A 53,595-nucleotide genomic window follows, 5' to 3' on the forward strand; every position below is an offset into this window, starting at 1 on the left:
AAGATGGATAAATTGTGTCTTGGACAGTCTGATTGGGCAAGCCTAGCCTATGCCTCAACCTCAACAACCTCCCCAAGGGGAACTCCATGAGCATCAACACTCTGTTGGCTGGCAAGACCCTCGGCTTCGGTACCGCGCCGCTGGGCAACATGTTCCGTGACATCCCGGAAGCCGAGGCCCAGGCCACGGTGGACGCGGCCTGGGAACAGGGCACCCGCTACTTCGATACCGCCCCGTTCTACGGCGCCGGCCTGGCCGAGATCCGGCTCGGCGACGCGCTGGCCAAGCGCAACCGCGACGACTTCGTGCTCAGCACCAAGGTCGGCCGCCTGATCCTGGATGAAGTGGAAGACACCAGCGCCCGCGACCTTGGCGAGAAGGGCGGCCTGTTCGTCGCCGGCCGCCCCAACAAGCTGGTCAACGACTATTCGGCCGATGCCACCCTGCGCTCGATCGATGACAGCCTCAAGCGCCTGAAGACCGATCGCCTGGATATCGTCTGGGTGCATGACATCGCCCAGGACTTCTACGGCGATGAGTGGCTGTCCTACTTCGAGACTGCACGCCGCGGCGCCTTCAAGGTGCTGACCCGGCTGCGCGAGGACGGCGTGATCAAGGCCTGGGGCCTGGGCGTCAACCGTGTCGAGCCGATCGAGCTGACCCTGGACCTGGACGAAGCCCGTCCGGATGGCTTCCTGCTGGCCGGCCGCTACTCGCTGCTCGACCACGAGCGTGCGCTGCAGCGGGTGATGCCCAAGGCGGCCGAACGCAACACCGGGATCGTGGTCGGCGGTCCGTACAGCTCCGGCGTGCTGGCCGGTGGCAACCACTTCGAGTACCAGAAGGCGTCGCCGGAGATCCTGGCCAAGGTCGAGCGCATCAAGGCCATTGCGGCCGAGTACGGCATCAGCATCAAGGCGGCCGCCCTGCAGTTCTCGCTGGCCAACCCGGCGGTGGCTGCGGTGATCCCGGGCGCCAGCCGTCCCGAACGCATCGCCGAAGACTATGCCGCACTGAAGGAAATCATCCCGGCCGGGTTCTGGCAGGAACTGCGTGCGCAGGGCCTCGTTGCGGCCAACGCCCCGCTGCCGATCGACAACATCTGAGTCCCCAAGGAGACCTTCCCATGGCAACTGCATCTGTATCCATCACCGTGCCGACCCCGGCCGACCAGGTCTGGAACCTCATCGGCGGCTTCGATTCGCTGCCCGACTGGCTTCCGTACATTCCCCAGAGCACGCTCAGCGAAGGCGGTCGCGTGCGCCATCTGGCCAATCCCGATGGCGATGCCATCGTCGAGCGCCTGGAAGCCTTCGACCAGGCTGATCGCAGCTACACCTACTCGATCCTGCAGGCGTCGTTCCCGGTCACCGGCTACCGTTCCACCCTGCGCGTTGTCGAGCAGGGCAGTGGTTCCAGGATCGACTGGTCCGGTGAGTTCACCCCGGTGGGTGTCAGCGGCGAAGAAGCGTCCGCGCTGTTCGAGGGCATCTATCGCGATGGCCTGAAGGCACTGGAAACCACGCTGGCCGGGTGAATGCCCGTGCGGTGTTGACCGCATGCAGACGTTCCGGCCGGTCCGGGGCGTTTGTATTTCAGTGGGTGGGTGATGGCCCACCACAGGCAACGCGGTGCATCGGGAAGTCCATTGCCTGTTTCGGATTGTCCTGCGCGATCTCGATGCGCGCATGCGCGCGCTGTTCGTCGAGGCGCCTGTAGCGGATGCGCTGCGGGAAGTCATTGGCCGGGTTCTCGAATACCGCCTCGTTGGCATCGACCCGGGTGGCATTGAACTCGGTCGCGTTCTGGCCGGAGGGTAGGGCGGTCAGCACCAGGCGGCCGTCGTCATGCTGGCGCAGCTGCATGAACTCGAAACCCACGGTGTGGCCGTCACGCAGGCTGCGGCTGCTGCCGAACAGTGTGTTGCCAGCCAGGGTGGACCACTGCTCGCCGGCACCGGCGGGCTGACCATCAAGCTGCCAGCAACCGGCCAGCCAGGCCAGGTGTTCGATCTTCGACGGTGGAGCGGCCTGTGCGTGCGCGGCCGCGAGCAGCAGCGGCAACAGGGCCAGGGCGATGCGGAGCGACATCGGTGCCTCCATGCGCGGGGATGTGTGGCCTGTATAGCGTTCGGGGGACGAGGCGGCCAGTGCCGTCCTTTCCATTGTTGATTCCGATACGATCTGTCGCATCAGGCTCACACTGCTTAACCTGGGGTCCCGCCATGGTCGACCGTCTCGCCATTCTGCTGGAACGCTTCGCGGTCACCGCCTCGGTGTTCCATGCCGGCGCGCTGTGCGGCATCAACACGCTGGAGGGTGAGGATGAGGCCGGGCAGCTGCACCTGGTGCGACGTGGCCCGCTGCAGGTCAGCCACGGCCATCAGACCCTCCAGGTCGACGTCCCCAGCCTGCTGCTGTACCCGCGGCCGATGCCGCACCGGTTCAGCACCGATCCGCAGCAGGGCGCCGACATGGCCTGCGCCAACCTGCATTTCGAGGGTGGCCGGCTCAACCCGATCAGCGCCGCGTTGCCCGATTTCATCTGCATGCCGCTGGCGGATCTCTACGGCGGCAGCGCAGCACTGGAGCTGCTGTTCGAAGAGGCCTTCGAACAGCGCTGCGGGCGTGCGGCGATGGTCAACCGGCTGTTCGAGGTGGTGATGATCCAGGTGCTGCGCCAATTGATGGAAGGCGGCGAGATGCGTGGCGGCCTGTTCGCAGGGCTCGGCCATCCGCGGCTGCGGCTGGCATTGGTGGCGATGCATGAAGCGCCCGCACAGTCCTGGACCCTGGAAGACCTGGCCGAGGTCGCCGGCATGTCACGCAGCGTGTTTGCCGCCAGTTTCCGTGAGGCGATGGGCACCACGCCCGGTCAGTACCTGCAGGGCTGGCGGGTGGGCCTGGCGCAGCAGGCGCTGCGTCAGGGGCGCCCATTGAAGCGGATCGCTGACGACGTCGGCTATGGCAGCGAAGCCGCGCTGTCGCGTGCGTTCAAGGCGCACACCGGGCAGTCGCCGCGCGAGTGGCGCGGACAGGCCCGCGCCAGCGTGGCCTGAGCCTCAGGCCAGTACCAGCCGGGCCAGTTTCATGCCACCGAACAGGCCGACCAGGCCCAGTGCCACCGAACCGCCGGCGTACAGCGCTGCCAGGCCATGCTGGCCGCGCTGCAGCAGCAGACCGATTTCCAGCGCATAGGTGGAGAACGTGGTGTAGCCGCCGAGGATGCCGGTGGCCAGCAGCAGTCGCAGCTGCGGCGAGGCACCATTGCGCAGGGCGAAGGCCTCGACCAGCACGCCCATCAGCAGCGCACCGGTGATGTTGATCAGGAAGGTCGACCATGGCCACGGGCTGCCGACCGCCACCCGCGCACCGATCAGGTTGCAGGCATGGCGAAGGCACGCGCCGAGCCCGCCACCGATGAAGACCAGCAAGTAGTTGTTCAATGCGTGCATCACGTGCCTCGGATACGGGTTCGCTGATTCGAGGGCGAACGCCGAGGGCAGGCACGGCCTGCCATCGACGAACACCGGTTCGTCCTGGCAGGAGCCATCAGCCCTTTCAGGCGGTTATCGGGGGAGCCCCATCCCCATCGAGGAACATGCTACCAGCGCCAGCGCGCTTACGTCATCGAGGTCGTCAGCACCCGGATGACCTTGCTGCGGCTGAAGCCGTCCATCAGCAGTTCGAAGGCCAGCAGGTCCAATGCCGCGTGGCGACGATGGTCGATCTCCAGCCCCTTCTCCTCCACCAGGTGGCTGACCAGTTCGTAGGCGTCCTGCCAGACATCCAGGTGGGCCTGGCTGGGGATATAGGTATTGCCCCGCTCACCGACGCCAAGCCCGTTCACGCCGTACAGCAGTTCGCGCGCGTCCAGCTTGGCCGCATCGGCGATGCGGAACAGCTGTTCGGCCTTCACATGGGCGGGGCTGACATGGTCGTTGAGCCAGTTGCTGATGGTTGCCGTCGTCGAATCGGCGGCGCGGGCCAGATCGGCCGGGCGAGGGTGCCCGGCTTTCTTCATGGCAATGGCGAGTCGTTGGCCGAGAGTATTCATCTATGCAAGCCAGCTTAACGCGTAGATCGCAAAGATCCCTTGTTCCAAGAATAAGTCTGGTTAACAGAAGGACCGACCGTGACCGATTTCTGGAGCAAGGGGCAGGTGCGCGCCCGGCTGGGCTTCCGGACCGATGCCGAACTGGCGCGGTTCTTTGGCATAAGCCGATCTGCAGTGTCGCAATGGCCCAAGGACTTCCCGATTCCTGCGCTGCGCCAATACATCCTGCATCAGCGCTACCCCAACCTGTTCCCGGCGACTGAGGCCGCGGAGGCCGAATAAGCCCGGATGGCGCCGCCTTTTGTCGCATATAGCACTCTAAGCGCTGTTTGCTAAGTATGCTTAGCAAAATAGGAAACTTCGATGGAACGGGGCTTGGCCATCGGTGGTGCCTACTGGAACAGGGGGAACGGGGATCAGGTACTGTGTCGGGTCCGACCCATCCGTGGACCCCGTCTCCCCGTATGTGGTTTCGTGAACGATTAATAATTTCGATCACGAAAGTCGCGGCATGTAATTGACCTGTCGTGAAATCTATGACTAATTGGCATCAACCGGGCGTGAAGCCTGGGAGTCTTTCAGTAGCTCGCAAGTGAGTCGGTAGACCGTCAACGATGCAGAACAAGTCCAACGGAGGTCGTATGGAATACGGCATGCATGGCTTGGCTGAACGGGTACGCCGCGAACTGGAAGCCAGTTATCACAAACACGGATGCGGTCCGGCGTTCTGGGATACCTACCAGCAGGTGCTGGACCGCCTGGTCCCGCAGGGGACCGAGCGTACCGAAGTCACCAATGAAATGGCGCTGATCATCGAACAGCTCGGCATCGTCCGACGTGCGCAGCTGGTACCGCCGCACGCCAACGGGCCGCGTTGATCCGTTGATTCAAAGCAGGCGCCAGGCGCCACAGGCCAACAGCGCCAGCAGCATCGACAGCAGTGCCAGGGTCCGCGGTCGCCACCATTGCCGCGGTTGCCCGGCCATGGCCTGCGGACTGCAGTAGCGCACCAGGCTCGGGCCGAAACCGGCCTGGTGCTGCTGCCGCGCGCAGGCGTCCAGACAGGCGCCGCAGGCCAGGCAATCGGCCTGCGGTCCCTGGCGGATATCCAGTTGCATCGGGCAGGCGCTGACACAGGCGGCGCAATCGGTGCAGTCGCCCAGGCGGTCGGCGCTGAAGGTGGGCATCGGTCCGGCCAGCAGCGGATGTGCGGCACGGAATACGTAGTCCTGCGCGGTAGTCGGGTCGAGCAGGCCGCGGTTGCGGCCGAGCACGCCACCGTGGCCCGGCGGGCGCATGCCGCGCGGTTCACCGCGGCGCGCGTCGTACAACATGCGTGGCGTATGCGGATCGGTCAGCAGTGGCTGCATGCGCGCGAACGGGCACAGCGAACGGCATACCTGCTCGCGCAGGAAACCGGCATTACCCCAGGTGGCGGCGGCATAGAACAGCACCCAGAACGTTTCCCAGCCGCTCCAGCCGGCATGCGGGGCGGCGGCCAGCAGTCCAGCGATCGGGCTGAACAGGCCGACGAAGGTGATGCCGGTCCACAGCGACAGCAGTCCCCACGCAACCTGGGTGGCAGGGCGCACGGCCGGCACGGGCAAGACCTTGGCCATGCCGCGCGCAATCCAGTCGAAGGCACGACGCCACAGCGTCTGCGGGCAGGCGTGGCCGCACCAGATGCGGCCGGCGAGGTGGGTGAGCAGCGCAAGGCCGACCGCCAGTACCGCCAGCAACCCGATCAGCACGCCGACATCGCCGGGCCACAACGTCCAGCCAAGCAGGTCGAAGCGCCGTGCATTGATGTCCAGCAGCAGGGCCTGGTGCCCGTTCCAGCGCAGCCATGGCAGTGCATAGAACAGGGCCAGCAGGAGTACGCTGAGCGCGCCGCGCCAACGCCAGGGGCGTGGGATTCCGGTACAGGGCGTACTCATCCCAGCGGCAGCTCGTCGTCGTCATCGCTCGGCATCGGCCGCTGCAGGTACCAGGTGACCGCGCTGGACAGTGCCGTCACCGACCAGAACATGAAAAACCCTGCCGTATAGCCCAGTTCGCGGCTGATCGTCGTGCCCGGGAAGCTGATCGCCTGCAACCGCAGCGGGTCGACGAAGGCGAAGAACACCACGCTGGCCAGGCCCGCAGCGATGAAGCTGGGCCAGAGGATGGCACCCCAGTGCTGGATCAGCTGCTGGCGGCGGCTGGGAGAGGGTCTGTTCATGCTGTCCCGGATCGGAATGAGGGCGGCGCGTATACTCCGCCGAGGCTGGCGCAGCATCCGCAGGGCATGCTTCCTGCAAGCGTGCCAGCCTAGGTGCAGCGAACTGCGCCGACATTGATCTGGATCAACGGTGGTGCTGGCCGGCTGCGGCACACTTGCCGGCAAGCTTTGGGTGCCCTGATGAACGCAACACCGCCGCCTGTCCTTCCTGTCGCTTCCCCCGGGTTGTGCACCGAGCAGGAAGTGACCCGCCTGGTCCACGACTTCTATGCGCGCGTGCGCGAAGAGGAGCGGCTGGGGCCAGTGTTCGAGGCGCACGTCCATGACTGGCCGGAACACCTGGCGCAGCTGGTCGATTTCTGGTCGGCGATGCTGCGCGGTACACGCCGCTTCAAGGGCTCGCCGATGTCCAAGCACATGGCCATCGAGCTGGACAAGGACCTGTTCGACCGCTGGCTGGTGCTGTTCCGGATCACCACCGCCGAGTGCGGCAACCCGCCCATGCAGGAGCTGGCCAACGACGTGGCCGCGCGCATCGGTGACACCTTCTGGAAGCGCTACCAGATGCTGCGCTGGCCGCAGGTTGGCCTGCCGGTGCTGGGAATCTCCACCCGGGATTGATCTGGGTCAAGGCGGCCACGGCCGCCCGGCGCGATGCTGGCGGCATGGACACGTTCTCTCCCGCCGCCGGTGGCCTGGCCTGGACCTTCGACCCCGACCTTCTGCGCCGGCACGACCGGCCGGGCCCGCGCTACACCTCGTACCCGACCGCGCCGCATTTCCATGATGGCTTCGACGCGCCGGCGCTGCGCCAGGCGATCGCCGACAGCAACCAGCTGGCCCGCGCGCTGTCGTTGTACGTGCATGTGCCGTTCTGCTCCAGCCCCTGCTTCTACTGCGGCTGCAACCGCGTGATCACCCGCGACCGCGGTCGGGGCCACAGCTACGTCTCGCGCGTGCTGGCCGAGGCCGACCTGCTGGCGCCGCAGTTCGAGGACGGTCGTGAGGTCATCCAGCTGCACCTGGGCGGGGGCACGCCGAACTTCCTCGATGCCGAGGCAATGACCACGCTGGTGGAAGGGCTGCGTCGGCGCTTTGATTTCAGCGATTCGCCGCAGCGCGATTTCTCGATCGAACTCGATCCGCGCTTCATCGATACCCGCGATGTCGCCATGCTGGCGCGGCTGGGCTTCAACCGGGCCAGCCTGGGCGTGCAGGATTTCGATCCGCAGGTGCAGGAAGCCATCAACCGCGTGCAGGGCGTGCAGCAGACGCTGGACATCCTGCAGGCCTGCCGCGACAGCGGGATGCGCTCGGTCAACGTCGACCTGATCTATGGATTGCCGGGACAGAGCCTGGAAGGGTTTGGCCGCACCCTGGAACGGGTGCTGGCATTGCGCCCGGATCGCCTGGCGGTGTACGGCTACGCACATCTGCCGCATCTGTTCCGCGCCCAGAAGCAGATCGACGAAAGCCGCTTGCCTTCGCCGGAAGACAAACTGGCACTGCTGGGCCTGGCGGTGGAGAAACTCTCTGCGGCCGGCTACCAGTACATCGGCATGGATCACTTCGCATTGCCGGAAGAAGATCTGTCACGCGCGCAGCGTGCCGGACAGCTGCATCGCAATTTCATGGGCTATACCACCCACGCAGACACCGATCTGCTCGGCCTGGGCGTGAGTGCGATCAGCCACATCGGTGCCACCTACAGCCAGAATCCGCGCGACCTGCCGTCGTGGGAGGACGCGGTGGACCAGGGCCAGCTGCCGGTCTGGCGCGGCGTGGCGCTGAGTGCCGACGACCAGTTGCGTGCAGAGCTGATCCAGCAGCTGATGTGCCAGGGCGAAGTGGACGGTGCCGTGCTGGGCCAACGCCATGGCGTCGATTTCGAGCAGTACTTCACCGAAGACCTGCGTTCGGTGCAGCGGCTGCAGGACGACGGCCTGGCTGAATACCGCGACGGTGTGGTGCGCGCCAGCGAGCCGGGGCGGCCGCTGCTGCGGCTGCTGGCAATGTGCTTCGACCCATACCTGCGTGCCGCCCACGAGCAGCCGCGCTACTCGCGTGCGATCTGACGGCTCAGCGCTTCCTGCCGACGCCGCGTTCCGGATGCCGGGCGGCCATGCCATAGCCGCTGTGGGTCGTATGGACCCGGCCGCCGATATCGGTGTACGACGTGGAGTAGCTGCCATCGCTGTACTCGGTGCGGGTCTTGCCACCGATATCGGTGCGCGAGTACGAGGTGCTGCCATCGCTGTAGCGGGTGCGGACGTTTCCGGAACTGTCCCTGCTCGAGGTCGAGTAGCTGCCGTCGCTGTATTCGGTGCGGGTGTTCCCGGAGATGTCGATCTGTCTCGTCGAAGACGATCGGCCGTCACTGTAGCGGTTGGATACGTTTCCGGAGATGTCGCGCCTGCTGGAACCGGTGGAGCCATCGCTGTATTCCGTCCGCGAGGTGTCGGAGGTCACGCGTTGGGTCAGCGACGACTGCGCCAACGCAGGAAGACTGGCGACGCAGAGCAGGGGAAGCATCAGGGTGGACAGCTTCATGCGCAGGTTCCTTGTGCAATGCCCCATGGGGCGGACGCCATCGCGCGCTGCGATGTTGGTGCCCGGAGCCGGAATCGAACCGGCATGGGGTTGCCCCCGGCGGATTTTAAGTCCGATGCGTCTACCAGTTTCGCCATCCGGGCCTGCAGCGCGGCGCCGATTGTAGCCCAGCTGCAGAATCGCAGCCGGATTGCGCTGGGGCGGCAGCGTGCTTAACTGTCGCTCCCATTCATGTCATAGTCCAAACCATCGTTCCCAGGGGGGGAGCCGCCCGATGTCGCTGCACGCGATTGCCTATGCCAGTGAGGCCCGCGCCGATCTGCAGACAACCGATCTTGACCGCCTGCTGGCCGATGCCACGGCATTCAACCGTGTAGCCGGTGTCACCGGTGTGCTGATGTTCGACGGCAGCCGTTTCCTGCAGTACCTGGAAGGCCCGGAGGACGGTATCGATTCGGTGTACCAGCGCATCGTCAATGCGCGCAGCCATGGCCAGCTGAAGGTGTTGTGCCGCGCGCCGGTGGCGCAACGGGCGTTCCCGCGCTGGTCGATGGGGACCCGGCGCATCGATGCGGACCTGCTGGTACAGATCGTTGACGCCGCATGGCCGGGCTTCCTGCTTGGCAGCGGTGGTTTCGAGCGGCTGCTGCAGGCCTGGACCGGCGCCGATGGTGAACTGGAGCCGGCAGCGGTCGCACTGGGCTCCTGACCCCACCTTGGCGACCGGGCACCCGGGCCGTTAGGCTGTAGCCTTTCTGGTGTGGATCTGCCCGGAGTGGTACAGCGAATGAGTTGGTCGGCCATGCCCATGGCAGCACGCATGCGATTTCATCCGTTGCACGGGATGCGCCGGTGAGCGCGCCCCTTTCGGCAGCCGGGTCGCCGCGCTTCGCGGTGATCGGGCTGGGCTACGTCGGCCTGCCGTTGGCGGTGGCTTTCGGCCGGCACTGGCCGACACTGGGCTTTGACATCGATGCCGAGCGCATCGCCGAGCTCCGCGATGGCCAGGACCATACGCTGGAAATGGAGGCCGGTGAGCTGGCCAGTGCACAGCAGCTGCAGTACGGCAGCGATCCGGCACTGCTCGATGCCTGCAATGTCTACATCGTCACCGTGCCGACCCCGATCGATGCCTATGAGCAGCCCGACCTGGAGCCGTTGCGTTCGGCGACGCGGCTGATCGCCAGCCACCTGCGCGCGGGTGACCTGGTGATCTACGAATCCACGGTGTACCCCGGCACCACCGAAGAGGTCTGCGTGCCGCTGCTGGAGCAGATCTCCGGGTTGCGCTTCAACGAAGACTTCTTCTGTGGCTACAGCCCGGAGCGGGTCAGTCCCGGCGACCGCCAGCGGCGCCTGGCCGATATCCGCAAGATCACCTCGGGGTCGACACCGGAAGTGGCTGCGGTGATTGATGGCCTTTACCAGCGCATCATCGCCGCCGGTACCTTTCCGGCGCCGTCGATGCGTGTGGCCGAAGCGGCCAAGGTGGTCGAGAACATCCAGCGTGACGTCAACATCGCGCTGGTCAACGAGCTCGCGCTGATCTTCGACCGGCTCGGCATCGATACCCAGGATGTGCTCGACGCCGCCGGCAGCAAGTGGAACTTCCTGCCGTTCCGGCCGGGCCTGGTCGGCGGCCATTGCATCGGCGTGGACCCGTACTACCTGCTGCACAAATCCGAGAGCGTGGGCTATCACCCGGACCTGATCCACACCGCGCGGCAGGTCAACAACCGCGTCGGCGAGCATGTGGCGTCGCGGGTGCTGGCGATGCTGGCCGAACGTGGCCGCGCACCTGCGCAGTCGCGCATCCTGGTGCTGGGCGTGACCTTCAAGGAGGACTGCCCGGACCTGCGCAACAGCCGCGCGCTGGAACTGGCGCAGCGCCTGCACGATGCAGGTGCACAGGTCGAGGTCAGCGACCCGTGGGTCGGCCCGGCGGCATTGGCCGACGCGGGCGTGCATTGGCTGGCCGAGCCGGTGGCAGGATGCTACGACGCCGTGGTGCTGGCAGTGGCCCACGCCCGATTCAAGGCCATGGATGACGCGGCAATCCGGGGGCTGCTGACGCCCGGTGGCATCGTCTACGACGTGAAATCGGCCTGGCCGCGCAATGTGGTTGACGGTCGCCTGTAAGCGTCGGTGGCATCCGGCGCGGTAGACTCGCAGGCAGTTGCAACCAAGGAACGCCATGCACCGGTATATCGTCTACCTGCTCGCCATCCTGATGTTTCCCATCTGCCTGTGGTTGGCCACGATCTGGCCGGCCTGGTACTGGGGCGTCGGCCTGACTGCCGCGATGGTGGCGCTGGGGACCTGGGACCTGCTGCAGAAGCGCAGCACGCTGCGTCGCAACTATCCGGTGATGGCGCATTTCCGCTATGGCCTGGAATCGATCGGTCCGGAAATCCGCCAGTACTTCGTGCAGAGCGACCTGGAGGACGTGCCGTTCTCGCGCCAGCAGCGTGCGCTGATCTACCAGCGCGCCAAGAACGAGATGGACACGGTGCCGTTCGGCACCCTGCGTAGCACCTATGCGGTGGATTACGAGTGGATCAACCATTCGTTGGCGCCGACCGCCATTGCCAAGCACGATTTCCGCGTGTTGATCGGTGCGAACTGCGCAAAGCCCTATTCGGCCAGCGTGTTCAATGTTTCGGCGATGAGCTTCGGCTCGCTGTCGGCCAACGCGATCCGCGCACTGAACGAAGGCGCGCGGCGCGGTGGCTTCTACCACGACACCGGCGAAGGTTCGATTTCGCCCTATCACCGCGAGATGGGCGGCGATCTGGTCTGGGAGATCGGCTCGGGCTACTTCGGTTGCCGTGACGAAAAGGGCGGTTTCAGCGAAGAGCGCTTCGTCGCCAACGCCACCCACGACCAGGTCAAGATGATCGAGATCAAGCTGTCGCAGGGCGCCAAGCCCGGCCACGGCGGCGTGCTGCCCGCACCGAAGGTGACCGCCGAGATATCGGTGACCCGTGGCGTGCCGATGGGTGTGGACTGCGTATCGCCGTCGCGTCACTCGGCGTTCTCGACGCCGGTCGAGCTGCTGCAGTTCGTGGCTCGCCTGCGCGAGCTGTCCGGTGGCAAGCCGGTCGGTTTCAAGCTGGCCATCGGCCACCCCTGGGAATGGTTCGGCATCGCCAAGGCGATGCAGGAAACAGGGCTGCTGCCGGACTTCATCGTGGTCGATGGTGCCGAAGGAGGCACCGGCGCGGCACCGGCTGAATTCGTCGACCATGTCGGCGTTCCGATGCACGAAGCGCTGCTGCTGGTGCACAACACCCTGGTCGGCCTGGACCTGCGCGAGCGCATCCGTATCGGTGCGGCCGGCAAGATCACCAGTGCATTCGACATCGCGCGCACCATCGCGCTCGGCGCCGACTGGTGCAATGCCGGTCGTGGCTTCATGTTCGCACTGGGCTGCATCCAGTCGTTGAGCTGCCATACCGACAAGTGCCCGACCGGCATCGCCACCCAGGACCCAGCGCGCTGGAAGCACCTGGATGCACCGGACAAGGCCACCCGGGTGTACAGCTACCACGAGCACACGCTGCATGCCTTGAAGGAGCTGCTGTGTGCCGCGGGCCTGAACGATCCGGCCGAACTGGGGCCGGAGCACATCCTTCGTCGTGTCTCGCCGGTGGAAATCCGTTCGCTGGCGTCGCTGTACCGCTACCTGGAACCGGGCGAGCTGCTGCACAAGGTGCCCGACCATGCAGTGTTCCATGCGTTCTGGGCCGATGCGCGCAGCGATTCGTTCCAGCCGCCGCCGAAGATCCAGGCGCTGCGCGCCAGCAAGTCGCGATAACGATTCTGTAGCGTCGAGCCATGCTCGACTGCTTTTCCACGCAGTCGAGCAGGCTCGACCCTACAAGGAGGCGCCATGCAGTTCAGGATCGGCACCATCGAAGATGTCGCCACGTTGTGGGCGCTGCGCACGCGCTGTGTGCGCGAGACCTGCAGCAGCCATTACCCGCCGGAGGTCATCGCGCCGTGGTCGGCCTCGCCACCGCCGCTGCAGTACGCGAGGCTGCTGGGGCAGGGTGGTTGCGTGGTGGCCGAGGACGGACAGGGCGGCCTGCTCGGTTTCGGCGTGTTCGATGCCGATGCCAATGAAGTCGACGCGCTGTTCGTCGATCCGGATCGTGGCGGAAAGGGGATCGGCCAGGCGCTGATGCAGCGCCTGTTGGCGATGGCCGATCGTGAGCGTGAGGTGGTGCTGTCGGCCTCGCTCAATGCCGTGCCGTTCTATCAACGGCAGGGCTTTGTCAGCGTGCGCGAGGAAGCCTATGCGCATCCCAGCGGTGTGGCGCTGGCCTCGGTGAGCATGCGCAGGCCATGGTGATGTAGAGCCGGGCTTGCTCGACGCTACAACGCAGGCGTCACCGCCCGGCCAGCCAACCGATCACGCCCTCGGCGGCACGCAGGCCGCTGGCGTAGCACGCGGTCAGCAGGTAGCCGCCTGTCGGCGCTTCCCAGTCCAGCATCTCGCCGGCACAGAACACACCCGGCAGCGCCCGCAGCATCAGGTCATCATCGAGTGCGTCCAGGCGCACGCCACCGGCGGTGCTGATCACTTCGGCCATCGGCCGTGGCCGCAGCAGGCGCAGTGGCAGGCGTTTGAGCGTGGCGACCACGGCAGGCAGGTCGTTGCCCGCGTCCTTGCCGAGGATCTCGAACACCAGCGCGGCCTTTACCGCATCCAGGCCGGCCTGGCGGCGCAGGTGCTCACCGAAGCTGCGGCCCTTGCGCGGGCGTGACAGGTCGGCCAGCAGGCGCGCCTCGTCTCGGCCAGGCACCAGGTCCAGCCACAGCATGGCGTGTCCATCGCGGTTGATGGTCTCGCGCAGGTCGGCCGCCAACGCATAGATCAGGCTGCCTTCGATGCCGTACTCGCTGGCCACGCATTCGCCCTGCAGCGACTGTGGCTGTCCGGCCAGGTCGATCCAGTGCGCGACCACCGGCTTCAACGGCGCGCCGGCATTGCGCTGGGCGAAGAATGGGGTCCAGTCCACGTCGAATCCGCAATTGGCCGACTGCAGTGGCGCGATGTCCACGCCCCGCGCCTGCAGGGGCGCGACCCAGGCGCCATCACTACCCAGCTGAGGCCAGCTGCCGCCGCCCGTGGCCAGTACAGTGGCATCGGCGTGGATGTCGATCTCGCCCGCCTCGGTGGCGAAACGCAGCACGCCCTCGTCGCCCCAGCCGATCCAGCGGTGGTTGGCATGCAGGCGCACGCCCTGTTCCTTCAGTCGGCGCACCCAGCCGCGCAGCAGTGGGGCTGCCTTGCGGTCAACCGGGAACACGCGGCCGGAGCTGCCCACATAGGTCTCCACGCCGAAGCCGGCAGCCCAGTCGCGCAGCGCCTGCGCGTCGAAGCCGTCCAGCCAGCGGCCCACGGCCGTGGACTGCTCGCGGTAGCGGCTGTCGAACAGCGGTCGCGGATCGGAGTGGGTGAGGTTGAGCCCTCCCTTGCCGGCGATCAGGAACTTGCGGCCAGGTGAACCCTTGGCCTCGTACAGGTCGACGTCCAGCCCGGCGGCGCGCAGGCGCTCGGCGGCGAACAGTCCGGCCGGGCCACCGCCGATGACGGCGACCCGATGGGGCGTTGCGGTATTACGGTTTGACATCGAGCAGCTCGACATCGAACACCAGCGACGAGCCAGCCGGGATCGGGCCGACCCGGCGGTCGCCGTAGCCGTAGTCCGGCGGGATCATCAGCGTGCGCTTGCCGCCGACCTTCATGCCGGCCACGCCTTCATCCCAGCCGCGGATGACCTGGCCGGCGCCGAGGGCGAAGGTGAACGGTTGGCCACGGCTGACCGAGCTGTCGAAGGTCTTGCCGTGCTTGCTCTCGGTGCGGTTGTCGTAGATCCAGCCGGTGTAGTGCACGGTGACCTTGCTGCCGGAGACGGCCTCGGCGCCGGTGCCGGGCACGGTATCGATGCGTTCGAAGGTGGTGAGGGTGCCGCCCGGCGGCGGGCCGGAGGGCTCGCTCGAGCAGCCAACGGCGGCGAGGGACAGCAGCAGGGGGAGCAGCAGGCGGCGCATCGGGCGTCTCCGGTAGGGCGCAGGGCGAGGGCGGCAAGGGTAGCGCATCGGCGCCGGGTATCATGGGTACATGGCAAAACTCCTGCTCAATCTGCGCAATGTCGGCGACGACGAATATGCCGATGTCTGCACGCTGCTCGACCAGCACGGCATCGCCTGGTATCGCACCGAACCCAGCCCGTGGGGCATCTCCAATGGTGGCCTGTGGCTGCGCGAGGACGCCGATCATCCGCGTGCGAAGGCGCTGATGGCGGAGTACCAGGCGGCGCGCGGCGTGCGCGTGCGCGCCGAGCGCGAGCAGGCATTGCGCGAGGGTACGGCGGAAACCTTCGGTAGCCTGTTCCGGCGGCGGCCGCTGTTCGTGGTGCTGGTGCTGCTGGGAATGGCGGGTGCCGCGGCGCTGGTGCTGCTGCCGTTCATGCTGTTGCGGGGGTAAGGGGGCTTCTGGCCGGCAACAGCAAAAGCAACAGCAACAGCAACAGCAACAGCAGGCAATCCGTGGTGGGCAGGGCGGTGTGGGCAGGCGGGACACGCCGTAAACCCATCCTTGGGGGCTCGATGGCGCCATCCATGGCGCCAACGGTCCCGCCTGCCCACACCTCCCTGCCTCTGACAGTTCCCGTGATCTGTCGCAGATCCACGCCATGCGTGGATGAACGTGAAAATCCGACCCTGGGGTGGTCTGGCGCTAAAATGGCGGCATGATCGCCAATACCGCTGCCTACCATTTCGCCGTCATCGACGCCCCCCAGGCCCTATGCGACCAGCTGCTGGCGCGTGCCGAGGCGGCGCAGCTGCGCGGCACGATCCTGGTGGCCGGCGAGGGGCTGAACCTGTTCCTGGCAGGGGCGCCGGAAGCGGTCGAGGGCTTCTATGCGGCGCTGCGTGCCGATGCGCGCTTTGCCGACATGCGGGTCAAGACCAGTCTGAGCGAGCACCAGCCGTTCGCGCGGCTGAAGGCCAAGGTGAAGGACGAGATCATCAGCTTCCGCCGCGATGACGGCCAGCCGCTGGACTATCCGCGCGCCCCGGCGGTCGATCCGGCCACCGTGCAGCGTTGGTTGCGGCAGGGGCATGATGACGCCGGCAAGCCGGTGGTGATGCTGGATACGCGCAACCTGCAGGAAGTGGAGTACGGCACGTTCAAGGATGCGCTGGTGCTGCCCATCCACAAGTTCACCGACCTGCCGGAGGCATTGGCGCCGCACCGCGAAGCGCTGAAGGACAGCACCGTGGTCAGTTTCTGCACCGGCGGCATCCGCTGCGAGAAGGCCGCACTGTGGATGGCCAACGATGGCATGGACAACGTGCTGCAGCTCGATGGTGGCATCCTTGGCTACTTCGAGGAGGTGGGCGGCGAAGGTTACGAAGGCCGCTGCTTCGTGTTCGACGAGCGCGTGGCGCTGGATGCCGAACTGAAGCCGATGGTCGACCAGGCGCTGCCGGAGCCGCGCCTCAGCGCGTTCTAAGCCGGGACGCCGATTCCCCGGTAGAGCCGGCCGCTGGTCGGCTGCCAGGGCACGTTGCCTGCCGGCCAGCGGCCGGCACTACCGGATCAGCGCGGTCAGCGCTGAACCCGCCCCACGGGAATCAGCATCCCGCCACCGTCACTGGCCGCCGCGCCCGACCGACCCCATGCATGGGGGATCCTGTGACGGAAATACGCCTGATGATCCCGTTGTCGATCCTTGACCTGGCCCCGGTCTGCGAGGGCAGTGACACCACCGCTGCCTTCGCCAACATGCTGGAGCTGGCCCAGCACGCCGATGCGCTGGGCTACCGCCGCTACTGGCTGGCCGAACACCACAACATGCCTGGCATCGCCAGCGCGGCCACCGCCGTGCTGATCGGCCACGTCGCCGGTGGAACAAAGCGCATCCGCGTCGGTGCCGGCGGCATCATGCTGCCCAACCATGCGCCGCTGCAGGTGGCCGAGCAGTTCGGCACGCTGGCCTCGCTGTACCCAGACCGCATCGACCTCGGCCTGGGCCGTGCGCCGGGCACCGATCAGCCGACCGCGCGCGCACTGCGCCGCTATTTCGACAGCGCCGACCAGTTCCCGCAGGACGTGCGCGAGCTGCTGCACTACTTCGAGCCGGTACAGCCCGGGCAGGCGGTGCAGGCCGTTCCCGGAGGCGGCCTGCGGGTGCCGACCTGGATCCTCGGTTCAAGCCTGTTTGGGGCGCGCATGGCCGCCTCGATGGGCCTGCCCTATGCGTTCGCCTCGCACTTCGCGCCCGACGTGATGGACGAGGCCTTGGCGGTGTATCGCCGCGAATTCCGCCCCTCGGCGACGTTGAAGCAGCCCCACGCGATGCTGGCGCTGAACGTCGTTGCCAGTGACAGCGAAGCCGAGTCGCGCCGCCTGTTCACCAGCCAGCAGCAGAGTTTCGTCAACCTGCGCCGTGGTCGGCCGGGCAAGATTCCGGCGCCGATCGACGACATTGAAACTTTCTGGGAACCGCATGAAAAGCTGGGTGTGGAGCGGGCATTGGCCTGCACCGTGCTGGGCGATCCGCAGCAGGTGGCGGAAGGTATCGCCGCGTTTGTCGAGCGCCACACGCCCGACGAACTGATGCTCACCGCCAACCTGTATGACCACCGCGCGCGCCTGCGTTCGTTCGAACTGACGATGCAGGCCTGGCACGCCCGCCACGCGGGCTGAACAATTGCGTCACGGCCCATTGCGGCCGAACCGCGTCTGATGGGGGCTCACACCGATGGAGCCCCCACATGGCTGACACCCGCGCCGAGCACATTGCCCAGCTGGCAGAACTGATCAAGGACGTGGAGGTGGCGATGTTCACCACCACCGGCGTCGACGGACGACTGTACAGCCGGCCGCTGGCCACCCAGCAGGTCAGCTTCGATGGTGACCTCTGGTTCGTCATCACTGCCGACAGCCCGAAAGTGGCCGAGATCGCGCTCGATCCGTACGTCAACGTGGCCTATGCCTCGCCTTCGAAGAACACCTATGTCTCGGTGGCGGGGCGTGCGCGCATCGTCGACGATCGCGCGAAGATCGAGGAGCTGTGGTCACCGGCGATGAAGCTGTTCTTCCCGGGCGGCAAGGACGACCCGAACCTGCGCCTGATCCACGTGCGCGCCGACTCGGCCGAGTACTGGGATGGTCCAGGCACGCTGCTGGGGACGGCGCTGAATTTCGTGCTGTCGGCCGTGCAGGATGAGCCGGCGCCGTTGGCCGACAACGGGTTCATCGATCTTCGGTGATGACCGATGTCCGGTATTGGTAGTGCCGGACGCTGGCCGGCAAACCTGGAAACGTGGCAGCCGGCCAGCGGCCGGCTCTACCGGATTCCGGCTCAGAACCAGCGCTGGAACAACTCCACCGTATAGCCCACCAGCTGCCCCGAACTGAAACCGAAGAACGCGATCGCTGCCAGCGCCGCGATCCAGTTGAACAGCATCAGCGCGCCATCGCGTTCCAGCAGCGCCAGCGAGAACAGCAGCAACTGGAAGCCGAACAGGAAGTTGGTGAAGGGAATCGGCAGCGACAGCAGCAGGCCCAGCAACACCAGCAGCAGGCCAGTGAAGGCGTGGGCGGGCAGCGGTGTCAGCAGCTGCGGCAGGCGCGGCTTCAGCATCTTGTCCAGGCGCCGAAGCGGGCGGTCAATGCGGTCCAGGAAACGGTGCATGGTGCTGCGCTTTGGGCCGCGCCGGGCGATGAAGCCGGGCAGCCAGGGGCGGCGCAGGCAGAACAGCATCTGCAGGCCGATCAGGATCACCAGCGGGCCGCTGACCGCACCGCCCATGCCCGGGATCGGGATGAACGACGGCAGGATCGCCACGAACAGGAACACGCCGAATGCGCTCTGCTGCAGGTTGCTGAGGATCTGGCCGAGCGGCATGTGCTCGGCGGGATCGCCGGAGGCGAACATCTCCAGCAGGGTACGGATGCCCTCGTTGCGGTAGGTCGGGCGCTGTTCGCCCGGACCCTGGCCGGCCTCAGGCGGTGAGTTCATCGGCCTGCTCGTCGGACAGCGTGCGCAGCAGCAGCTTGTCCACCCGCGCACCGTCCAGATCGACCACCTCGAAGCGCCAGCCGGCCCAGTCGAAATACTCGCCTGCGTGCGGGATGCGGCCGAAGTAGTGGATGCACATGCCGGCCAGCGTGTAGTAGTCGCCATCCTCGGCATCGGGCAGGTCGTTGCTGCCGATCAGCTCGCGCAGGTCCTCGATCGGAAGCGAGCCGTCCACCAGCAGCGAGCCGTCCTCGCGGGTCACCACCAGCGCATCTTCGTCGGCGTTCTCTACTGCCTGCAGGCGGCCGACCACGGCGCCCATCAGGTCGCTGATGGTCACCAGGCCCTGGATCTCGCCGTACTCGTCCACCACCAGCGCCATCGACTGCTGTTCCTCGCGGAAGATCTCCAGCAGCTTCATCGCGTGGGTCGATTCGGAGACATAGAGCGGTTCGCGCAGGGTCTGGAACAGCGCGTTGTCGCCGCGCGCCATGCGCGTGGCCAGCGATTTCAGTTCAAGCACGCCGACCACGTCCATGTCGTTGTCGCGCAGCACCGGGTAGCGCGAGAACTCGTGCTCGGCCATGATTTCCAGGTTGCGCTCCAGCCCGGCCTGAGTATCCAGCCAGGCGATGCGGTTGCGCGGCGTCATCAGGCTGTCGGCGGTGCGGTCGCCCAGGCGCATGACGCGGTTCATCATGTCGCGCTCGTGGGCGTCGATCACGCCGGCCTCGTGGCTCTCGGCCACCAGCATGCGGATTTCTTCTTCCGTCACCGAGGCGACTTCATCCTTGCCCAGGCCGAACAGGCGCAATACCAGCTGGGTGGTCTTGGACAGCAGCCAGACGAAGGGCAGGGCCAACTTGGCCAGCCAGCTCATCGGCATCGCGACCAGGCCAGCAATGGCCTCGGAGCGCGTCAGTGCCAGGCGCTTGGGCACCAGTTCGCCGAAAATCAGCGTGATGAAGGTGATCAGACTGACCGCCAGTGCGGTGCCGATGTTGCCGGCATAGGCAAAGCCCGGCATCAGGCCCTGGATCCAGCCGCCGAAGGCCTCACCCAGCGCCTCACCGCCGAGATAGCCGGTCAGCACGCCGATCACGGTGATGCCGATCTGCACGGTGGACAGGAAGCTTTCCGGCTTCTCCGACAGCTCCAGCGCCTTGGCCGCACGCTTGGAGGTGGCGGCCATCTGCTTCAGGCGGCTCTTGCGCGAGGTCATGACCGACATCTCGGACATGGCGAAGAAGCCGTTCAGCAGAACAAGCGCGAAGACAATCAGGATCATTTCAAACACGGGCGTCGTCCCCGGTTGGTGGCAGGGAGGGCGGGTGCTGGCGATGGCGGCTGGCGCTCAGGAACGGGGTCCGGCGCGGCGCAGGGGGGTAAGGGTCGTCGTCCATAAGGTGCGCCCGAAGGCGCGCTGGCATCTTAGCAAAGGGGCGTGGCAGGGTGGCAACCGCCTGTTCAGGTTGGGGGTTCCAGAGCCCGGAAAAGGCGCGGGGATACCCGTGATGGTCATCTAGCCGTCATAATTCCGTCTGGTGCCGTCCTTCCCGCGACGGCTGACAGGTTTCTCAATGTTCTCTCTGCAGACCATTTTCGGTTCCGGCAAACAGTTCTACACCCTGCTCGATGAGGCTGCCGTCGCGGCTTCCGACGCCGCCAAGGCGCTGCATTCCATGCTGCGCGAGGCCGATCGCCAGCCCGCGCTGGACGCGTTCAAGCTGGCCCGCCTGCGCGAACGCGCGGCCTCGGACAAGATCAGCCAGGCGCTGGTGGACAGCTTCATGACCCCGATCGAGCGCGAAGACATCGAAGCGCTGGGCTCGGCGCTGTACAAGATTCCGAAGCAGATCGAGAAGTTCGCCGATCGCTATTCGCTGGCCACGACCCACCTGGAACACATCGACTTCGCGCCGCGCGCGGCGATGCTGGAACAGGCTGCCGGCGTGGTGGTGGAGATGGTGGCCGACCTGCGCCACATGAACCTGGACCGGATGACAGCGCTCAACGAGAAGCTGCGCTCGCTGGAGAACGAGGCCGACCGCCTGATGCTCGAGCTGTACCGCGACATCTATTCGGGCCGCCTGGACAACCTGCAGATGTTCCTGCTGAAGGAATTCTTCGAGATCCTGGAAAAGGCCATCGACCGTTGCCGCGAGGCCGGCGTGGTGGCGTACCAGATCGTGTTGAAGAACAGCTGACGGACGCCGCCGCATGTTGACCCTTGTCCTGGTGGTGATCCTGGCCGCACTCGTCTTCGAGTTCATCAACGGCTTCCACGACACCGCCAACTCCATTGCCACCGTGGTGGCGACCAAGGTGCTCTCGCCCGGTTGGGCGGTGATGCTGGCCGCCTTCATGAATCTCCTCGGTGCGCTGACCGGTACCGCGGTAGCGCTGACCATCGCGTCGGGCCTGCTCAACACCAACGTGGTCGACGTCACCCCGCAGGTGATCCTGTGCGCCCTGCTGGGCGGCATCATCTGGAACCTGATCACCTGGTGGAAGGGCCTGCCGTCCTCGTCCTCGCACGCCCTGATCGGTGGCCTCTGCGGCGCCGGCCTGGCCGCGGCCCACAACAACTGGGACGCATTGATCTGGTCCGAGCGCCTGGGTAGCTGGGCGCAGAACAAGGGCCTGCTGTGGAAGGTGTTCGTGCCGATGATCACCTCGCCGATCGCCGGCTTCCTGCTCGGCATCGTGGTGATGGTGCTGCTGTGGGCGCTGATCGCCGGCCTGGCCAAGATCGGTGGTGCCATCGGCCGCCTGGCCCGCCCGCGCATCGTCAATGCTTTCTTCGGCAAGGCGCAGATCGCCTCGGCGGCCTATATGGGCTTCGCCCACGGCCATAACGACGCGCAGAAGACCATGGGCATCATCGCCATGACCCTGATTGGTGCCGAAGCCACCGGCGCACTGAACGACCTGCCGTCCTGGCTGGCCTTCATGCACCCGGACGCGCATGCCGGTGACGGCATCGCGATGTGGATCGTGCTGACCTGTGCGGTGGTGATGGCGGCTGGTACCGCTTCGGGTGGCTGGAAGATCATCAAGACCCTGGGCCACAAGATGGTGAAGCTGCATCCGATTCACGGCTTCGCCGCGGAGACCAGCTCGGCCACCATCCTGACCCTGGCCGCCCACTTCGGCATGCCGGTCTCGACCACGCACAGCATCTCCACCGCGATCATGGGCGTCGGCTTCGCCAAGAACCCGCGCTCGCTGAAGTTCGGCGTGATCGAACGCATCGTCTGGGCCTGGATCCTGACCATCCCGGCAGCCGGCGGCTGCGCGTACCTGATCCTGAAGCTGTTCGAGCTGTTCGGCTGGACCTGATGCCAACGGCCTTGGGATCAGAGCCCTTTCCCTGAGGAAAAGGGATCTGACCCCGGAAACGAAAAAGCCCGCCGGATACCGGCGGGCTTTTTTCATGGCAGATCATTCCTCTGTATCCGGCGTGCCGATCAACGGTCGGCACCCACCAACAGCAGCAGGAAACTGTCAGCGGCGGGGTGGGGTGGATATGCAGGACCGTTGGCGCCATGGATGGCGCCATCGAGCCCCCATGGACGGGTTTACGGCGTGTCCTGCATATCCACCCCACCTCGCCAGCCCTCAGGAAGCCCGCTTTTGCCGTTGATCTTGCCGTTGATCTTGCCGTGGACCTTGCCGTTGCCGTTGATCCGGAGGGTGCCGGGCCGCCGGCCCGGCCAAACCCCTTAGTTACGCTGGAACAACGCCTGCACATCCTTGCGGAAGGCCGCCTGGCTGTCGGCCCGGCTGTAGAACATGTGCCCGCCCGGATAACTGCGCACCTGCACCCGGTCCGGATTGCTGCCCATCGTCGGCATCTGGTCCACGGTCAGGATCGACCCCATGAACGGGCATGACAGGTCATTCCAGCCGTGCACGATCAGCACCTGCAGGTGCGGATCGATCGCCACCGCCTGGCGCAGCTGGGTCACCGCGCCCTGGCGCAGCTCGCCGTTGCGGTCCCACAGCCGGTTCACGTCGTAATTCAGCGCCTGGTAGCGTGCATCCACCTTCCAGCCGACCACGCGCGTCACGAAGTCGACCATCGCCGTGGTGGTTGGCGCGATGATGCTGTCCAGCAGCGGGTCATTGGCGCGCTGCTCCGGATCATTCGGGAACGGATCGAACGCGGTCACGTTGGAGTCGTAGCGGCTGCCCAGCGTGCCCTTGTCGCGGAACACTTCGCGCAGGTAGGCCTGGGTTTCCAGGCGGCCACCGGCCCGGCGCACGAACTGCGGATCCAGCCCGGTCAGCGCGGTCACCCGGCGCAGCATCGCCTCGGTCGCCTGCGGATCGCTGCGACCCTTCATCAGCGCGGTGGCGTAGTCGCCACGGGTGTATTCGACCACCTCCTGCATTGCCGCATCGGTCAGCTTGCCCTGGCGCTCCAGGTGCGCTGCAGCGATTGACGGCAGCGTCTGCATCCACGCCATCGGCGAGACATCGGCGTTGTCTTCCAGGGTCGGGCTCAGGTAGGGCGAGACCAGCACCAGGCCATTCATCGCCACGCCCAGCCGGGTCTGCAGGAAGTGGGTGATGCGCGGGCCACGGTAGCCGCCATAGCTTTCGCCGGTCAGGTACTTGCGCGACGCCATGCGCTGGTTGCGCAGCAGCCAGTCGTAGATCGAGCGTGACAGGTACTCGATGTCGGCACTGGGGTTGTACAGCGCCTTCTTGGCTTCGTCGTCGCCGATGCGCGCGCGGCTGAAGCCGGTGCCGACCGGATCGATGAACACCAGATCGGTGAAGTCCAGCCAGGTGCCCGGGTTGTCGTGCAGGGTGGCCGGCGCCGATGCGCTGTCACCCTCGGAGCCGAAGGTCACCACCTTGGGCCCGATGGCACCCATGTTGAGGTACACCGACGATGCGCCGGGGCCGCCATTGAGCGCGAAGGTCACCGGCCGGTCCTTGCCCGGCATCGTGTAGGCGGTGAACACCACGTCGGCGATCACCTTGCCCTTGGCATCGCGTACCGGCAGGGTGCCGACGGTGGCGGTGTAGTCGAGGGTGCGGCCGGCCAGGCGCATGCTCTGGCGGGCCGAGGCGTCTGCGGGCAGCGCAGGTGCCTCGGTCTTCTCCTCTTTCGGATCAGACTTGGCGTCGGCGTCGGGCGCGGCCAGCACGCTGGCTGGGGCGATGAGCAGGCCGACGCAGAGCGCGGCAGTATGCAACAGGGACTTCATGGCACCGGATCGGCAGCGGAAGGGGGTTCCGATGCTAGGCCGGTGACGGGCCATGCCGTATGTGTCCAAAGGCATGGCCGCGCGTCGAGGCCGCCACTGGCCAGATTGGGTCAAGCGGGCAGGGTTGCTGCCGCGTCGTCGTCGGCCAGCAGGCCATAGACGGCCGAGTCGGCCAGTTTCCCCTGGATGCGCCACCGTTGGCGCAGCACCCCCTCGCGGTGGAAGCCCAGGCGTTCCAGCACGTGCGCGGACGGGGCGTTGCGCGGGTCGATCTCGGCTTCCACGCGATGCAGGTGCAGGGTGCGGAACAGGTAGGCCAGTACCTGTTGCAGGGCCTCGTGCATATAGCCCTGGCCCTGGCGATCGGGTGCCAGCAGGTAGCCGATCTCCGCGCGCGCGGCATCGCGGTCCACCGCGAACACCACGCAGATGCCCAGCAGCGGACCTTCCAGCGATTCGCGCACGGCCAGCTTCAGCTGGGTGCCGATGGCATGGGCGGCGAGATCATCGTCGATCTGTTCGCGCGCTTCAGCCTGTCGCGTCCAAGCCGGATGGTTCCACCAGCGCATCACTTCCGGGTTGGACTGCAGCGCGAACAGCGCGACGGCGTCGTCACGGCGGATCGGGCTCAGGACCAGCCGTGCACTGTGCAGCGGCAGGCCGGGGAACAGCAGCGAGTGGCTGGCCAATACGGTGGTCCACACGGATGGACGCGCATTATGGCGCCGCCGGGTTTGCCGATGGGGGCGTAATGCCCTGGGGCGCATGAATGGGTAGTGCCGGCCGCTGGCCGGCCGATCTGCCTGGATCACGCGGATGTCGAGGTTGCCGGCCAGCGGCCGGCACTACCGGGCGATGGGGCCAAAGCCGTTTCCCGGCAGGAAACGGATCCGACCCCGCGCCGGATCAGACTTCCAGGGAGGCGAGGTCGCCCTTCGACTCCAGCCAACCCTTGCGGTCGGATGCACGCTTCTTGGCCAGCAGCATGTCCATCAGCGAGCGGGTCTGCTCGCCATCGTCCACGGTCAGCTGCACCAGGCGGCGCGTATCGGGATGGATGGTCGACTCGCGCAGCTGCGGCGGATTCATCTCGCCCAGGCCCTTGAAGCGGGTGACGTTGATCGCGCCCTTGATCTTCTCGCGTTCAATCTTGTCCAGCATCGAGCGCTTTTCTTCCTCGTCCAGGGCGTAGAACACCTGCTTGCCCACGTCGATGCGGAACAGCGGCGGCATCGCCACGAACACATGGCCGGCATCGACCAGCGCCGGGAAGTGCTTCAGGAACAGCGCCGTCAGCAGGGTAGCGATGTGCAGGCCGTCGGAGTCCGCGTCGGCCAGGATGATGACCTTGCCGTAGCGCAGGCCGGTGATGTCGTCCTTGCCGGGGTCGCAGCCGATGGCCACGGCCAAGTTGTGCACTTCTTCCGAAGCCAGCACGCTGTTGGACGAGACTTCCCAGGTGTTGAGGATCTTGCCGCGCAGCGGCAGGATCGCCTGGAAGTCCTTGTCGCGCGCCTGCTTGGCGCTGCCGCCTGCCGAGTCACCCTCCACCAGGAACAGCTCGGTGCGCGACAGGTCCTGGCTGATGCAGTCGGCCAGCTTGCCAGGCAGGGCCGGGCCCTGGGTGACCTTCTTGCGGACGACCAGCTTCTCGGTCTTCAGGCGCGCACTGGCGCGCTCGATGGCGATCTGCGCAATCTTCTCGCCCAGCTCCACGTTCTGGTTCAGCAGCAGGCTGAAGGCATCGTGGGCGGCGCCCTCAACGAAGCCGGCGGCCTGGCGCGAGGACAGGCGCTCCTTGGTCTGGCCGCTGAACTGCGGGTCGGTCATCTTCAGCGACAGCACGAACGAGACGCGATCCCACACGTCTTCCGGGGCCAGCTTGACGCCACGCGGCAGCAGGTTGCGGAAGTCGCAGAACTCACGCAGCGCCTCGGTCAGGCCGGTACGCAGGCCGTTGACGTGGGTGCCGTGCTGGGCGGTGGGAATCAGGTTGACGTAGCTTTCCTGCACCAGCTCGCCTTCCGGCAGCCAGGCCACGGCCCAGTCAACGATTTCGGTGTCCTTCTTCAGGTTGCCGACGAACAGGTCGGCCGGCAGCGATTCGCGCTCGCCCAGTTCCAGCTTCAGGTAATCGCGCAGGCCGTCTTCGTAGTACCAGGTATCGACTTCACCGGTGGCTTCGTCGGTCAGCTTCACGGTCAGGCCCGGGCACAGCACGGCCTTGGCGCGCAGCAGGTGCTTCAACGCACGCACCGCGAACTTCGGTGTATCGAAGTACTTCGGGTCGGGCCAGAAGCGCACGCGTGTACCGGTGTTCTTCTTGCCCACGGTGCCGACCACTTCCAGCGGCGTGGCGCGGTCGCCGTTGCGGAAGGTAATGCGGTGTTCGGCACCTTCGCGCTTGATGTGCACCTCCACCAGGGTCGACAGCGCGTTGACCACGCTGACGCCGACGCCGTGCAGGCCGCCGGAGAAGGTGTAGTTGTTGTTGCTGAACTTGCCGCCCGCATGCAGGCGGGTCAGGATCAGCTCGACACCCGGGATCTTCTCTTCCGGATGGATGTCCACCGGCATGCCACGGCCGTCATCGCTGACCTCCACGCTGCCGTCCTTGTACAGGGTGATCTCGATCGAGCGGGCGTGGCCGGCGAGGGCCTCGTCCACCGAGTTGTCGATCACTTCCTGCGCCAGGTGGTTCGGGCGCGCGGTGTCGGTATACATGCCGGGACGGCGCTTGACCGGGTCAAGGCCGGACAGGACTTCAATATCGGCGGCGTTATAGCGGGCGTTCATCTGTCTTCGAAAGCTTGGAGCGACGGGCAAGTGTGGGGTCTGGCACGGGATTTTGCACGCCTGCGGTTCAGTCTCGGCGACGCAGAGGGGGTAAAATGGCAGCCGCTGGAATCTGAACGCCGGCGACCCCTGTTGGGTCGAAACGTCCAAGCCATACCGCGAGGAGGACCTCATGAAGAAGTTGCTGACCATTGCGATCCTGGCCGCTGCCGCCGTTGCAGTGCCACTGGTGGTGGCGCAGAACGCCGGCCAGCCGGCCCCGCAGCAGGGTGACCAGGCCGACAAGGCGCAGGCCGAGGCCGATGCCAAGGCCAAGCGTCGGGCCCAGGCCAATGCCGAAATGAAGGCGCAGGGCCAGCCGGCCCCGCGGCAGGAAGAGGAAGAGGAAGCGCGTAAGAAGCGCTGATCCCGCAACCTGCCAGGCGCCCTTGCGACAAGGGTTGCGCTCCGGAACGCCCCGCTTTGCGGGGCGTTTCTTTTTGGCAACGTGCCATCTGCCCCTTGGGTTGGCGGCCATCAATCTGTAAACTATGGCTTTCCGGGAGTAAGTGCGTGTCCACCATTTGCGAATGGGCTGGAGCGGCCAAGCGTGGCTTCCAGCATGGCGGGTCGCAGGTGACGGTCGATTTGACCGGCACGGCCGCCCCGACCTCGCACGATGGTCCCCGTCCGGCGCCTGCCGTCGCACGGATCCGCACCTCCCTCGCTGTCCCAGCGAACCGGAAAACCCCCTCTGAGCACCATGCCCGCCCTCCGGGTGCGCGTGGTGCTGCCGTTTTCCATTTCCAGACAGGATGCTTGCAGCCATGACTCCCTTGATTTTCGTAACCGGCGGCGTGGTGTCCTCGCTCGGCAAAGGCATTGCCGCCGCGTCGCTGGCCGCCATTCTCGAAGCCCGTGGCCTGAAGGTCACGATGATGAAGCTCGACCCGTACATCAACGTCGACCCGGGCACCATGAGCCCGTTCCAGCACGGTGAGGTGTATGTCACCGACGACGGCGCCGAGACCGACCTCGACCTGGGCCACTACGAGCGCTTCGTACGCACCCGCCTGAGCCGCAAGAACTCGGTCACCACCGGCCGCATCTACGAGAACGTGATCCGCAAGGAGCGTCGCGGCGACTACCTGGGCGCGACCGTGCAGGTCATTCCGCACATCACCGATGAGATCCGCCGCTGCATCGACGAAGCCACCGAAGGCTACGACGTGGCGCTGGTCGAGATCGGCGGCACCGTCGGCGACATCGAGTCGCTGCCGTTCCTGGAAGCGATCCGCCAGGTGCGCACCGAGCGTGGCCCGGAGAAGGCGTTGTTCATGCACCTCACCCTGGTGCCGTACATCGGCGCCGCCGGTGAGCTGAAGACCAAGCCGACCCAGCATTCGGTGAAGGAGCTGCGTTCGATCGGCATCCAGCCGGACGTGCTGCTGTGCCGCTCCGAGCAGGCAGTGCCGGATTCTGAGCGCCGCAAGATCGCCCAGTTCACCAACGTCTCCGAGCGCGCCGTGATCAGCGTGCCGGACGTCGACGTGCTGTACCGCATTCCGTCGGGCCTGCACGCGCAGGGCCTGGACGAGATCGTCGTCAACCAGCTGAAGCTGGCCGACAAGGTCGGCCCGGTCGATCTGTCGATGTGGGAGGACGCGGTCGACGCGACCCTGCATCCGCTGGATGAAGTGACCATCGCGGTGGTCGGCAAGTACGTTGATCACCAGGACGCGTACAAGTCGGTTGGCGAAGCGCTCAAGCACGGCGGCCTGCGCCAGCGCACCAAGGTCAACCTGAAGTGGCTGGAAGCACAGGACCTGGAAGGCACCGACATGGCCGCGCTGGCCGATGTCGACGGCATCCTGGTGCCGGGTGGCTTCGGTGACCGTGGTTTCGAAGGCAAGGTGCTGACCTCGAAATTCGCCCGCGAGCAGCACGTGCCGTACTTCGGCATCTGCTACGGCATGCAGGCGGCCGTCGTCGATTACGCGCGCAACGTGGTCGGCTTGGAGGGCGCCAACAGCACCGAGAATGATCGCCAGTCGCCGAACCCGGTGATCGGCCTGATCACCGAATGGCGCACCGCCACCGGCGATGTCGAGAAGCGTGACGACAAGAGCGACCTGGGTGGCACCATGCGCCTGGGCCTGCAGGAGCAGCGCCTGAAGCCGGGCACGCTGGCCCGCGAGCTGTACGGCAAGGACGTGGTCGCCGAGCGTCACCGCCACCGCTACGAGTTCAACAACCGCTACCGCACCCAGCTGGAAGATGCGGGCCTGGTGATCGCCGGCAAGTCGATGGACGACACCCTGGTGGAAGTGGTCGAGCTGCCGCGCGACGCCCACCCGTGGTTCCTGGCCTGCCAGGCGCACCCGGAATTCCTGTCCACCCCGCGCGACGGCCACCCGCTGTTCATCGGTTTCATCCGTGCTGCGCGCGAGCGCAAGGCCGGTGGCAAGCTGCTGCAGGAAGCCCGCGCCTGACTTGTGATGGGGGCCGCCGGCCCCCATCTTGCACGCTTCAACCCCCAGCGTACCGGCCCGGCCGGTGCCGCGGACAACAAGGAAACGCCATGAAACTGTGTGGATTCGAGGTCGGGCTGGACCAGCCCCTGTTCCTGATCGCCGGCCCCTGCGTGATCGAGTCGATGCAGCTGCAGCTCGATACCGCCGGCAAGTTGAAGGAGGTCACCGACAAGCTCGGCGTCAACTTCATCTTCAAGTCCAGCTTCGACAAGGCCAACCGCACCTCGGGCACCGCGTTCCGTGGCCCGGGCATGGAAGAGGGCCTGAAGGTCCTGGCCGAGGTCAAGAAGCAGATCGGCGTGCCGGTGCTGACCGACGTCCACGAATACACCCCGATGGACGAAGTGGCGTCGGTGGTGGATGTGCTGCAGACCCCGGCGTTCCTGGTCCGCCAGACCGACTTCATCCGCAAGGTGTGCTCGGCCGGCAAGCCGGTCAACATCAAGAAGGGCCAGTTCCTGGCGCCGTGGGACATGAAGCCGGTCGTGGAGAAGGCCAAGGCCACCGGCAACGAGCAGATCATGGTCTGCGAGCGCGGTGCCAGCTTCGGCTACAACAACCTGGTCAGCGACATGCGCTCGCTGGCGGTGATGCGCGATACCGGTTGCCCGGTGGTGTTCGATGCCACCCATTCGGTGCAGCTGCCGGGCGGGCAGGGCACCAGTTCGGGCGGCCAGCGCGAACACGTGCCGGTGCTGGCCCGTGCCGCGGTGGCGGTGGGCATCTCCGGCCTGTTCGCCGAGACCCATCCGGATCCGTCCAAGGCCCTGTCCGATGGTCCCAATGCGTGGCCGCTGGATCAGATGGAAGCGCTGCTCGAGACCCTGATGGAGCTCGACGCGGTGACCAAGAAGCACGGCTTCTCGCGCTTCGCGTGAGTCGTGACCCGCGGGTGGCGCTGGAAACCCAGCGTCACCGCCGGCACTGGAAACAGTGGCCCTGGGGCCTGATCGCGCTGGGCATGGCGGTGCTGTCGCTGTCGGGCGCGTTCTTCATTTTCATGCTGGTGGGCGCGGCGATGCGTCCGCCAGGCGATGGTGCGCACGTCAACCTGAAGCCCTACGTGGCTGCCTTGGCGGTGGCGGAGCTGTTCACCATCTCGGCCGGCTTCACCGCATCGGTGCTGGGGTGGAGGCTGAACCGAGGCCGGGCGACGGCTGCAGTGGCAATGGTGCTGCTGTCGCTGTGGGTGGGCATCCTGCTGCACGACCTGTTCAGATGAATACGACCTTGCAATCCTCGCGCGGCTGGCCCTGGGGCCTGATCGCCCTTGGGCTGTCCGTGCTTTCGTGGACATCCCTGCTGCTGGGTGTGCTGGCCTTTGCTGCCAGCTTCGGCTCGCCGGGTGACGGCAACCATGGCATGCAGGCCATGCAGTACTGGATCCTGGCCGCACTGGTCACGCTGGGTCTGTCCTTCGTCGGCAGCCTGGTGGCAATGGTGCTGGCCTGGCGACGCAGTCGTGGCCCCGTCGCGGCAGCGGTGGCCGGTGCGTTGCTGGTAATGCTGGTGTCGCTGGTCCTGATCGTGATCGGGTCCAGCTGGGGCTGATCCGGATCAGGCCATTTGGCAAGTGGCGGGCAGCCGGGGATAATCACGCGGCATTCGTTTTGTCGCCCCCTCTCCAGACAGGTAACCGGCCCGACCATGAGTACGATCCGCAGCATCCACGCCCGTGAAATCCTCGACAGCCGTGGCAACCCCACGCTGGAAGCCGAAGTCATCCTGGAGGACGGTTCGTTCGGTCGCGCCGCGGTTCCCTCCGGCGCCTCGACCGGCACCAAGGAAGCGGTCGAGCTGCGTGACGGCGACAAGACCCGTTACCTGGGCAAGGGCGTGCGCAAGGCCGTCGACAACGTCAACACCACCATCGCCAATGCGCTGAAGGGTTTTGAAGCCACCGACCAGGCCGGCCTCGACCGTCGCCTGATCGACCTCGATGGCACCGAGAACAAGGGTCGCCTGGGTGCCAACGCACTGCTGGGTGTTTCGATGGCCGCCGCGCACGCCGCCGCCGCCTCGAACAAGCAGGCACTGTGGCAGTACCTGGCCGCCAAGACCGGCGTGACCCCGTCGCTGCCGGTGCCGATGATGAACATCATCAACGGCGGCGCGCATGCCGACAACAACGTCGACTTCCAGGAGTTCATGGTGCTGCCGGTCGGCTTCACCTCGTTCTCGGAAGCGCTGCGTGCCGGTACCGAAATCTTCCATTCGCTGAAGTCGGTGCTGAAGGGCCACGGCCTGAGCACGGCGGTGGGCGACGAAGGCGGCTTCGCGCCGGACTTCCGCAGCAACGTCGAAGCGCTCGACACCATCCTCGAAGCGATCGGCAAGGCTGGCTACACCGCCGGTGAAGACGTGCTGCTGGGCCTGGACGTGGCCTCCAGCGAATTCTTCGAGAACGGCAAGTACAACCTGGTCGGCGAGAACAAGCGCCTGACCTCCGAGCAGTTCGTCGACTTCCTCGCCGACTGGGCCGCGCAGTACCCGATCATCACGATTGAAGATGGCCTGGCCGAGAACGACTGGGCGGGCTGGAAGCTGCTGACCGACCGCATCGGCAAGAAGGTGCAGCTGGTCGGCGACGACCTGTTCGTGACCAACCCGAAGATTTTCCAGGAAGGCATCGACTCGGGCACCGCCAACGCGATCCTGATCAAGGTCAACCAGATCGGCACCCTCAGCGAAACCCTGGAAGCGATCGCCATGGCCGACCGTGCCGGCTACGCCGCCGTGGTCTCGCACCGCTCGGGCGAAACCGAAGACACCACCATTGCCGACATCGCGGTGGCCACCACTGCCACCCAGATCAAGACCGGCTCGCTGTGCCGCAGCGATCGCGTGGCCAAGTACAACCAGCTGCTGCGCATCGAGGAAGCCCTCGGTGCCGGCGCGCGTTACGCGGGTCGTGACGCGTTCGTTTCGCTGAAGCGCTGAGCCGATGCGCGACTGGCGCTGGATGCTGCTGGTGCTGGCCCTGTTGCTGGGCTGGCTGCAGTACCGCTTCTGGTTCGGTCCGGGCAATTCGGGTGAAGTGATGATGCTCGAAGCCCAGGTCGCCAACCAGGAGCGGGACAATGAGGGTCTGCAGCAGCGCAACGACGCGCTGGCCGCCGAAGTGAAGGACCTCAAGGAAGGCCAGTCCGCCATCGAGGAGCGCGCGCGCAGCGAGCTGGGCATGATCAAGCCCGGCGAGAAGTTCTACCGCGTGGTCGAGGATGCGCCGGTTCGTCCGGCGCAGCCCGCTGCAGGCGTCACTGCCCAGGCCGGCGAACACCCGGCGGACGTGCCATGAGCGCGGCGATCTGGGTGGTGGTTCCGGCCGCCGGCCGTGGAACCCGCTTCGGCGCGCCGCTGCCCAAGCAGTACCTGCAGGCGGGCGGGCAGATCCTGCTCGCCCATACCCTGGATGCCCTGCTGGCGCACCCGGCCGTGGCCGGCGCGATGGTGGTGATCGGCCAGGACGATGCCGACTGGCCGGGCTGGAACGAATGGGCCGGCAAGCCGGTACTGACCTGCATCGGCGGCGCAACCCGTGCCGCATCGGTGCTGACTGGGCTGCAGGCGTTGCCGGACTCGGTGCGCGCTGATGAATTCGTGCTGGTCCACGATGCCGCGCGACCCAACCTGTCCCTGGCCGATCTTGGTCGCCTGCTTGAAGTCGGTCGTGCCGATCCGGTCGGGGCGATCCTGGCCGCACCGGTGCGCGACACTCTCAAGCGAGCGGGCGACGACGGTGGCATCGATGGCACCGAACCGCGCGAGCGCCTGTGGCGCGCGCTGACGCCGCAGCTGTTCCGCCGCCACCAGCTCAGCCGCGCGCTGTCCGAAGCCGCCTTCGCCGGTGTTGAAGTCACCGACGAGGCCATGGCCATGGAGCGCCAGGGCCAGCGCCCGTTGCTGGTGGAAGGCAGCGAGGACAACTTCAAGGTCACCACCCCGGCCGATCTGGACCGGTTCGAATTCGTACTTTCCCGCCGCGCCGGCTGATCGCCCGCGCGGCCCTGTTGCAAGGGTTGCATCCATGAGCACCGCACCGTTCCCGCCCGTCCGCATCGGTCAGGGCTACGACGTCCATGCCTTCGGTGAGGGCGATCACATCATGCTCGGCGGGGTGAACGTGCCGCACAGCTGCGGCGTGCTCGCGCACAGCGATGGTGACGTGATCCTGCACGCCCTGTGCGATGCGATGCTCGGCGCACTGGCGCTGGGCGATATCGGCCAGCATTTCCCGCCGAGTGACGACCGCTGGAAGGGGGCCGACAGCAGCGATTTCGTGCGCCACTGCGACAGCCTGCTGCGTGAGCGCGGCTGGCGCGTCGGCAACACCGACATCACCGTGATCTGTGAGCGTCCGAAGGTCGGTCCGCACGCTCTGGCCATGCGCGAGCGCATTGGCGGTCTGCTGCAGCTGCCGCTGGATGCGGTCAGCGTCAAGGCCACCACCTCGGAGAAGCTGGGCTTCACCGGCCGTGGTGAAGGCATTGCCGCACAGGCCGTTGTGCTGCTGGTGGCGGCATGATCCCGCTGCCGCTGGCGTTCGGTGCACCGTTGTTGACGGCGCGCATCCGCACCACGCCGGAAGATTTCCAGGTGGATGAGCTGCCAGCCTTCGAGGCGACCGGCGAAGGTGAGCACCTGCTGCTGCACATCCGCAAGCGCGGTGCCAACACCGTGCACGTGGCCAAGGTGCTGGCCAAGTGGGCAGGCCTGCCGGAAATGGCGGTGAGCTACGCCGGCATGAAGGATCGCCATGCGGTCACCACCCAGCGTTTCAGCGTGCACCTGCCCAAGCGCGTCGCGCCGGACCTGGCCGAGCTGGCCAGCGACGAGATCGAAGTGCTCGAAGCCACCTGGCACAACCGCAAGCTGCAGCGCGGCGCACTGGCCGGCAACCGCTTCAAGCTGGTACTGCGCGAAGTGCAGGGGGATGCCGCCGCAATCAGCGAACGCCTGCAGCAGATTGCCGGGCGCGGCCTGCCGAACTGGTTTGGCGAGCAGCGCTTCGGCCGCGACGGCGGCAACGTGCCGGCCGCACTGGCGATGTTCGGCGGCCGTCGCATGCGCAAGGACCAGCGTTCGCTGCTGCTGTCTGCCGCCCGATCGGCGCTGTTCAATCGCGTGCTGGCCGCGCGCGTGGAGCAGGGCAACTGGGATCAGCCGCTGGACGGTGAAGTGTGGATGCTCGATGGCAGCCGCAGCGTGTTCGGACCCGAGCCGTACACCGATGTGCTGGCCGAGCGCCTGGCGCGTTTCGACATCCATCCCAGCGCGCCGCTATGGGGCGAAGGCGAGCTGCGCAGCGCCGACACGGCACGTGAGCTGGAGTTGGCCGCGCTGGACGACGAAGAGTCGAAGGCGCTGCGGGCCGGCCTGGAAGACGCGCGCCTGAAGCAGGAGCGCCGCGCGTTGCGCCTGCGTCCGGCGCTGCTGCAGCACCAATGGCTGGCTGATGACGTGCTGGAGCTGTCGTTCGCGCTGCCACCAGGCTGCTACGCCACCGCCGTGCTGCACGAGCTCGGCCCCGTCGAAGACGCCTCGCAGGCCTGACAGAAAAAGGGGACGGAGGGAATTAAGTCGTTTGTGGCACAAGCGACTTAATTCCCTCCGTCCCCTTTTTTCAACGCCGTGCCAGCAGCACCAGTACCGCGCCGGTGCCGCCTTGTCCGGTCGGCGCCGAATGAAACGCCAGCACGTCGTTGCGCAGCCGCAGCAGGCGATCGACCAGGTTCTTCAGTACCGGTGCACCGCCATCGGACTGCAATCCCTTGCCATGGATGATGCGCACGCAGCCATATTCGTGTGCATGTGCTTCCAGCAGGAACTGGCGCAACAGCGTCTCCGCCTGCGACGCGGTGGCGCCATGCAGGTCCAGCTCGTCCTGCACCGAGTACTGGCCGCGCTTGAGGCGCTGGAACAGGCGCGGTGGCAGGTTGTCGCGGCGATAGCTGGCCACGTCGCCGGCTTCCAGCGGCGTGCTGTCACGCAGCAGCCGGGCAAACTCGCCGGCAGCTTCGGCCTCGTCACGTTCGGCCATGCGCGCGCGCGGCTTCGGCCGGGGCGCGGCCGGGGCCGGCTCGACATCCTTGCGCAGCGGCGTCACTTCGCCGATGGCCGCGCGGAACAACGCGGCCGGATCTTCGTCTTCAGGGTGCGACATGCGCACAGGGTAAACCGCCGGCGCAGGTCTGCCTATGACGGTTCGATGTCGGTCGTGACCGCCGGCAGGGTAGGACCGGCGGCTCGCATGCGGCACAATAGACGATGCCCTTGCAGGGTCGACGGCTTCCGCAGGGGAGCGCGACGGTCCCGCCCACACTGCACGGTGATGGAATCGAATTCTTGGAAAATCAAGCGGTTAAATCGAAGATGCGAATCCTGGTCAGTAATGACGATGGTGTCGACGCCGCAGGCATCCGGATGCTTGCCTCGGTCCTGCGCGAGGCCGGACACGAAGTCACGGTGGTCGCACCCGACCGCGATCGCTCCGGCGCCAGCAATTCGCTGACCCTGGATCTGCCGATCCGGCTCAAGCGCATCGACCATTACACCGTCTCGGTGGCCGGCACACCGACCGACTGCGTGCACCTGGCGCTGACCGGCCTGCTTGAATTCGAGCCCGACATTGTCGTGTCCGGCATCAACAACGCCGCCAACCTCGGCGACGACGTGATCTACTCCGGCACCGTCTCGGCGGCGATGGAAGGTCGCTTCCTCGGTCTGCCAGCCGTGGCGGTCTCGCTGGTCAGCCGCAACCACGATCCGAAGCACTTCGAGACCGCGGCGCGTGCCGCGGTGGAGATCGTCGCCCGGCTCAAGGCCGACCCGCTGCCGGCCGACACCATCCTCAACGTCAACGTGCCGGACCTGCCGTGGGGCGAGGTCAAGGGCTTCGAGGTCACCCGCCTCGGCAACCGCCATCGTGCCGAAGGCTGCATCGCGCAGAAGGATCCGCGCGGCAACGAGGTGTACTGGATCGGCCCGGCCGGCCGTGAGCAGGACTCCGGCCCCGGCACCGACTTCCATGCGGTGCGCACCGGCCATATCTCGATCACCCCGATCCAGGTCGACCTGACCCGCTACCAGGCGCTGGAGAAAGTGGCCAGCTGGGTGGGCGGCCTCAGCGCCGCGCTGGATCGGCCGGCATGAGTCCACGCCTGCGACTGCAGCCGGAAGCCGTCGGTATCGGCATGACCTCGCAGCGCGTGCGTGATCGTCTGGTCGACCGCCTGCGTGAAGCCGGCATCGTCGACGAGTCCACCTTGAACGCGATCCGGGTGGTGCCGCGCCATCTGTTCATCGATGAAGCACTGGCCTCGCGTGCCTATGAAGACACCGCGCTGCCGATCGGCCACGGCCAGACCATCTCGCAGCCCTGGGTGGTCGCGCGGATGACCGAAGCGGTGCTCCAGGTCGCGCCGAAGCGCGTGCTGGAAGTCGGTACCGGCTCCGGCTACCAGGCTGCCATCCTCGGCGCGCTGGGCCTGGAGGTCTACACCGTGGAGCGCATCGGTGACCTGCTGCGGCAGGCACGCAAGCGCTTCCGCGCACTGGGCATGAACATCCGTACCAAGCATGACGACGGTCGCGCTGGCTGGGCCGAACACGGTCCATTCGATGCCATCGTGGTCACCGCCGCAGCGCCCGCACTGGTCGACGAACTGGTCGGGCAGTTGGCCGAAGGCGGGCGCCTGGTGGCGCCGGTCGGCGGCCCAGGCGGGCAGTCACTGGTGCAGCTGGACCGCAAGCCCGATGGCAGCATCGAACAACGCGTGCTGGCGCCGGTCACGTTCGTGCCGCTGCTGTCTGGCATGCTCGACTAATCCACGGAGCAGGGTTGCATGAAGATTTTCGGGCCGCTGTACGAGCGGGCGATGAAGTGGGCGGCGCACGAACGGGCGCCGACCTACCTGACGGTATTGAGCTTCTTCGAGGCAATCATCTTCCCGGTGATGCCGGAGGTGATGCTGGCGCCGATGTGCGTGGCCCAGCCCAAGCGCGGCTGGTGGTTCGCAACCCTCAGCCTGGCCGGCTCGATGGTCGGCGCGCTGGTCGGCTACGCGCTGGGTCATTACGCGTTCGAGGCGATCAAGCCGCTGTTCGAGGCGCTGGGCATGCTGCCGGCGATCGAGCAGGGCATCACTACCGTGCAGGCGAAGATGATCGAGTCGCCTTGGGCGGTGTTCACCTTCCTGGTGCTGGGCGGCTTCATGCCCATCCCGATGAAGGTCTTCACGTGGGCATCAGGTATCGTCGGCGTACCGATGCCGCAGTATCTGTTGAGCATGCTGATCGGTCGCGGCAAGCGCGTGTTCGTGCTGGCTGCGGTCATCCGTATCGGTGGTGCGCGTGCTGAAGCGGCACTGCGTCGCTGGATTGAACCGCTGGGCTGGATCGCCACCGCGTTGGTGGTGGTGCTGATCGCCTGGCTTGTATGGAGGTCGAAGTTCGCATGAGTCCTGATCGTCTGAGCAAGGGAGTGCGCATCGGCGCGCTGGCGTTGCTGGTTTCCACCCTGGCCGCCTGCGGCACCGCCACCGTGGTCCGCCCGGGCGGCGGCAGCGCCGGTGGCGTGACCACGCCGAAGACCTCGGTGCCCAAGCCCGGGCAGACCGTGGTGGTGCGCAAGGGCGACACCATCTATGCGCTCGCCCGCATCCATGACATCACGCCCGCCGACCTGATTGCCTGGAACAACCTGGACAATCCGTCGACCATCCATCCGGGCCAGGTGATCCGGCTGTATCCGGCCGGTGCCAGTGGCGGCCGCGCGCCCACCACGGTGGTCACCCCACCGCGTTCGGGTAGCAGCAGTGGCGGCAGCACCGCGCCGGCCCCGGCGCCGGTCGGTCCGGTGAAAAGCAATATCGCCTGGCGCTGGCCGGCCGATGGCGCGATCGTCGGCCGCTACGTGGCTGGTGACGCGACCAAGCAGGGCGTCGACATCGCCGGCACCAGCGGCCAGGCAGTCAAGGCCACCGCCAATGGCGTGGTGGTGTACTCCGGTGCCGGCCTGGTCGGTTACGGCGAGCTGATCATCATCAAGCACAGTGACCAGTGGCTGTCGGCCTATGGCCACAACCGCAAGCGCCTGGTGAACGAAGGGCAGAGCGTGAAGGCCGGCGAGCAGATCGCCGAAATGGGCCGCACCGGTGCGAACCGCGACATGGTCCACTTCGAGATCCGCTACAACGGCAAGCCGGTCGACCCGCAGCAATACCTGCCGGCGCGTTGATCGCTGATTCGCCATCTGGGCGGATCCCCGGCCCGGCGCAGCGCGCCGGGCGTTCACCGACGGCACGGCCCATGGGCCGCAAGCGCCGTCAGCTCACCCGCTACAACGGCAAGCCGGTCGACCCGCAGCAATACCTGCCGGCGCGTTGATCGCTGATTCGCCATCTGGGCGGATCCCCGGCCCGGCGCAGCGCGCCGGGCGTTCACCGACGGCACGGCCCATGGGCCGCAAGCGCCGTCAGCTCACCCGCTACAACGGCAAGCCGGTCGACCCGCAGCAATACCTGCCGGCAGGCTGATCGTCAGATGCGATAGCGCCGGGCCATGCCCGGCGCTCCTGGCCTGTAGATCGAGCCATGCTCGACTCGGGTCCTGCAGAGTGGTCATTTGCGATCTTGTGTGTCGCAGACTCACCTTCACGGCGGACGGGATACCCGGCATTCTTGAGCGGTCCCAGCCGATCCGGTGCCCCATGCTCCGTCTTGCTTCCACTCTCGCGTTGCTCATCATCGCGCCGCTGGCCACCGCAGCCAGCGATCCGCGCGACGTGGTCACCCGTCTTTACGCCGCCGTCCAGGCGCCGACTTCGGACGAAGCGACCATTCCGCCGTTGCTGGGCGATGCCCTGCGCTCAGCCATTGATGCGCAGCGCGCCTACGAGCGGACCTGTGCGGTGCTGGCCGCGCACGACGAGAAGCCGCATATGCTCGACCAGAGTGCCTATCTGATGGCGCCGGATCGACCGGAAACGGTATCGGTGGGAATGCCCGGATCGAGCGGTGACGCCACCTGGCTCCGGGTCGACATGGCCGTGGGCGACTATCGATGGACCGACCGGGTCCTGCTGCAGCGGCAGGACCGGGACTGGAAGGTCATGGATATCCGCTGGGGGCAGGGCGGCAACCTGATTGGCCGGCTCAAGGAGTTCTCGGCATTCCGCTGCACACCTTCGGGCCGCTAGCGCCGGGGTGCGCCCGGCGACTCGAGCTCAGCCTTCCAGAATGAACGCGGCCGCGACCTTGCGGCCTTCGCCGGCCAGGATGTTGAAGGTGCGGGCGGCGGCCGGATTGTTCATCACTTCCAGGCCGATGCCGCGTGACAGGCAGGCGGCCATCACCACCGCCGGCGGGAACACCTGGCGATCACCGGTACCGAGCACGATCAGCGCCGGGTTCAGCGCCAGGATCGGCTCCAGGTCCGCCAGCTGCAGCGCGGCGGCACTCGCCACCGGCCAGTGCGCGACCAGCTGCTCCGGGGTCAGGAAAAAGCTGCTGCCCAGTACCTGGTCATTGACCTTGGCCGAGCGGCCATCGGCGGCGCGCAGGCTGTAGGCATAGTCAGACGGTTCGTGGTTCAGCTGCATGGCGGTAGGGCGATCAGCCGCGCGGCAGCACGATCTGGCGCTGTTCCTTGCTCGGGCGGTACAGCACGGCGACGTGGCCGATGCGCTGCACCAGCGCGCTCTCGGTGGCTTCGACGATCTCGCCGATCATCACGTCACGAGCGTCGCGGTCTTCGGCAGCGACCTTCACCTTGACCAGCTCGTGGCGCTCCAGCACTTCGTTCAGCTCAGCGATGAAGGCCGGGGTCACACCCTTGCCGCCGGTCTGCAGCAGGGCCTTCAGGTCGTGGGCTTGGCCGCGCAGGAAACGGGTCTGGGAGGCGGTCAGGGCGATGGACATACAGGAAAACACGGTTGAATGGGGCGATCAGGGTATCATGAGGACCCCATCAGCCCCTATTTTCAATGGCTACCCGCAGCAAAAGCAGCCAGCGCTGGCTCAAGGAACACTTCTCCGACCCCTTCGTGAAGAAGGCGCAGGCCGAAGGCATGCGCTCGCGCGCCGCCTACAAGCTCGAAGAGCTGCTCGAACGTGACCGGTTGCTGAAGCCGCACATGGTGGTGGTCGACCTCGGCGCGGCGCCTGGCGGCTGGTCTCAGCAGGTTCGGAGACAGATTGGCGACACCGGCCGCGTGCTGGCCCTGGACATCCTGGACATGCCGCCACTGGCCGGCGTGGAGTTCCTTCATGGTGACTTCAGGGAAGAAGCCGTCCTATCGCAGTTTGAAGCCATGCTCGGGGATCAGCCGGTAGACCTTGTGCTGTCGGACATGGCCCCCAATAAGAGTGGTGTAGGTGCGGTCGACCAGCCGCGGATGATGCACCTGGCGGAGCTGGCCCTGGATTTTGCCGACAACCACCTGAAGACCGGTGGGGCATTCCTGATCAAGCTGTTCCAGGGCGAGGGCTTTGACGACTACGTGCGCGACATGCGCCGCCGGTACGACAAGGTCTCCATCCGCAAGCCGGAAGCCTCGCGCAAGCGCTCTCCCGAGGTGTATGCCTTGGGTCAGGGAAAACGCGCCCACATGAAGTAAGCTCGCAACGTACGCAAGTTTGACCCCAACGCAACGCCAGCACTGAGAGGAACACCGGAGCCAATGAGGATGAACGACTTGACCAAGAACCTCCTGCTATGGGTGGTCGTCGCCGTCGTGCTGATGGTGGTCTTCCAGAGCTTCTCGCCGAAGTCCTCCGGGGCCGGCGCGCAGGGCGCGTCGTACTCGCAGTTCCTGGACCAGGTGGACAGCGGCAACGTGCAGAAGGTCGCCTTCGGCGGCGACATGCGCGGGGGCACCAGCCAGCTGACCTACACCACCCGCGGTGGGCAGTCGTCCACCATCACCGCACCGTTCGATCGCGACCTGATCAACGTGCTGCGCACCAAGAACGTGGAAATCGTGCAGGAGGAGCCGTCCAGCGGCATTTCCCTGGGCGCGATCCTGATGAATTTCCTGCCGGTCATCCTGATCATCGGCTTCTGGTTGTTCATCATGCGCCAGATGCAGGGCGGTGGCGGCGGTGCCAAGGGCGCGATGTCCTTCGGCAAGTCGCGCGCCAAGCTGCAGGGCGAAGACCAGATCAAGGTCACCTTCGCCGACGTCGCCGGTTGCGACGAGGCCAAGGAAGAAGTGGGTGAGCTGGTCGACTTCCTGCGTGACCCGTCCAAGTTCACCAAGCTGGGTGGCAAGATTCCGCGCGGCGTGCTGATGGTGGGCCCGCCGGGTACCGGCAAGACGCTGCTGGCCAAGGCCATCGCCGGCGAAGCCAAGGTGCCGTTCTTCTCGATCTCCGGTTCGGACTTCGTGGAAATGTTCGTCGGCGTTGGCGCCAGCCGCGTGCGCGACATGTTCGAGCAGGCCAAGAAGCACGCCCCGTGCATCATCTTCATCGACGAAATCGATGCTGTCGGTCGCCATCGTGGCGCCGGCCTGGGCGGCGGTCATGACGAGCGCGAGCAGACCCTGAACCAGCTGCTGGTCGAAATGGATGGTTTCGAAGGTGGCGAAGGCGTGATCGTGATCGCCGCGACCAACCGTCCGGACGTGCTGGACCCGGCGCTGCTGCGTCCGGGCCGTTTCGACCGCCAGGTCGTGGTCGGCCTGCCGGACGTGAAGGGCCGCGAGCACATCCTGAAGGTCCACATGCGCAAGCTGCCGCTGGCCGACGACGTCGAGCCGATGGTGATCGCGCGCGGTACCCCGGGCTTCTCCGGTGCGGATCTGGCCAACCTCTGCAACGAGGCGGCCCTGTTCGCCGCGCGTGGCAACGAGAAGGAAGTCCGCATGGACCACTTCGACCGTGCCCGCGACAAGATCCTGATGGGTGCCGAGCGCCGCTCGATGGCCATGAGCGAAGAAGAGAAGACCCTCACCGCCTACCACGAAGCCGGTCACGCCATCGTCGGCCGCCTGGTGCCCGAGCACGACCCGGTCTACAAGGTCACCATCATCCCGCGCGGCCGTGCGCTGGGTGTGACCATGTACCTGCCGGAAGGCGACAAGTACTCGATGAACCGCGTGGCGATCAAGTCGCAGCTGTGCTCGCTGTACGGTGGCCGCGTGGCCGAAGAGCTGATCTTCGGTGCCGACAAGGTCACCACGGGCGCCTCCAACGACATCGAACGCGCCACCAAAATGGCCCGTAACATGGTCACCAAGTGGGGCCTGTCCGACCAGCTCGGCCCGATCGCCTATGGCGAAGAGGACGACGAGGTGTTCCTGGGCCGTTCGGTCACCCAGCACAAGAGCGTGTCCAACGACACCGCGCGTCGCATCGATGAGGAAGTGCGCAACATCCTCGACGAGGCTTACGCACGTACCACCGAGCTGATGACGGCCAACCTGGACAAGCTGCACGCCATGTCCCAGCTGCTGCTGCAGTACGAGACCATCGACGCGCCGCAGATCGACGCCATCATGGAAGGCCGCGATCCGCCGCCGCCGGCCGGTTGGAACAAGTCGAACAAGGATGGTGGCAACGACAAGGGCGGCGACGCCCGTCCGCTGCCGCCGATCGCGGGCCCGGCCGAATCGCACTGACGGCCCGCTGCACGTGACACCAGACGAGGCCGGGGCAACCCGGCTTCGTCGTTTCTGGGCCATCGGCCTATTTCGAACCGAACTGACGCTGGAGCCCGCATGTCCGCCCCGAAGCCCGAACCGATTTCCCATACCGCCGAAATGATCATCGCCACCGTGGTTGGCGTCGGCGTGGGACTCGGAGCCGATAACCTGCTGCTGGGCTGCGTGGTGGGTATCGCGGTAGGCATCGTGCTGAGCATCGCCAGGACCCTGTACGTGGATCGCAAGCGCCGCCGCCGTTGAGGGGTGTTGGCAGGGCTGCACCCTGCACCCGTGGTAGTGCCGGCCGCTGGCCGGCAACCTCAGCAGCAACAGCAACATTCCGTGGTTTGGCGGGGCGGTGTCGGATGGCGGGGACGCCGTGAACCCCCAGACCGGCCCAGCCGCTGGCGGCTGTGCGTTCGGGCGCTTGCGAAGCGGTGCTTCGCAAGCAAAGCGCCCTCACCCCTGGGGGCTTGGCAGCCGCATCCATGCGGCTGACACCCCGCCATCCGACACCGCCCCACCTCCGACAGATTCCTGCTGCTGTTGGTAGGTGTCGACCTTGGTCGACACGGTGGATCCACGCCATGCGTGGATCAATCTCCATCGAATTCGAGTATCTCGAGAATTGAACGAAGAGCATCCACGCATGGCGTGGATCGACTGCAGATCGCGGAAAACTGTCGAAGGCGGGGTGGGTCCGGTTGCGGGGGCGTGAGCCGCATGGATGCGGCGACCGAGCTTACATGGACGTACTTGCAGCGGCCCCCGCAACCGGACCCACCCCGCCATTCCTCAGCAAGCCAGCTGTTGCTCCGGCTCTTGCTGTAGCTCTGGCCTCTGCGGGTGCAGGGCGCCGCCCTGCCGAACTAAACTACCCTCCGTTGTCCCAGCAGGATTACCGATGTTCGATACCTCGCCCCAGCTCGATTGCGCCGGCCGCATCCTGCGCCTCGACCGTGCCCAGGTCATGGGCATCGTCAATGTCACCCCGGACTCGTTTTCCGATGGTGGCGCGCACGACACGATCGAGGCCGCGGTCGCTCATGGCCTGAAGCTGGTCGAGGAGGGCGCCGATCTGCTGGATATCGGCGGCGAATCGACCCGCCCGGGCGCAGCGCCGGTATCGGTCGAGGACGAGCTGCGCCGGGTGATTCCGGTGATCGAGCAGTTGGCGGCCCGTACCCGGGTGCCGATCAGCATCGATACCTTCAAGCCGGAGGTGATGCGCGCGGCCGTGGCCGCTGGCGCCGGCATGATCAACGACATTTTCGGCCTGCGTCAGGAGGGGGCGCTGGATGCCGCCGCTGATACCGGCGTGCCGGTGGTGCTGATGCACATGCAGGGCGAACCGGGCCACATGCAGGCCGATCCACACTACGACGACGTGGTCGCCGAGGTGCACGGTTTCCTGGTGCAGCGCCTGTTCGCTGCCGAGATGGCAGGTATCGCGAAGAAGAACCTGTTGATCGACCTCGGTTTCGGCTTCGGCAAGACCACTGCCCACAACATGACCCTGCTGGCGCGTTCGGAGCGCTTCCTGGAACTGGGTGTGCCGATGCTGGCCGGTCTGTCCCGCAAGCGCAGCCTGGGAGAACTCACCGGCCGTGACATGCCCTCCGAACGGGTGGCGGCGTCGGTAGCCGCGCACCTGATTGCGGTCCAGCGTGGCGCGCGCATCGTGCGCGTGCATGATGTCGCGGCCACGGTCGATGCACTGAAGATCTGGCAGGCGGTGGAAGCCGTGCCGACGCCGCGTGCCGACGCTGCGCCGACGATCCGCTGGCCGGACGAAGACTGATGGGCGTCGATCGGCGGCCGCTGGCGATCGCCGTGATGGGGCCGACCGCCAGTGGCAAGACCGCCACCGCGATCGCCCTGGCACGGCAGCTGGATGGCGAAATCGTCAGCGTTGATTCGGCGCTGGTATACCGCCATCTGGACATCGGCTCGGCCAAGCCTGATGCGGCCGAGCGTGCACAGGCGCCGCACCATCTGCTGGACCTGCGCGATCCGTGGCAGACCTACTCCGCGGCCGAGTTCGCCGCAGATGCCGGCCGGGTCGTGGAAGCCATCGTGGCACGCGGCAAGATACCGATCCTGGCCGGTGGCACTGGCCTGTACTTCCGTGCCTTGTTACAGGGCCTGTCGCCGATGCCGGAGGCCGATCCGGCGACGCGCGAAGCGCTCAGCGCCGAGGCAGCCGAGCGTGGCTGGGCGGCACTGCACGCTGAGCTGGCCAAGGTCGACCCGGCCGCCGCCGCACGCATCCATGCCACCGACCCCCAGCGCATCCAGCGGGCGCTGGAGGTCTATCGCCTGACCGGTACCCCCATCACTGAATGGCAGCGTCGGCCGGGCGTGGCGCCGTTGCCGGTACGCACCCTCAAGTTGATCCTGGCCCCGCGTGATCGCGCGGTTCTGCACCAGCGCATCGAGGCGCGCTTCGACGCCATGCTGGCACAGGGCTTTCTGGATGAGGTGCGGGCATTGCGCGCGATGCCGGAAATGGCAGCCGTGGAGGCGCCTTTGGACCTGCCGGCGGTGCGCGCGGTCGGCTATCGCCAGGCCTGGGAGTACCTGGATGGGGAGGGCGATGCCGCCCGCTTCCGTGACAAGGGGATCTTCGCTACCCGCCAGCTGGCCAAGCGCCAACTGACCTGGCTGCGCGGCGAGCTTGATGCGCGCTGGTTCGACCCCCATATCGACCATGAGCGCCTGGCCAGCGCGGTGTCGACCTTCGTCGCACGCTGAACCCCCGCCAGCCGTGTAACATCATCGGTCGGCGGGCGGCTCGGGGGCCGTGGCAGCCGTCGGCAACCCAATAAGAACAATAATCAGGAGTGTGCAATGTCCAAGGGGCAATCGCTGCAGGATCCTTTCTTGAACGCACTGCGGCGCGAACGCGTGCCGGTTTCGGTGTACCTGGTGAACGGCATCAAGCTGCAGGGCACGATCGAGTCGTTCGACCAGTTCGTGGTCCTGCTGCGCAACACGGTCAGTCAGATGGTCTACAAGCACGCCATTTCCACGGTCGTTCCGGCACGCAACGTGAAGGTCGGTCCGGGTGGTGGTTACGTGCAGTCGGGTGAAGGTGGTCAGGCAGGTGATGAAGCAGACGAGTAATACCGGAGCGGTGAATGTTTGACCGCTCGAAAAAGGGTGAACATGCCCTGTTGATCCAGCCCCATTTCGGCAAGCTGGAAGACGATGTGCTGGAAGAGTTCGGTGATCTGGCCCGCTCGGCTGGGGCCAGCATCGCCGCGACGATCACTGCGCGCCTGGACCGTCCGAACCCGTCGACCCTGATCGGCAGCGGCAAGCTGGACGAGATCAAGGCCGCGGCTGATGCCAGCGGTGCCGACCTGATCCTGGTCAACCATGCGTTGAGCCCGGGCCAGGAGCGCAACCTGGAACGCTTCCTCGAGCGCCGGGTGATCGACCGTACCGGCCTGATCCTGGACATCTTCGCCCAGCGTGCGCACAGCCACGAAGGCAAGCTGCAGGTCGAACTGGCGCAGCTGCGTCACCTGGCCACGCGGCTGGTGCGTGGCTGGACCCACCTGGAGCGCCAGCGCGGTGGTTCGATCGGTCTGCGCGGCCCGGGTGAAACCCAGCTGGAAACCGACCGCCGCCTGCTGCAGAAGCGGGTCGAGCAGCTGCAGAAGCGCCTGGAAAAAGTCGAAGTGCAGCGCACCCAGATGCGCCGCGCGCGTGTGCGCAGCGAGCTGCCGCGTGTGGCCCTGGTGGGCTACACCAACGCCGGCAAGTCGACCCTGTTCAACGCCATGACCGGCGCGGAGGCCTATGCCGCAGACCAGCTGTTCGCAACGCTGGATCCGACCGTGCGTCGCATCGCGGTTCCGGGCGGCAACGTGGTGCTGGCCGATACCGTTGGCTTCGTCCGCGACCTGCCACATGATCTGGTCGCCGCGTTCCGTTCGACCCTGTCCGAGGCACGCGAGGCCGATTTCCTGCTGCACGTGGTTGACGCTGCCGATCCGCACCGCGAGGAGCGCATTGCCCAGGTCGACGAAGTGCTGACTGCGGTCGGTGCCGGTGATCTGCCGCAGCTGCTGGTGTTCAACAAGATCGACCGCATCGACGGTGCAGACGTCCGCCACGATGGCCAGGACGGCGTGCCGGACGAGTCGCGTCGTGAACGGGTGTGGATCTCCGCGCGTGACGGGAAGGGCCTGGAGCTGTTGCAGGCGGTACTGGGCAAGCGCCTGGGCCTGCAGCATGTCACCGGCGAACTGCGCCTGCCGCCGGATGCCGGCCGCCTGCGCGCGCGCCTGCACCAGCTGGAAGTGATCCGCAGCGAGCAGGCCGATGAAGACGGTTGGCTGCTGCAGGTCGCCCTGCCGATTGCCGAAGCCGAGAAGCTGGCCGCCAGTGCCGACGGCGCGCCGATCCGGGCGCTGCTGCCGGAAAAACTGCCGGAGTGGTGAGGTAGCACCGGGCCATGCCCGGTCCAGCCAGGTAGTGCCGGCCGCTGGCCGGCAGCTGCCAAGCCGCGGCGCGCGACATCCGCCTGTCATCTGCGGTACAACGTGCAGGTTCTTCACCCCACCGTCATGCCGATGTCCATCCCTACCGACGCCGATCTCAATGCCCAGTCCGCCGCGCTCGGGCAGCGCCTGCAACAGGCCTCGCTGCAGCTGGTAACCGCTGAAAGCTGCAGTGGCGGCTGGATCGCCAAGTGCATGACCGACATCGCCGGTTCCTCGGCATTCTTCGATTGCGGCATGGTGGTCTACAGCTATGAAGCCAAGCAGCGCCTGCTGGGCGTGCGAGCGCAGACCCTGGAGCAGTTCGGTGCGGTCAGCCGCGAGACCGTGCTGGAAATGGTGTCCGGTGCGCTGGTCAATTCGGGTGCAGGCATCGCTGTTGCAGTCACCGGAATCGCCGGTCCCGGCGGTGGCAGCCCTGACAAGCCGGTCGGCAGCGTCTGGATTGGCTGGAAGCGCCGGGGGGGCTACGCCCGCGCCGAGCTGTTCCAGTTCGGTGGCGACCGCGAAGCCATCCGCCGGCAAACCGTGGCAGCGGCATTGCGCGGTATCGACGCCCAGCTGTGACATGCTGCTCCGGTAATCGTCCGGAGCACGCATGATGTGGGAAACGCTGGGCACGGTCCGTGACCTGGGCCGACTGCAGGAAATCGCCGTCGTCCTGATCCGCTATGGCTTCGGCGACGTGGTGCGGCGCATCGGCCTGGCCAGCACGCTGGAGCGGGCAGGGCGCCTCCTGCACTGGAACGAGGAGCGCCAGGAACTGCTGCGGATGACCGCGCCGGTGCGTGTACGCAGCGCGATGCAGGATCTCGGCCCGACCTTCGTCAAGCTCGGGCAGGTGCTGGCAACGCGCGTCGACCTGCTGCCGCCGGAATGGATCGCCGAGCTCTCCGAACTGCAGAACGCCGTACCGGCGCTGCCGTACGCGGATATCCGTGAGCAGCTCGAAGCCGACCTTGGCGCCTCGCCGACGCAGGTGTTCGCCTTCCTCGATGAAATCCCGATGGCCGCCGCCTCGTTGGCACAGGCCCACCGCGCGCGCCTGCATGACGGTCGCGAGGTGGTGCTGAAGGTGCGGCGCCCCGGTATCCGCGATGTGGTCGAGGCCGACCTGCGGTTGCTGGCCCGTCTGGCCGAAATCGTCGAGGCCAGGCTGCCGGACCTGCGCCGCTATCGCCCCGCCGAGGTCGTGCAGCAGTTCACCGTATCGCTGCGCCGCGAGCTGGACTTCGCTGCCGAATGCCGCAATGCCGAGCGCATCGCGCGCAACTTCAAAGGCCGCGACGACATCCTGATTCCCGACGTGCATTGGCAGTGGACCTGCGAAAGCCTGAACGTGCAGGACTTCGTCGACGGCATTCCCGGACGCGATCTGGCCGGCGTCGATGCGGCGGGCCTGGACCGGCGCGAACTGGCACGGCGTGGCGCCGACATCGTGCTGAAGATGGTGCTGGAGGACGGCAGCTTCCACGCCGACCCGCACCCCGGCAACATCATCTATCTGCGTGACGGCCGCATCGGCGTGATTGACTTCGGCATGGTCGGCGCGCTGTCCGAAGTGCGCCGCTTCCAGGTCGCGCAGCTGCTGCACGGGCTGGTCGAACAGGATCCGCAGGGCGTGGCCGACGTGCTGCTGGACTGGGCCGGCGGTGTGGAAGTGGACGAGAACCGGCTGCAGCATGACATCAGCCAGTTTGTCGACCAGTACCGTGGCGTGCCGCTGAAGGACCTGCGCATCGGTCTGATGCTGGGTGACATCACCCAGCTGCTGCGCAGCTACAGTTTGACCTTGCCGGCCGATCTGGCGCTGATGATCAAGGCCTTCCTGACGCTGGAAGGCATGGGCCGCCAGCTGGACCCCGATTTCGACATGGCCAGTGCTGCGCGCCCCTTTCTGGAGCGGGTGGTGCTGCAGCGCTACGCGCCCAGGGCGCTGCTCAAGCGCGGCCGGCGCAGCCTGCTGGGCCTGGTCGACTTCGCCGGCGAACTGCCACGCGACCTGCGCAAGCTGGTCCAGGCAGCCCGCCGTGGGCGCCTGCAGCTGAAGGTGGAAACCAGCGCGCTGCAGGGCTTCGGCGAGCAGGTCAATCGTGCCGCGAACCGGCTGGTGATGGGCATCGTCACCGCCGCATTGATCATCGGCTCGTCGATCGTGATGCACAGCGTTGGTGGCGTCTCCAGCCGCTGGCTGCTGGCGCTGGGCGTGTGCGGTTTCATCGGCGCCGGCTTCTGCGGCGTGTGGATCCTGTTCTCGATATGGAGAAGCGGTAAACACACGTGAGTGTGTTTACCGCAGCGGTTCCCCCCGGGAACCGCGGAATCGCTGCGCGATTCCTGTAGAGCCGACCGCTGGTCGGCTGCTTCTGCTCTCGCCTTTGTCTCTGCCAGCCGGGCCAAGCCGGCGACGATTGCCGAGCACGGCTCGGCACTACAGATGTCGCCGTGTCGTCTCCGGCACTTGCAGTCCCGCATGTTAGTAGTAATACTACTAACCATGGACCTGACCGACACCCAGCAGGCGATCCTGCAGTTGATCGCCGAGCGTATCGAGAGCGAAGGCGCGCCGCCGTCGCAGACTGAAATCGCGCGCGCATTCGGCTTCAAGGGCGTGCGCGCAGCCCAGTACCACCTGGAAGCCCTGGAGCAGGCCGGTGCGATCCGTCGCATCCCGGGCCAGGCTCGCGGCATCCGTCTGGTGCAGGCACCGGCGGTCGAGAAGCTGGCCGAGCCGGGCCTGCCCGACAGCGTGCTGCGCCTGCCGGTGCTCGGCAGGGTTGCGGCGGGCCTGCCGATCGGCGCGGACATCGGCTCGGACGACTTCGTGGTGCTGGACCGGGTGTTCTTCTCGCCGGCGCCGGACTACCTGCTGAAGGTGCAGGGCGACTCGATGATCGACGAAGGCATCTTCGACGGTGACCTGATCGGCGTGCACCGCACGCGCGACGCCCATTCCGGGCAGATCGTGGTGGCCCGCATCGATGACGAGATCACGGTCAAGCTGCTGAAGATCGCCAAGGACCGCATCCGCCTGCTGCCGCGCAACCCCGATTACAAACCGATCGAGGTGCTGCCGGATCAGGACTTCGCGATCGAGGGCCTCTATTGCGGTCTGCTCCGGCCCAACCGTTGACCCGTTCCATAGCGCACTACCCCGCGGTCTTTTGTGGCGATTCTCTGGTTCCACTGAGGTTGGTACGGATGTCCGATAATTCTTTTCAGAGCGCCGGGCAGAATCTCAGCCTGTGCGATACGTCCGACCTAAAGTGAACCCATGGCAAAGAAGACCCCCAAAGACAGCACCTCCAACGACATGACCTCTTCAAGGACCAATCCGATGGACGAGAACAAGAAGCGCGCCCTCGCTGCAGCTCTGGGCCAGATCGAGAAGCAGTTCGGCAAGGGCTCGGTGATGCGCATGGGCGACCGCGTGGTCGAGCCCGTCGAAGCCATCCCGACCGGTTCGCTGATGCTCGACATCGCACTGGGCATTGGCGGTCTGCCGAAGGGCCGTGTCGTGGAGATCTACGGGCCGGAATCCTCGGGCAAGACCACGCTGACCCTGCAGGCCATCGCCGAATGCCAGAAGATGGGCGGCACCGCGGCCTTCATCGACGCCGAGCACGCGCTGGACCCGATCTACGCCGCCAAGCTGGGCGTGAACGTGGACGATCTGCTGCTGTCGCAGCCGGACACCGGTGAGCAGGCGCTGGAAATCGCCGATATGCTGGTCCGCTCGGGTTCGGTGGACATCCTGGTGATCGACTCGGTCGCCGCGCTGACCCCGAAGGCCGAAATCGAAGGCGAAATGGGCGACCAGCTGCCGGGCCTGCAGGCCCGCCTGATGAGCCAGGCGCTGCGCAAGCTGACCGGCAACATCAAGCGCTCCAACACCCTGGTGGTCTTCATCAACCAGCTGCGCATGAAGATCGGCGTGATGATGCCGGGCCAGAGCCCGGAAACCACCACCGGCGGCAACGCGCTGAAGTTCTACGCCTCGGTTCGCCTGGACATCCGTCGCATCGGCGCGATCAAGAAGGGCGACGAGATCATCGGCAACCAGACCAAGATCAAGGTCGTCAAGAACAAGCTGGCGCCTCCGTTCAAGCAGGTCATCACCGAGATCCTGTACGGCGAGGGCATCAGCCGCGAAGGCGAGCTGATCGACATGGGCGTGGACGCCAAGCTGGTCGAGAAGGCCGGCGCCTGGTACAGCTACGGCGAAGAACGCATCGGCCAGGGCAAGGACAACGCCCGCGGCTACCTGCGCGACAACCCGACGGTCGCTGCCAAGCTCGAAGCCGAACTGCGCGAGAAGTTCCAGCCGACCGAAGCCACCCGTGAGGAAGGCGACGACGAAGGCGACGACGAATAAGGCTTGCTGTGGGGCAGGGCGGCGCCGTCAGTGACGTCGCCCTGTCCCGCAGGTTCGAATCGCCCAGGGATGGGCAGGGCGCCACGGACGGCGCCACCCTTGGAGTATCGATGTCCGACGCCGATGACATTCCCACCGGCCGCAAGCGCCGGCCGCGTGAGCAGACGCCCGTGCAACGTGCGCTGGGCCTGCTGGTCCGTCGCGAACACTCGCGCAAGGAACTAACCCGCAAGCTGACGGCCCGTGGCATCGAAGACGAAGCCGCGCAGGCGGCCGTCGCCAAGCTGACCGAGGCCGGCTGGCAGGACGACACCCGTTTTGCCGAGAACCTCGTACGGATGCGCGCGAATACGGGCTATGGCCCGATCCATGTCCGTGCCGAGCTGGGGACCCATGGCCTGGACAGTGCCGCGATTGCGGCGGCGATGGACAGTTACGAAGGCGACTGGCAGGAAAATGCCCGTGATCTGGTCCGCCGACGCTTTGGCGAGGCCGGCCCGCAGGACCTGGCGCAGCGGCGCAAGGCTGCCGATCTGCTGGCCCGACGGGGCTTCGACGGCGACAGCATCCGCCGTGCGACCCGCTACGACCCGGATGACTGAGACTGGCGGCGCCGGGCCTGATACCCTTTAGGTTTTCGGCGGTCCCTCGCGACCCTGGCCAACGTGGCCGGTGGTCCGGGTCCGCCGGCCCGCAGACTGCCAGCCCCCAATGAACGCATCCGCCAAATTCACGACTTCCCAGATCCGCAGCGACTTCCTTGAATTCTTCAAGGGCAAAGGCCACACCATCGTGCCGTCGGCGCCGCTGGTGCCGGGCAATGATCCGACCCTGCTGTTCACCAACTCCGGCATGGTGCAGTTCAAGGACGTGTTCCTTGGTGCGGAGAGGCGCAGCTACGTGCGCGCGGCTGACGTGCAGCGCTGTCTGCGCGCGGGCGGCAAGCACAACGACCTCGACCAGGTCGGCTACACCGCACGCCACCACACCTTCTTTGAAATGCTGGGCAACTGGTCGTTCGGCGACTACTTCAAGAAGGACGCGATCGCCTGGGCGTGGGAGCTGCTGACCCAGGTCTGGAAGCTGCCGGCCGAGCGCCTGCTGGTCACCGTCTACCAGACCGACGACGAAGCCTACGCGCTGTGGCGCGACATGGTGGGCGTGCCGGAAGAGCGCATCGTGCGCATCGGCGACAACAAGGGCGCACCGTTCGCCTCGGACAACTTCTGGCAGATGGCCGACACCGGCCCGTGCGGCCCGTGCACCGAGATCTTCTACGACCACGGTGACCATATCGCCGGCGGCCCCCCGGGTTCCCCGGATGAGGATGGCGACCGCTTCATCGAAATCTGGAACCTGGTGTTCATGCAGTTCGACCGCCAGCCCGACGGCACCCTGGTGCCGCTGCCGGCGCCGTGCGTGGATACCGGCATGGGCCTGGAACGCCTGGCGGCGATCCTGCAGCACGTGCACACCAACTATGAGATCGACCTGTTCCAGGCGCTGATCCGCAAGGCCTCCGAGCTGACCGGCACCGCCGACCTGGAGAACAAGTCGCTGCGCGTGATCGCCGATCACATCCGTGCCTGTTCGTTCCTGATCGTCGACGGCGTGCTGCCGTCCAACGAAGGTCGCGGCTATGTGCTGCGCCGTATCGTCCGCC

Annotated in this window: 61 protein-coding genes, 1 tRNA gene and 1 riboswitch (1 of these 63 cut by a window edge); of the genes, 45 read left to right on the forward strand and 17 right to left on the reverse strand. The window is 66.4% G+C overall.

The genetic code is table 11. From position 1 onward, the window contains the following. Window positions 1–86: 86 nt before the first annotated feature. The gene (locus tag EGM71_RS07430) at window positions 87–1,106 is read left to right on the forward strand and encodes an aldo/keto reductase (protein WP_188488839.1); all 1,020 of its coding nucleotides are present in this window, start codon (window positions 87–89) and stop codon (window positions 1,104–1,106) included. A 20-nt stretch (window positions 1,107–1,126) separates the two neighbouring features. After that, a complete protein-coding gene (locus EGM71_RS07435; RefSeq protein ID WP_188488840.1) occupies window positions 1,127–1,537 on the forward strand; it encodes an SRPBCC family protein in 411 nt (136 codons plus the stop codon). A gap of 58 nt (window positions 1,538–1,595) precedes the next feature. On the opposite strand, the gene EGM71_RS07440 is transcribed toward EGM71_RS07435, so the two are convergent. Further along, window positions 1,596–2,090 carry a DUF6265 family protein gene (locus tag EGM71_RS07440; RefSeq protein WP_188488842.1) on the reverse strand — a complete coding sequence of 165 codons (495 nt, stop codon included), beginning with the start codon at window positions 2,088–2,090 and terminating at the stop codon, window positions 1,596–1,598. A gap of 134 nt (window positions 2,091–2,224) precedes the next feature. Here EGM71_RS07440 and EGM71_RS07445 point away from each other — a divergent pair, with 134 nt between their 5' ends. Further along, on the forward strand, window positions 2,225–3,058 hold the full coding sequence (locus EGM71_RS07445) for an AraC family transcriptional regulator (RefSeq protein ID WP_188488844.1): 834 nt from the start codon (window positions 2,225–2,227) through the stop codon (window positions 3,056–3,058). A gap of 3 nt (window positions 3,059–3,061) precedes the next feature. Here EGM71_RS07445 and crcB read toward each other — a convergent pair whose 3' ends face one another. Together crcB and EGM71_RS07455 are read right to left on the reverse strand one after the other, a co-directional pair. Further along, the gene (crcB, locus tag EGM71_RS07450) at window positions 3,062–3,454 is read right to left on the reverse strand and encodes a fluoride efflux transporter CrcB (RefSeq protein WP_188488846.1); all 393 of its coding nucleotides are present in this window, start codon (window positions 3,452–3,454) and stop codon (window positions 3,062–3,064) included. Window positions 3,455–3,535: 81 nt separating this feature from the next. Beyond that, window positions 3,536–3,599, reverse strand: a riboswitch (Fluoride riboswitch). A gap of 22 nt (window positions 3,600–3,621) precedes the next feature. Then, window positions 3,622–4,023: a helix-turn-helix domain-containing protein gene (locus EGM71_RS07455; protein ID WP_188489771.1), complete on the reverse strand. Its 402-nt coding sequence runs from the start codon at window positions 4,021–4,023 to the stop codon at window positions 3,622–3,624. A 111-nt stretch (window positions 4,024–4,134) separates the two neighbouring features. On the opposite strand from EGM71_RS07455, the gene EGM71_RS07460 reads away from it, so the two are divergent. Both EGM71_RS07460 and EGM71_RS07465 read left to right on the forward strand, forming a co-directional pair. Beyond that, on the forward strand, window positions 4,135–4,338 hold the full coding sequence (locus EGM71_RS07460) for a hypothetical protein (protein WP_188488848.1): 204 nt from the start codon (window positions 4,135–4,137) through the stop codon (window positions 4,336–4,338). Window positions 4,339–4,697: 359 nt separating this feature from the next. Next, window positions 4,698–4,934 (forward strand): hypothetical protein, encoded by a 237-nt coding sequence (locus tag EGM71_RS07465; RefSeq protein WP_005416001.1) that lies wholly within the window; start codon window positions 4,698–4,700, stop codon window positions 4,932–4,934. A 9-nt stretch (window positions 4,935–4,943) separates the two neighbouring features. Here EGM71_RS07465 and EGM71_RS07470 read toward each other — a convergent pair whose 3' ends face one another. After that, window positions 4,944–5,993, reverse strand: coding sequence for a 4Fe-4S dicluster domain-containing protein (locus EGM71_RS07470; RefSeq protein WP_188488850.1), 1,050 nt, complete (start codon window positions 5,991–5,993; stop codon window positions 4,944–4,946). Further along, a complete protein-coding gene (locus tag EGM71_RS07475) occupies window positions 5,990–6,277 on the reverse strand; it encodes a hypothetical protein (RefSeq protein ID WP_188488852.1) in 288 nt (95 codons plus the stop codon). The genes EGM71_RS07470 and EGM71_RS07475 overlap by 4 nt, the downstream gene beginning before the upstream one ends. A gap of 180 nt (window positions 6,278–6,457) precedes the next feature. Here EGM71_RS07475 and EGM71_RS07480 point away from each other — a divergent pair, with 180 nt between their 5' ends. Next, window positions 6,458–6,898, forward strand: coding sequence for a group III truncated hemoglobin (locus tag EGM71_RS07480; protein ID WP_188488854.1), 441 nt, complete (start codon window positions 6,458–6,460; stop codon window positions 6,896–6,898). Window positions 6,899–6,942: 44 nt separating this feature from the next. After that, window positions 6,943–8,352 (forward strand): oxygen-independent coproporphyrinogen III oxidase, encoded by a 1,410-nt coding sequence (gene hemN / locus EGM71_RS07485; RefSeq protein WP_188488855.1) that lies wholly within the window; start codon window positions 6,943–6,945, stop codon window positions 8,350–8,352. Window positions 8,353–8,356: 4 nt separating this feature from the next. On the opposite strand, the gene EGM71_RS07490 is transcribed toward hemN, so the two are convergent. Both EGM71_RS07490 and EGM71_RS07495 read right to left on the reverse strand, forming a co-directional pair. Then, the gene (locus EGM71_RS07490; protein ID WP_188488856.1) at window positions 8,357–8,827 is read right to left on the reverse strand and encodes a hypothetical protein; all 471 of its coding nucleotides are present in this window, start codon (window positions 8,825–8,827) and stop codon (window positions 8,357–8,359) included. Between the two features lie 56 nt (window positions 8,828–8,883). Further along, window positions 8,884–8,970, reverse strand: a tRNA-Leu gene (locus EGM71_RS07495). A 131-nt stretch (window positions 8,971–9,101) separates the two neighbouring features. Between EGM71_RS07495 and EGM71_RS07500 the strand changes: the two genes are divergently transcribed. The 4 genes from EGM71_RS07500 (at window position 9,102) to EGM71_RS07515 (ending at window position 13,181) form a co-directional block, all read left to right on the forward strand. Next, window positions 9,102–9,536 carry a BLUF domain-containing protein gene (locus tag EGM71_RS07500; RefSeq protein ID WP_188488857.1) on the forward strand — a complete coding sequence of 145 codons (435 nt, stop codon included), beginning with the start codon at window positions 9,102–9,104 and terminating at the stop codon, window positions 9,534–9,536. Between the two features lie 143 nt (window positions 9,537–9,679). Then, window positions 9,680–10,966, forward strand: a complete 1,287-nt coding sequence (locus EGM71_RS07505) for a nucleotide sugar dehydrogenase (protein WP_188488862.1) — start codon at window positions 9,680–9,682, stop codon at window positions 10,964–10,966. 55 nt (window positions 10,967–11,021) lie between these two features. Further along, window positions 11,022–12,644, forward strand: coding sequence for an FMN-binding glutamate synthase family protein (locus tag EGM71_RS07510; protein WP_188488864.1), 1,623 nt, complete (start codon window positions 11,022–11,024; stop codon window positions 12,642–12,644). Between the two features lie 75 nt (window positions 12,645–12,719). Next, the gene (locus EGM71_RS07515; protein WP_119007635.1) at window positions 12,720–13,181 is read left to right on the forward strand and encodes a GNAT family N-acetyltransferase; all 462 of its coding nucleotides are present in this window, start codon (window positions 12,720–12,722) and stop codon (window positions 13,179–13,181) included. A 37-nt stretch (window positions 13,182–13,218) separates the two neighbouring features. Here EGM71_RS07515 and EGM71_RS07520 read toward each other — a convergent pair whose 3' ends face one another. Both EGM71_RS07520 and EGM71_RS07525 read right to left on the reverse strand, forming a co-directional pair. Continuing rightward, window positions 13,219–14,466 carry a TIGR03862 family flavoprotein gene (locus tag EGM71_RS07520; RefSeq protein ID WP_188488865.1) on the reverse strand — a complete coding sequence of 416 codons (1,248 nt, stop codon included), beginning with the start codon at window positions 14,464–14,466 and terminating at the stop codon, window positions 13,219–13,221. After that, the gene (locus tag EGM71_RS07525) at window positions 14,453–14,887 is read right to left on the reverse strand and encodes an FKBP-type peptidyl-prolyl cis-trans isomerase (RefSeq protein WP_188488868.1); all 435 of its coding nucleotides are present in this window, start codon (window positions 14,885–14,887) and stop codon (window positions 14,453–14,455) included. Before EGM71_RS07525 ends, EGM71_RS07520 begins: the two co-directional genes overlap by 14 nt. Window positions 14,888–14,957: 70 nt before the next feature. Here EGM71_RS07525 and EGM71_RS07530 point away from each other — a divergent pair, with 70 nt between their 5' ends. The 4 genes from EGM71_RS07530 (at window position 14,958) to EGM71_RS07545 (ending at window position 18,118) form a co-directional block, all read left to right on the forward strand. Next, window positions 14,958–15,323: a DUF6164 family protein gene (locus tag EGM71_RS07530; RefSeq protein ID WP_188488870.1), complete on the forward strand. Its 366-nt coding sequence runs from the start codon at window positions 14,958–14,960 to the stop codon at window positions 15,321–15,323. Window positions 15,324–15,588: 265 nt separating this feature from the next. Then, on the forward strand, window positions 15,589–16,356 hold the full coding sequence (locus tag EGM71_RS07535; RefSeq protein WP_188488871.1) for a sulfurtransferase: 768 nt from the start codon (window positions 15,589–15,591) through the stop codon (window positions 16,354–16,356). A 200-nt stretch (window positions 16,357–16,556) separates the two neighbouring features. Then, the gene (locus EGM71_RS07540; protein WP_188488873.1) at window positions 16,557–17,552 is read left to right on the forward strand and encodes an LLM class flavin-dependent oxidoreductase; all 996 of its coding nucleotides are present in this window, start codon (window positions 16,557–16,559) and stop codon (window positions 17,550–17,552) included. 68 nt (window positions 17,553–17,620) lie between these two features. Continuing rightward, a complete protein-coding gene (locus EGM71_RS07545; protein WP_188488875.1) occupies window positions 17,621–18,118 on the forward strand; it encodes a pyridoxamine 5'-phosphate oxidase family protein in 498 nt (165 codons plus the stop codon). 92 nt (window positions 18,119–18,210) lie between these two features. Here EGM71_RS07545 and EGM71_RS07550 read toward each other — a convergent pair whose 3' ends face one another. Then, window positions 18,211–18,870 carry an exopolysaccharide biosynthesis protein gene (locus EGM71_RS07550; protein WP_188488877.1) on the reverse strand — a complete coding sequence of 220 codons (660 nt, stop codon included), beginning with the start codon at window positions 18,868–18,870 and terminating at the stop codon, window positions 18,211–18,213. Beyond that, window positions 18,854–20,158, reverse strand: coding sequence for a hemolysin family protein (locus EGM71_RS07555; protein WP_126927812.1), 1,305 nt, complete (start codon window positions 20,156–20,158; stop codon window positions 18,854–18,856). Before EGM71_RS07555 ends, EGM71_RS07550 begins: the two co-directional genes overlap by 17 nt. 292 nt (window positions 20,159–20,450) lie before the next feature. On the opposite strand from EGM71_RS07555, the gene EGM71_RS07560 reads away from it, so the two are divergent. Together EGM71_RS07560 and EGM71_RS07565 are read left to right on the forward strand one after the other, a co-directional pair. Continuing rightward, window positions 20,451–21,077, forward strand: a complete 627-nt coding sequence (locus tag EGM71_RS07560) for a DUF47 domain-containing protein (protein ID WP_004152833.1) — start codon at window positions 20,451–20,453, stop codon at window positions 21,075–21,077. A gap of 13 nt (window positions 21,078–21,090) precedes the next feature. Then, window positions 21,091–22,212 (forward strand): inorganic phosphate transporter, encoded by a 1,122-nt coding sequence (locus EGM71_RS07565; protein WP_057499497.1) that lies wholly within the window; start codon window positions 21,091–21,093, stop codon window positions 22,210–22,212. A 383-nt stretch (window positions 22,213–22,595) separates the two neighbouring features. Here EGM71_RS07565 and EGM71_RS07570 read toward each other — a convergent pair whose 3' ends face one another. The 3 genes from EGM71_RS07570 to parE all read right to left on the reverse strand — a co-directional run bounded on the left by EGM71_RS07570 (window position 22,596) and on the right by parE (window position 26,888). Continuing rightward, complete coding sequence (locus EGM71_RS07570; protein ID WP_188488879.1) at window positions 22,596–24,092, reverse strand: S10 family peptidase; 1,497 nt, start codon at window positions 24,090–24,092, stop codon at window positions 22,596–22,598. 110 nt (window positions 24,093–24,202) lie between these two features. Continuing rightward, window positions 24,203–24,781: a GNAT family N-acetyltransferase gene (locus EGM71_RS07575; RefSeq protein ID WP_188489773.1), complete on the reverse strand. Its 579-nt coding sequence runs from the start codon at window positions 24,779–24,781 to the stop codon at window positions 24,203–24,205. Window positions 24,782–24,998: 217 nt separating this feature from the next. Continuing rightward, entirely contained in the window at window positions 24,999–26,888 is a 1,890-nt protein-coding gene (gene parE / locus EGM71_RS07580; RefSeq protein WP_188488881.1) for a DNA topoisomerase IV subunit B, read from the reverse strand. A gap of 172 nt (window positions 26,889–27,060) precedes the next feature. Between parE and EGM71_RS07585 the strand changes: the two genes are divergently transcribed. The 10 genes from EGM71_RS07585 to truD all read left to right on the forward strand — a co-directional run bounded on the left by EGM71_RS07585 (window position 27,061) and on the right by truD (window position 34,954). Next, window positions 27,061–27,294, forward strand: coding sequence for a hypothetical protein (locus tag EGM71_RS07585; protein WP_188488883.1), 234 nt, complete (start codon window positions 27,061–27,063; stop codon window positions 27,292–27,294). Between the two features lie 400 nt (window positions 27,295–27,694). Then, window positions 27,695–29,359, forward strand: a complete 1,665-nt coding sequence (locus EGM71_RS07590; RefSeq protein ID WP_032130113.1) for a CTP synthase — start codon at window positions 27,695–27,697, stop codon at window positions 29,357–29,359. An 89-nt stretch (window positions 29,360–29,448) separates the two neighbouring features. After that, entirely contained in the window at window positions 29,449–30,279 is an 831-nt protein-coding gene (kdsA, locus tag EGM71_RS07595; RefSeq protein WP_014036736.1) for a 3-deoxy-8-phosphooctulonate synthase, read from the forward strand. Then, window positions 30,276–30,623, forward strand: coding sequence for a hypothetical protein (locus tag EGM71_RS07600; protein WP_188488885.1), 348 nt, complete (start codon window positions 30,276–30,278; stop codon window positions 30,621–30,623). Before kdsA ends, EGM71_RS07600 begins: the two co-directional genes overlap by 4 nt. Next, window positions 30,620–30,952, forward strand: coding sequence for a hypothetical protein (locus EGM71_RS07605; RefSeq protein WP_188488888.1), 333 nt, complete (start codon window positions 30,620–30,622; stop codon window positions 30,950–30,952). The genes EGM71_RS07600 and EGM71_RS07605 overlap by 4 nt, the downstream gene beginning before the upstream one ends. Before the next feature lie 96 nt (window positions 30,953–31,048). Continuing rightward, the gene (eno, locus tag EGM71_RS07610; protein ID WP_014036739.1) at window positions 31,049–32,341 is read left to right on the forward strand and encodes a phosphopyruvate hydratase; all 1,293 of its coding nucleotides are present in this window, start codon (window positions 31,049–31,051) and stop codon (window positions 32,339–32,341) included. Window positions 32,342–32,345: 4 nt separating this feature from the next. After that, window positions 32,346–32,699, forward strand: a complete 354-nt coding sequence (gene ftsB, locus EGM71_RS07615; protein WP_188488890.1) for a cell division protein FtsB — start codon at window positions 32,346–32,348, stop codon at window positions 32,697–32,699. Beyond that, window positions 32,696–33,394, forward strand: a complete 699-nt coding sequence (ispD, locus tag EGM71_RS07620) for a 2-C-methyl-D-erythritol 4-phosphate cytidylyltransferase (RefSeq protein WP_188488892.1) — start codon at window positions 32,696–32,698, stop codon at window positions 33,392–33,394. Before ftsB ends, ispD begins: the two co-directional genes overlap by 4 nt. A gap of 34 nt (window positions 33,395–33,428) precedes the next feature. Next, a complete protein-coding gene (gene ispF / locus EGM71_RS07625) occupies window positions 33,429–33,926 on the forward strand; it encodes a 2-C-methyl-D-erythritol 2,4-cyclodiphosphate synthase (protein ID WP_005409005.1) in 498 nt (165 codons plus the stop codon). Continuing rightward, complete coding sequence (truD, locus tag EGM71_RS07630; protein ID WP_188488894.1) at window positions 33,923–34,954, forward strand: tRNA pseudouridine(13) synthase TruD; 1,032 nt, start codon at window positions 33,923–33,925, stop codon at window positions 34,952–34,954. Before ispF ends, truD begins: the two co-directional genes overlap by 4 nt. A gap of 70 nt (window positions 34,955–35,024) precedes the next feature. On the opposite strand, the gene EGM71_RS07635 is transcribed toward truD, so the two are convergent. Beyond that, entirely contained in the window at window positions 35,025–35,564 is a 540-nt protein-coding gene (locus tag EGM71_RS07635) for a Smr/MutS family protein (RefSeq protein ID WP_188488896.1), read from the reverse strand. Window positions 35,565–35,773: 209 nt separating this feature from the next. On the opposite strand from EGM71_RS07635, the gene surE reads away from it, so the two are divergent. The 5 genes from surE (at window position 35,774) to EGM71_RS07660 (ending at window position 39,599) form a co-directional block, all read left to right on the forward strand. Then, window positions 35,774–36,553: a 5'/3'-nucleotidase SurE gene (gene surE / locus EGM71_RS07640; protein ID WP_100438995.1), complete on the forward strand. Its 780-nt coding sequence runs from the start codon at window positions 35,774–35,776 to the stop codon at window positions 36,551–36,553. Beyond that, window positions 36,550–37,227, forward strand: a complete 678-nt coding sequence (locus EGM71_RS07645) for a protein-L-isoaspartate(D-aspartate) O-methyltransferase (RefSeq protein WP_005416032.1) — start codon at window positions 36,550–36,552, stop codon at window positions 37,225–37,227. Before surE ends, EGM71_RS07645 begins: the two co-directional genes overlap by 4 nt. 18 nt (window positions 37,228–37,245) lie before the next feature. Continuing rightward, the gene (locus tag EGM71_RS07650; RefSeq protein ID WP_188488898.1) at window positions 37,246–37,860 is read left to right on the forward strand and encodes a YqaA family protein; all 615 of its coding nucleotides are present in this window, start codon (window positions 37,246–37,248) and stop codon (window positions 37,858–37,860) included. Beyond that, window positions 37,857–38,639, forward strand: coding sequence for a peptidoglycan DD-metalloendopeptidase family protein (locus EGM71_RS07655; RefSeq protein WP_188488900.1), 783 nt, complete (start codon window positions 37,857–37,859; stop codon window positions 38,637–38,639). The genes EGM71_RS07650 and EGM71_RS07655 overlap by 4 nt, the downstream gene beginning before the upstream one ends. A gap of 471 nt (window positions 38,640–39,110) precedes the next feature. Continuing rightward, window positions 39,111–39,599, forward strand: a complete 489-nt coding sequence (locus tag EGM71_RS07660) for a hypothetical protein (RefSeq protein ID WP_188488902.1) — start codon at window positions 39,111–39,113, stop codon at window positions 39,597–39,599. A gap of 27 nt (window positions 39,600–39,626) precedes the next feature. Here EGM71_RS07660 and EGM71_RS07665 read toward each other — a convergent pair whose 3' ends face one another. Together EGM71_RS07665 and yhbY are read right to left on the reverse strand one after the other, a co-directional pair. Beyond that, on the reverse strand, window positions 39,627–40,001 hold the full coding sequence (locus EGM71_RS07665; RefSeq protein WP_188488904.1) for an Mth938-like domain-containing protein: 375 nt from the start codon (window positions 39,999–40,001) through the stop codon (window positions 39,627–39,629). Window positions 40,002–40,014: 13 nt separating this feature from the next. Then, window positions 40,015–40,320: a ribosome assembly RNA-binding protein YhbY gene (gene yhbY / locus EGM71_RS07670; RefSeq protein ID WP_004152868.1), complete on the reverse strand. Its 306-nt coding sequence runs from the start codon at window positions 40,318–40,320 to the stop codon at window positions 40,015–40,017. Window positions 40,321–40,385: 65 nt separating this feature from the next. On the opposite strand from yhbY, the gene rlmE reads away from it, so the two are divergent. The 13 genes from rlmE to alaS form a co-directional block, all read left to right on the forward strand. Next, entirely contained in the window at window positions 40,386–41,018 is a 633-nt protein-coding gene (gene rlmE / locus EGM71_RS07675) for a 23S rRNA (uridine(2552)-2'-O)-methyltransferase RlmE (RefSeq protein ID WP_005409014.1), read from the forward strand. 69 nt (window positions 41,019–41,087) lie between these two features. Further along, on the forward strand, window positions 41,088–43,022 hold the full coding sequence (ftsH, locus tag EGM71_RS07680; protein ID WP_010485966.1) for an ATP-dependent zinc metalloprotease FtsH: 1,935 nt from the start codon (window positions 41,088–41,090) through the stop codon (window positions 43,020–43,022). A gap of 99 nt (window positions 43,023–43,121) precedes the next feature. Next, window positions 43,122–43,307, forward strand: coding sequence for a hypothetical protein (locus EGM71_RS07685; protein WP_188488905.1), 186 nt, complete (start codon window positions 43,122–43,124; stop codon window positions 43,305–43,307). 643 nt (window positions 43,308–43,950) lie between these two features. Beyond that, a complete protein-coding gene (gene folP / locus EGM71_RS07690; RefSeq protein WP_188488907.1) occupies window positions 43,951–44,847 on the forward strand; it encodes a dihydropteroate synthase in 897 nt (298 codons plus the stop codon). Then, on the forward strand, window positions 44,847–45,800 hold the full coding sequence (gene miaA, locus EGM71_RS07695) for a tRNA (adenosine(37)-N6)-dimethylallyltransferase MiaA (RefSeq protein WP_188488909.1): 954 nt from the start codon (window positions 44,847–44,849) through the stop codon (window positions 45,798–45,800). Before folP ends, miaA begins: the two co-directional genes overlap by 1 nt. Before the next feature lie 96 nt (window positions 45,801–45,896). Next, window positions 45,897–46,172, forward strand: a complete 276-nt coding sequence (hfq, locus tag EGM71_RS07700) for an RNA chaperone Hfq (RefSeq protein WP_004152891.1) — start codon at window positions 45,897–45,899, stop codon at window positions 46,170–46,172. Window positions 46,173–46,186: 14 nt separating this feature from the next. After that, window positions 46,187–47,497 carry a ribosome rescue GTPase HflX gene (gene hflX, locus EGM71_RS07705; RefSeq protein ID WP_188488910.1) on the forward strand — a complete coding sequence of 437 codons (1,311 nt, stop codon included), beginning with the start codon at window positions 46,187–46,189 and terminating at the stop codon, window positions 47,495–47,497. Window positions 47,498–47,629: 132 nt separating this feature from the next. After that, complete coding sequence (locus EGM71_RS07710; protein ID WP_053451280.1) at window positions 47,630–48,124, forward strand: CinA family protein; 495 nt, start codon at window positions 47,630–47,632, stop codon at window positions 48,122–48,124. Window positions 48,125–48,158: 34 nt separating this feature from the next. Further along, window positions 48,159–49,841, forward strand: coding sequence for a 2-polyprenylphenol 6-hydroxylase (ubiB, locus tag EGM71_RS07715; protein ID WP_188489775.1), 1,683 nt, complete (start codon window positions 48,159–48,161; stop codon window positions 49,839–49,841). 213 nt (window positions 49,842–50,054) lie between these two features. Next, entirely contained in the window at window positions 50,055–50,690 is a 636-nt protein-coding gene (lexA, locus tag EGM71_RS07720) for a transcriptional repressor LexA (RefSeq protein WP_057498317.1), read from the forward strand. Between the two features lie 204 nt (window positions 50,691–50,894). Then, window positions 50,895–51,932 carry a recombinase RecA gene (gene recA, locus EGM71_RS07725; RefSeq protein ID WP_049449560.1) on the forward strand — a complete coding sequence of 346 codons (1,038 nt, stop codon included), beginning with the start codon at window positions 50,895–50,897 and terminating at the stop codon, window positions 51,930–51,932. Window positions 51,933–52,042: 110 nt separating this feature from the next. Continuing rightward, window positions 52,043–52,534, forward strand: coding sequence for a recombination regulator RecX (recX, locus tag EGM71_RS07730; RefSeq protein ID WP_049445658.1), 492 nt, complete (start codon window positions 52,043–52,045; stop codon window positions 52,532–52,534). Between the two features lie 109 nt (window positions 52,535–52,643). After that, window positions 52,644–53,595, forward strand: partial view of an alanine--tRNA ligase gene (gene alaS / locus EGM71_RS07735; RefSeq protein WP_188488911.1) — the 5' portion only. The gene runs 1,697 nt beyond the window's last position; the window shows 952 of its 2,649 coding nt (coding positions 1–952); it begins with the start codon at window positions 52,644–52,646; its stop codon lies off the right edge, out of view.

It is taken from the genome of Stenotrophomonas maltophilia, assembly GCF_006970445.1.
GTDB classification, from domain to species: domain Bacteria; phylum Pseudomonadota; class Gammaproteobacteria; order Xanthomonadales; family Xanthomonadaceae; genus Stenotrophomonas; species Stenotrophomonas maltophilia_AU.

Coding starts and splice junctions, on each gene's coding strand:
- EGM71_RS07430 (WP_188488839.1), top strand. CDS start 87: ATGAGCATCAACACTCTGTTGGCTGGCAAGACCCTCGGCTTCGGTACC.
- EGM71_RS07435 (WP_188488840.1), top strand. CDS start 1,127: ATGGCAACTGCATCTGTATCCATCACCGTGCCGACCCCGGCCGACCAG.
- EGM71_RS07440 (WP_188488842.1), bottom strand. CDS start 2,090: ATGTCGCTCCGCATCGCCCTGGCCCTGTTGCCGCTGCTGCTCGCGGCC.
- EGM71_RS07445 (WP_188488844.1), top strand. CDS start 2,225: ATGGTCGACCGTCTCGCCATTCTGCTGGAACGCTTCGCGGTCACCGCC.
- crcB (WP_188488846.1), bottom strand. CDS start 3,454: ATGCACGCATTGAACAACTACTTGCTGGTCTTCATCGGTGGCGGGCTC.
- EGM71_RS07455 (WP_188489771.1), bottom strand. CDS start 4,023: ATGAAGAAAGCCGGGCACCCTCGCCCGGCCGATCTGGCCCGCGCCGCC.
- EGM71_RS07465 (WP_005416001.1), top strand. CDS start 4,698: ATGGAATACGGCATGCATGGCTTGGCTGAACGGGTACGCCGCGAACTG.
- EGM71_RS07470 (WP_188488850.1), bottom strand. CDS start 5,993: ATGAGTACGCCCTGTACCGGAATCCCACGCCCCTGGCGTTGGCGCGGC.
- EGM71_RS07475 (WP_188488852.1), bottom strand. CDS start 6,277: ATGAACAGACCCTCTCCCAGCCGCCGCCAGCAGCTGATCCAGCACTGG.
- EGM71_RS07480 (WP_188488854.1), top strand. CDS start 6,458: ATGAACGCAACACCGCCGCCTGTCCTTCCTGTCGCTTCCCCCGGGTTG.
- hemN (WP_188488855.1), top strand. CDS start 6,943: ATGGACACGTTCTCTCCCGCCGCCGGTGGCCTGGCCTGGACCTTCGAC.
- EGM71_RS07490 (WP_188488856.1), bottom strand. CDS start 8,827: ATGAAGCTGTCCACCCTGATGCTTCCCCTGCTCTGCGTCGCCAGTCTT.
- EGM71_RS07500 (WP_188488857.1), top strand. CDS start 9,102: ATGTCGCTGCACGCGATTGCCTATGCCAGTGAGGCCCGCGCCGATCTG.
- EGM71_RS07510 (WP_188488864.1), top strand. CDS start 11,022: ATGCACCGGTATATCGTCTACCTGCTCGCCATCCTGATGTTTCCCATC.
- EGM71_RS07515 (WP_119007635.1), top strand. CDS start 12,720: ATGCAGTTCAGGATCGGCACCATCGAAGATGTCGCCACGTTGTGGGCG.
- EGM71_RS07520 (WP_188488865.1), bottom strand. CDS start 14,466: ATGTCAAACCGTAATACCGCAACGCCCCATCGGGTCGCCGTCATCGGC.
- EGM71_RS07525 (WP_188488868.1), bottom strand. CDS start 14,887: ATGCGCCGCCTGCTGCTCCCCCTGCTGCTGTCCCTCGCCGCCGTTGGC.
- EGM71_RS07530 (WP_188488870.1), top strand. CDS start 14,958: ATGGCAAAACTCCTGCTCAATCTGCGCAATGTCGGCGACGACGAATAT.
- EGM71_RS07535 (WP_188488871.1), top strand. CDS start 15,589: ATGATCGCCAATACCGCTGCCTACCATTTCGCCGTCATCGACGCCCCC.
- EGM71_RS07540 (WP_188488873.1), top strand. CDS start 16,557: ATGATCCCGTTGTCGATCCTTGACCTGGCCCCGGTCTGCGAGGGCAGT.
- EGM71_RS07545 (WP_188488875.1), top strand. CDS start 17,621: ATGGCTGACACCCGCGCCGAGCACATTGCCCAGCTGGCAGAACTGATC.
- EGM71_RS07550 (WP_188488877.1), bottom strand. CDS start 18,870: ATGAACTCACCGCCTGAGGCCGGCCAGGGTCCGGGCGAACAGCGCCCG.
- EGM71_RS07555 (WP_126927812.1), bottom strand. CDS start 20,158: ATGATCCTGATTGTCTTCGCGCTTGTTCTGCTGAACGGCTTCTTCGCC.
- EGM71_RS07560 (WP_004152833.1), top strand. CDS start 20,451: ATGTTCTCTCTGCAGACCATTTTCGGTTCCGGCAAACAGTTCTACACC.
- EGM71_RS07565 (WP_057499497.1), top strand. CDS start 21,091: ATGTTGACCCTTGTCCTGGTGGTGATCCTGGCCGCACTCGTCTTCGAG.
- EGM71_RS07570 (WP_188488879.1), bottom strand. CDS start 24,092: ATGAAGTCCCTGTTGCATACTGCCGCGCTCTGCGTCGGCCTGCTCATC.
- parE (WP_188488881.1), bottom strand. CDS start 26,888: ATGAACGCCCGCTATAACGCCGCCGATATTGAAGTCCTGTCCGGCCTT.
- EGM71_RS07585 (WP_188488883.1), top strand. CDS start 27,061: ATGAAGAAGTTGCTGACCATTGCGATCCTGGCCGCTGCCGCCGTTGCA.
- EGM71_RS07590 (WP_032130113.1), top strand. CDS start 27,695: ATGACTCCCTTGATTTTCGTAACCGGCGGCGTGGTGTCCTCGCTCGGC.
- kdsA (WP_014036736.1), top strand. CDS start 29,449: ATGAAACTGTGTGGATTCGAGGTCGGGCTGGACCAGCCCCTGTTCCTG.
- EGM71_RS07605 (WP_188488888.1), top strand. CDS start 30,620: ATGAATACGACCTTGCAATCCTCGCGCGGCTGGCCCTGGGGCCTGATC.
- eno (WP_014036739.1), top strand. CDS start 31,049: ATGAGTACGATCCGCAGCATCCACGCCCGTGAAATCCTCGACAGCCGT.
- ftsB (WP_188488890.1), top strand. CDS start 32,346: ATGCGCGACTGGCGCTGGATGCTGCTGGTGCTGGCCCTGTTGCTGGGC.
- ispD (WP_188488892.1), top strand. CDS start 32,696: ATGAGCGCGGCGATCTGGGTGGTGGTTCCGGCCGCCGGCCGTGGAACC.
- ispF (WP_005409005.1), top strand. CDS start 33,429: ATGAGCACCGCACCGTTCCCGCCCGTCCGCATCGGTCAGGGCTACGAC.
- truD (WP_188488894.1), top strand. CDS start 33,923: ATGATCCCGCTGCCGCTGGCGTTCGGTGCACCGTTGTTGACGGCGCGC.
- EGM71_RS07635 (WP_188488896.1), bottom strand. CDS start 35,564: ATGTCGCACCCTGAAGACGAAGATCCGGCCGCGTTGTTCCGCGCGGCC.
- surE (WP_100438995.1), top strand. CDS start 35,774: ATGCGAATCCTGGTCAGTAATGACGATGGTGTCGACGCCGCAGGCATC.
- EGM71_RS07645 (WP_005416032.1), top strand. CDS start 36,550: ATGAGTCCACGCCTGCGACTGCAGCCGGAAGCCGTCGGTATCGGCATG.
- EGM71_RS07650 (WP_188488898.1), top strand. CDS start 37,246: ATGAAGATTTTCGGGCCGCTGTACGAGCGGGCGATGAAGTGGGCGGCG.
- EGM71_RS07655 (WP_188488900.1), top strand. CDS start 37,857: ATGAGTCCTGATCGTCTGAGCAAGGGAGTGCGCATCGGCGCGCTGGCG.
- EGM71_RS07660 (WP_188488902.1), top strand. CDS start 39,111: ATGCTCCGTCTTGCTTCCACTCTCGCGTTGCTCATCATCGCGCCGCTG.
- EGM71_RS07665 (WP_188488904.1), bottom strand. CDS start 40,001: ATGCAGCTGAACCACGAACCGTCTGACTATGCCTACAGCCTGCGCGCC.
- yhbY (WP_004152868.1), bottom strand. CDS start 40,320: ATGTCCATCGCCCTGACCGCCTCCCAGACCCGTTTCCTGCGCGGCCAA.
- rlmE (WP_005409014.1), top strand. CDS start 40,386: ATGGCTACCCGCAGCAAAAGCAGCCAGCGCTGGCTCAAGGAACACTTC.
- ftsH (WP_010485966.1), top strand. CDS start 41,088: ATGAACGACTTGACCAAGAACCTCCTGCTATGGGTGGTCGTCGCCGTC.
- EGM71_RS07685 (WP_188488905.1), top strand. CDS start 43,122: ATGTCCGCCCCGAAGCCCGAACCGATTTCCCATACCGCCGAAATGATC.
- folP (WP_188488907.1), top strand. CDS start 43,951: ATGTTCGATACCTCGCCCCAGCTCGATTGCGCCGGCCGCATCCTGCGC.
- miaA (WP_188488909.1), top strand. CDS start 44,847: ATGGGCGTCGATCGGCGGCCGCTGGCGATCGCCGTGATGGGGCCGACC.
- hfq (WP_004152891.1), top strand. CDS start 45,897: ATGTCCAAGGGGCAATCGCTGCAGGATCCTTTCTTGAACGCACTGCGG.
- hflX (WP_188488910.1), top strand. CDS start 46,187: ATGTTTGACCGCTCGAAAAAGGGTGAACATGCCCTGTTGATCCAGCCC.
- EGM71_RS07710 (WP_053451280.1), top strand. CDS start 47,630: ATGTCCATCCCTACCGACGCCGATCTCAATGCCCAGTCCGCCGCGCTC.
- ubiB (WP_188489775.1), top strand. CDS start 48,159: ATGTGGGAAACGCTGGGCACGGTCCGTGACCTGGGCCGACTGCAGGAA.
- lexA (WP_057498317.1), top strand. CDS start 50,055: ATGGACCTGACCGACACCCAGCAGGCGATCCTGCAGTTGATCGCCGAG.
- recA (WP_049449560.1), top strand. CDS start 50,895: ATGGACGAGAACAAGAAGCGCGCCCTCGCTGCAGCTCTGGGCCAGATC.
- recX (WP_049445658.1), top strand. CDS start 52,043: ATGTCCGACGCCGATGACATTCCCACCGGCCGCAAGCGCCGGCCGCGT.